The sequence below is a fragment of the Arthrobacter sp. UYCo732 genome (genome assembly GCF_040547265.1).
Classification (GTDB): Bacteria; Actinomycetota; Actinomycetes; order Actinomycetales; family Micrococcaceae; genus Arthrobacter.
The window spans coordinates 1-56779 of the sequence record NZ_JBEPPJ010000001.1 but is presented as its reverse complement, the minus strand read 5'-3'; the positions used below and the strand labels follow the sequence as shown (position 1 = coordinate 56779).

At 64.7% G+C, this 56779-nt stretch carries 54 protein-coding genes, 2 pseudogenes and 1 riboswitch (1 of these 57 cut by a window edge); of the genes and pseudogenes, 27 read left to right on the top strand and 29 right to left on the bottom strand.

Annotated elements, in window-relative coordinates:
- Together ABIB45_RS00280 and hemE are read right to left on the bottom strand one after the other, a co-directional pair.
- On the bottom strand, positions 1–1154 hold the 5' portion of the coding sequence (locus tag ABIB45_RS00280) for a protoporphyrinogen/coproporphyrinogen oxidase (protein WP_354213881.1). It extends 304 nt beyond the left edge of the window; the window shows 1154 of its 1458 coding nt (coding positions 1–1154); the start codon lies at positions 1152–1154; its stop codon lies off the left edge, out of view.
- Positions 1155–1158: 4 nt separating this feature from the next.
- Positions 1159–2265, bottom strand: a complete 1107-nt coding sequence (hemE, locus tag ABIB45_RS00275; RefSeq protein WP_354213880.1) for a uroporphyrinogen decarboxylase — start codon at positions 2263–2265, stop codon at positions 1159–1161.
- Positions 2266–2425: 160 nt separating this feature from the next.
- Here hemE and ABIB45_RS00270 point away from each other — a divergent pair, with 160 nt between their 5' ends.
- Entirely contained in the window at positions 2426–3757 is a 1332-nt protein-coding gene (locus ABIB45_RS00270; protein ID WP_354213879.1) for a glutamyl-tRNA reductase, read from the top strand.
- A 27-nt stretch (positions 3758–3784) separates the two neighbouring features.
- On the opposite strand, the gene moeB is transcribed toward ABIB45_RS00270, so the two are convergent.
- Positions 3785–4984, bottom strand: coding sequence for a molybdopterin-synthase adenylyltransferase MoeB (gene moeB / locus ABIB45_RS00265; protein WP_354213878.1), 1200 nt, complete (start codon positions 4982–4984; stop codon positions 3785–3787).
- 84 nt (positions 4985–5068) lie between these two features.
- Here moeB and ABIB45_RS00260 point away from each other — a divergent pair, with 84 nt between their 5' ends.
- Genes ABIB45_RS00260 through ABIB45_RS00250 form a run of 3 tightly spaced genes read left to right on the top strand, consistent with a single transcriptional unit; the run spans position 5069 to position 6369 of the window.
- The gene (locus ABIB45_RS00260) at positions 5069–5734 is read left to right on the top strand and encodes a TetR/AcrR family transcriptional regulator (RefSeq protein WP_354213877.1); all 666 of its coding nucleotides are present in this window, start codon (positions 5069–5071) and stop codon (positions 5732–5734) included.
- A gap of 50 nt (positions 5735–5784) precedes the next feature.
- Positions 5785–6009: a DUF3107 domain-containing protein gene (locus ABIB45_RS00255; protein WP_354213876.1), complete on the top strand. Its 225-nt coding sequence runs from the start codon at positions 5785–5787 to the stop codon at positions 6007–6009.
- Between the two features lie 57 nt (positions 6010–6066).
- Positions 6067–6369: a hypothetical protein gene (locus ABIB45_RS00250; RefSeq protein WP_354213875.1), complete on the top strand. Its 303-nt coding sequence runs from the start codon at positions 6067–6069 to the stop codon at positions 6367–6369.
- 9 nt (positions 6370–6378) lie between these two features.
- Here the strand turns inward: ABIB45_RS00250 and ABIB45_RS00245 are convergent, their stop codons facing one another.
- The 4 genes from ABIB45_RS00245 to ABIB45_RS00230 form a co-directional block, all read right to left on the bottom strand.
- Positions 6379–6717: a 4a-hydroxytetrahydrobiopterin dehydratase gene (locus ABIB45_RS00245; protein ID WP_354213874.1), complete on the bottom strand. Its 339-nt coding sequence runs from the start codon at positions 6715–6717 to the stop codon at positions 6379–6381.
- A gap of 58 nt (positions 6718–6775) precedes the next feature.
- Positions 6776–7591 carry a thiazole synthase gene (locus ABIB45_RS00240; protein WP_354213873.1) on the bottom strand — a complete coding sequence of 272 codons (816 nt, stop codon included), beginning with the start codon at positions 7589–7591 and terminating at the stop codon, positions 6776–6778.
- 4 nt (positions 7592–7595) lie between these two features.
- Complete coding sequence (gene thiS / locus ABIB45_RS00235) at positions 7596–7832, bottom strand: sulfur carrier protein ThiS (protein WP_354213872.1); 237 nt, start codon at positions 7830–7832, stop codon at positions 7596–7598.
- Positions 7829–9232: an FAD-dependent oxidoreductase gene (locus ABIB45_RS00230; RefSeq protein ID WP_354213871.1), complete on the bottom strand. Its 1404-nt coding sequence runs from the start codon at positions 9230–9232 to the stop codon at positions 7829–7831. Before ABIB45_RS00230 ends, thiS begins: the two co-directional genes overlap by 4 nt.
- A riboswitch (TPP riboswitch) is annotated at positions 9225–9344 on the bottom strand. Its footprint overlaps the gene before it by 8 nt.
- Before the next feature lie 27 nt (positions 9345–9371).
- On the opposite strand from ABIB45_RS00230, the gene thiE reads away from it, so the two are divergent.
- The 4 genes from thiE to ABIB45_RS00210 all read left to right on the top strand — a co-directional run bounded on the left by thiE (position 9372) and on the right by ABIB45_RS00210 (position 14577).
- A complete protein-coding gene (gene thiE / locus ABIB45_RS00225) occupies positions 9372–10121 on the top strand; it encodes a thiamine phosphate synthase (protein ID WP_354213870.1) in 750 nt (249 codons plus the stop codon).
- Between the two features lie 63 nt (positions 10122–10184).
- Entirely contained in the window at positions 10185–11693 is a 1509-nt protein-coding gene (locus tag ABIB45_RS00220; RefSeq protein WP_354213868.1) for an RNB domain-containing ribonuclease, read from the top strand.
- Positions 11694–11983: 290 nt separating this feature from the next.
- Complete coding sequence (locus ABIB45_RS00215; RefSeq protein WP_354213867.1) at positions 11984–13696, top strand: DEAD/DEAH box helicase; 1713 nt, start codon at positions 11984–11986, stop codon at positions 13694–13696.
- A gap of 8 nt (positions 13697–13704) precedes the next feature.
- Positions 13705–14577 (top strand): DNA-methyltransferase, encoded by an 873-nt coding sequence (locus tag ABIB45_RS00210; protein WP_354213866.1) that lies wholly within the window; start codon positions 13705–13707, stop codon positions 14575–14577.
- A 69-nt stretch (positions 14578–14646) separates the two neighbouring features.
- Here ABIB45_RS00210 and ABIB45_RS00205 read toward each other — a convergent pair whose 3' ends face one another.
- Positions 14647–15495, bottom strand: a complete 849-nt coding sequence (locus ABIB45_RS00205) for a PHP domain-containing protein (RefSeq protein ID WP_354213865.1) — start codon at positions 15493–15495, stop codon at positions 14647–14649.
- Between the two features lie 71 nt (positions 15496–15566).
- On the opposite strand from ABIB45_RS00205, the gene ABIB45_RS00200 reads away from it, so the two are divergent.
- The 4 genes from ABIB45_RS00200 (at position 15567) to ABIB45_RS00185 (ending at position 20668) form a co-directional block, all read left to right on the top strand.
- Positions 15567–17165 carry an aminopeptidase P family protein gene (locus tag ABIB45_RS00200; protein ID WP_354213864.1) on the top strand — a complete coding sequence of 533 codons (1599 nt, stop codon included), beginning with the start codon at positions 15567–15569 and terminating at the stop codon, positions 17163–17165.
- 198 nt (positions 17166–17363) lie between these two features.
- Positions 17364–18734, top strand: a complete 1371-nt coding sequence (locus ABIB45_RS00195) for an ABC transporter substrate-binding protein (RefSeq protein WP_502909075.1) — start codon at positions 17364–17366, stop codon at positions 18732–18734.
- A gap of 33 nt (positions 18735–18767) precedes the next feature.
- Positions 18768–19754 carry a carbohydrate ABC transporter permease gene (locus tag ABIB45_RS00190; RefSeq protein WP_354213862.1) on the top strand — a complete coding sequence of 329 codons (987 nt, stop codon included), beginning with the start codon at positions 18768–18770 and terminating at the stop codon, positions 19752–19754.
- A gap of 80 nt (positions 19755–19834) precedes the next feature.
- On the top strand, positions 19835–20668 hold the full coding sequence (locus ABIB45_RS00185) for a carbohydrate ABC transporter permease (RefSeq protein ID WP_354214399.1): 834 nt from the start codon (positions 19835–19837) through the stop codon (positions 20666–20668).
- 249 nt (positions 20669–20917) lie between these two features.
- Here the strand turns inward: ABIB45_RS00185 and ABIB45_RS00180 are convergent, their stop codons facing one another.
- Positions 20918–21901, bottom strand: coding sequence for a YflT domain-containing protein (locus tag ABIB45_RS00180; protein ID WP_354213861.1), 984 nt, complete (start codon positions 21899–21901; stop codon positions 20918–20920).
- Between the two features lie 76 nt (positions 21902–21977).
- On the opposite strand from ABIB45_RS00180, the gene ABIB45_RS00175 reads away from it, so the two are divergent.
- From ABIB45_RS00175 to ABIB45_RS00165, 3 genes are read left to right on the top strand one after another with little or no spacing between them, the layout of a single operon-like run.
- Complete coding sequence (locus ABIB45_RS00175) at positions 21978–23261, top strand: magnesium transporter MgtE N-terminal domain-containing protein (protein WP_354213860.1); 1284 nt, start codon at positions 21978–21980, stop codon at positions 23259–23261.
- Positions 23254–24018, top strand: coding sequence for a DUF1003 domain-containing protein (locus ABIB45_RS00170; RefSeq protein ID WP_354213859.1), 765 nt, complete (start codon positions 23254–23256; stop codon positions 24016–24018). Before ABIB45_RS00175 ends, ABIB45_RS00170 begins: the two co-directional genes overlap by 8 nt.
- 11 nt (positions 24019–24029) lie before the next feature.
- Positions 24030–25157: an Mrp/NBP35 family ATP-binding protein gene (locus ABIB45_RS00165; RefSeq protein ID WP_354213858.1), complete on the top strand. Its 1128-nt coding sequence runs from the start codon at positions 24030–24032 to the stop codon at positions 25155–25157.
- A gap of 12 nt (positions 25158–25169) precedes the next feature.
- Here ABIB45_RS00165 and ABIB45_RS00160 read toward each other — a convergent pair whose 3' ends face one another.
- From ABIB45_RS00160 to sigE, 3 genes are all read right to left on the bottom strand, one after another.
- A complete protein-coding gene (locus ABIB45_RS00160; protein ID WP_354213857.1) occupies positions 25170–25586 on the bottom strand; it encodes a twin-arginine translocase TatA/TatE family subunit in 417 nt (138 codons plus the stop codon).
- 69 nt (positions 25587–25655) lie between these two features.
- Positions 25656–26489, bottom strand: coding sequence for an anti-sigma factor (locus ABIB45_RS00155; RefSeq protein ID WP_354213856.1), 834 nt, complete (start codon positions 26487–26489; stop codon positions 25656–25658).
- An 8-nt stretch (positions 26490–26497) separates the two neighbouring features.
- Complete coding sequence (sigE, locus tag ABIB45_RS00150; RefSeq protein ID WP_354213855.1) at positions 26498–27115, bottom strand: RNA polymerase sigma factor SigE; 618 nt, start codon at positions 27113–27115, stop codon at positions 26498–26500.
- 228 nt (positions 27116–27343) lie between these two features.
- Between sigE and ABIB45_RS00145 the strand changes: the two genes are divergently transcribed.
- Positions 27344–27976, top strand: coding sequence for an O-methyltransferase (locus ABIB45_RS00145; RefSeq protein WP_354213854.1), 633 nt, complete (start codon positions 27344–27346; stop codon positions 27974–27976).
- An 89-nt stretch (positions 27977–28065) separates the two neighbouring features.
- Here ABIB45_RS00145 and ABIB45_RS00140 read toward each other — a convergent pair whose 3' ends face one another.
- The 4 genes from ABIB45_RS00140 to ABIB45_RS00125 form a co-directional block, all read right to left on the bottom strand.
- Positions 28066–28233, bottom strand: coding sequence for a DUF3117 domain-containing protein (locus tag ABIB45_RS00140; protein WP_009357720.1), 168 nt, complete (start codon positions 28231–28233; stop codon positions 28066–28068).
- Between the two features lie 231 nt (positions 28234–28464).
- Positions 28465–29712 carry a putative hexosyltransferase gene (locus ABIB45_RS00135; protein ID WP_354213853.1) on the bottom strand — a complete coding sequence of 416 codons (1248 nt, stop codon included), beginning with the start codon at positions 29710–29712 and terminating at the stop codon, positions 28465–28467.
- Entirely contained in the window at positions 29709–30122 is a 414-nt protein-coding gene (locus tag ABIB45_RS00130; RefSeq protein WP_354213852.1) for a DivIVA domain-containing protein, read from the bottom strand. Before ABIB45_RS00130 ends, ABIB45_RS00135 begins: the two co-directional genes overlap by 4 nt.
- Positions 30123–30145: 23 nt before the next feature.
- Positions 30146–30931, bottom strand: coding sequence for an LOG family protein (locus tag ABIB45_RS00125; RefSeq protein WP_354213851.1), 786 nt, complete (start codon positions 30929–30931; stop codon positions 30146–30148).
- A gap of 116 nt (positions 30932–31047) precedes the next feature.
- Here ABIB45_RS00125 and ABIB45_RS00120 point away from each other — a divergent pair, with 116 nt between their 5' ends.
- The 4 genes from ABIB45_RS00120 to ABIB45_RS00105 all read left to right on the top strand — a co-directional run bounded on the left by ABIB45_RS00120 (position 31048) and on the right by ABIB45_RS00105 (position 34359).
- Positions 31048–31803: an amino acid ABC transporter ATP-binding protein gene (locus tag ABIB45_RS00120; protein WP_354213850.1), complete on the top strand. Its 756-nt coding sequence runs from the start codon at positions 31048–31050 to the stop codon at positions 31801–31803.
- A 72-nt stretch (positions 31804–31875) separates the two neighbouring features.
- The gene (locus ABIB45_RS00115) at positions 31876–32763 is read left to right on the top strand and encodes a glutamate ABC transporter substrate-binding protein (protein ID WP_354213849.1); all 888 of its coding nucleotides are present in this window, start codon (positions 31876–31878) and stop codon (positions 32761–32763) included.
- Positions 32764–32875: 112 nt separating this feature from the next.
- Complete coding sequence (locus ABIB45_RS00110; protein ID WP_354213848.1) at positions 32876–33526, top strand: amino acid ABC transporter permease; 651 nt, start codon at positions 32876–32878, stop codon at positions 33524–33526.
- On the top strand, positions 33523–34359 hold the full coding sequence (locus tag ABIB45_RS00105; RefSeq protein WP_354213847.1) for an amino acid ABC transporter permease: 837 nt from the start codon (positions 33523–33525) through the stop codon (positions 34357–34359). Before ABIB45_RS00110 ends, ABIB45_RS00105 begins: the two co-directional genes overlap by 4 nt.
- Positions 34360–34782: 423 nt before the next feature.
- Here the strand turns inward: ABIB45_RS00105 and dapE are convergent, their stop codons facing one another.
- Positions 34783–35916, bottom strand: a complete 1134-nt coding sequence (gene dapE / locus ABIB45_RS00100) for a succinyl-diaminopimelate desuccinylase (protein ID WP_502909074.1) — start codon at positions 35914–35916, stop codon at positions 34783–34785.
- 50 nt (positions 35917–35966) lie between these two features.
- Between dapE and dapD the strand changes: the two genes are divergently transcribed.
- Together dapD and ABIB45_RS00090 are read left to right on the top strand one after the other, a co-directional pair.
- Entirely contained in the window at positions 35967–37007 is a 1041-nt protein-coding gene (dapD, locus tag ABIB45_RS00095; RefSeq protein ID WP_354213846.1) for a 2,3,4,5-tetrahydropyridine-2,6-dicarboxylate N-succinyltransferase, read from the top strand.
- A gap of 4 nt (positions 37008–37011) precedes the next feature.
- On the top strand, positions 37012–37872 hold the full coding sequence (locus ABIB45_RS00090) for a hypothetical protein (RefSeq protein WP_502914508.1): 861 nt from the start codon (positions 37012–37014) through the stop codon (positions 37870–37872).
- A 33-nt stretch (positions 37873–37905) separates the two neighbouring features.
- Here ABIB45_RS00090 and ABIB45_RS00085 read toward each other — a convergent pair whose 3' ends face one another.
- Entirely contained in the window at positions 37906–38517 is a 612-nt protein-coding gene (locus ABIB45_RS00085) for a hypothetical protein (RefSeq protein ID WP_354213845.1), read from the bottom strand.
- A 94-nt stretch (positions 38518–38611) separates the two neighbouring features.
- Complete coding sequence (locus ABIB45_RS00080) at positions 38612–39223, bottom strand: TetR/AcrR family transcriptional regulator (protein ID WP_354213844.1); 612 nt, start codon at positions 39221–39223, stop codon at positions 38612–38614.
- 66 nt (positions 39224–39289) lie between these two features.
- Here ABIB45_RS00080 and galE point away from each other — a divergent pair, with 66 nt between their 5' ends.
- The gene (galE, locus tag ABIB45_RS00075; protein WP_354213842.1) at positions 39290–40303 is read left to right on the top strand and encodes a UDP-glucose 4-epimerase GalE; all 1014 of its coding nucleotides are present in this window, start codon (positions 39290–39292) and stop codon (positions 40301–40303) included.
- A gap of 88 nt (positions 40304–40391) precedes the next feature.
- Here galE and ABIB45_RS00070 read toward each other — a convergent pair whose 3' ends face one another.
- The 3 genes from ABIB45_RS00070 to fdxA form a co-directional block, all read right to left on the bottom strand.
- Positions 40392–41675, bottom strand: coding sequence for a citrate synthase (locus ABIB45_RS00070; protein ID WP_354213840.1), 1284 nt, complete (start codon positions 41673–41675; stop codon positions 40392–40394).
- 228 nt (positions 41676–41903) lie between these two features.
- Positions 41904–43052 carry a succinyldiaminopimelate transaminase gene (dapC, locus tag ABIB45_RS00065; protein ID WP_354213839.1) on the bottom strand — a complete coding sequence of 383 codons (1149 nt, stop codon included), beginning with the start codon at positions 43050–43052 and terminating at the stop codon, positions 41904–41906.
- Positions 43053–43065: 13 nt separating this feature from the next.
- Positions 43066–43392, bottom strand: a complete 327-nt coding sequence (gene fdxA / locus ABIB45_RS00060) for a ferredoxin (RefSeq protein WP_354213838.1) — start codon at positions 43390–43392, stop codon at positions 43066–43068.
- Positions 43393–43527: 135 nt separating this feature from the next.
- Here fdxA and ABIB45_RS00055 point away from each other — a divergent pair, with 135 nt between their 5' ends.
- On the top strand, positions 43528–43767 hold the full coding sequence (locus ABIB45_RS00055; protein ID WP_354213837.1) for a putative acetyltransferase: 240 nt from the start codon (positions 43528–43530) through the stop codon (positions 43765–43767).
- 172 nt (positions 43768–43939) lie between these two features.
- On the opposite strand, the gene typA is transcribed toward ABIB45_RS00055, so the two are convergent.
- Complete coding sequence (gene typA / locus ABIB45_RS00050) at positions 43940–45868, bottom strand: translational GTPase TypA (RefSeq protein ID WP_354158259.1); 1929 nt, start codon at positions 45866–45868, stop codon at positions 43940–43942.
- A gap of 373 nt (positions 45869–46241) precedes the next feature.
- On the opposite strand from typA, the gene ABIB45_RS00045 reads away from it, so the two are divergent.
- Positions 46242–47021 carry an SGNH/GDSL hydrolase family protein gene (locus tag ABIB45_RS00045; RefSeq protein ID WP_354213836.1) on the top strand — a complete coding sequence of 260 codons (780 nt, stop codon included), beginning with the start codon at positions 46242–46244 and terminating at the stop codon, positions 47019–47021.
- Positions 47022–47145: 124 nt separating this feature from the next.
- Here ABIB45_RS00045 and ABIB45_RS00040 read toward each other — a convergent pair whose 3' ends face one another.
- The 5 genes from ABIB45_RS00040 to ABIB45_RS00020 all read right to left on the bottom strand — a co-directional run bounded on the left by ABIB45_RS00040 (position 47146) and on the right by ABIB45_RS00020 (position 54581).
- A complete protein-coding gene (locus ABIB45_RS00040) occupies positions 47146–48852 on the bottom strand; it encodes a dipeptide ABC transporter ATP-binding protein (protein ID WP_354213835.1) in 1707 nt (568 codons plus the stop codon).
- Positions 48853–48863: 11 nt separating this feature from the next.
- Positions 48864–49811: an ABC transporter permease gene (locus ABIB45_RS00035; RefSeq protein ID WP_354213834.1), complete on the bottom strand. Its 948-nt coding sequence runs from the start codon at positions 49809–49811 to the stop codon at positions 48864–48866.
- The gene (locus ABIB45_RS00030) at positions 49801–50730 is read right to left on the bottom strand and encodes an ABC transporter permease (protein WP_354213832.1); all 930 of its coding nucleotides are present in this window, start codon (positions 50728–50730) and stop codon (positions 49801–49803) included. The genes ABIB45_RS00035 and ABIB45_RS00030 overlap by 11 nt, the downstream gene beginning before the upstream one ends.
- Before the next feature lie 125 nt (positions 50731–50855).
- Positions 50856–52541 carry a peptide ABC transporter substrate-binding protein gene (locus tag ABIB45_RS00025; RefSeq protein ID WP_354213830.1) on the bottom strand — a complete coding sequence of 562 codons (1686 nt, stop codon included), beginning with the start codon at positions 52539–52541 and terminating at the stop codon, positions 50856–50858.
- A 276-nt stretch (positions 52542–52817) separates the two neighbouring features.
- Positions 52818–54581 carry an ABC transporter family substrate-binding protein gene (locus ABIB45_RS00020; RefSeq protein WP_354213829.1) on the bottom strand — a complete coding sequence of 588 codons (1764 nt, stop codon included), beginning with the start codon at positions 54579–54581 and terminating at the stop codon, positions 52818–52820.
- Positions 54582–54828: 247 nt separating this feature from the next.
- Here ABIB45_RS00020 and ABIB45_RS00015 point away from each other — a divergent pair.
- Positions 54829–55301, top strand: a pseudogene (locus ABIB45_RS00015) (LLM class flavin-dependent oxidoreductase); the annotation flags it as partial.
- Here the strand turns inward: ABIB45_RS00015 and ABIB45_RS00010 are convergent.
- A pseudogene (locus ABIB45_RS00010) lies at positions 55291–55544 on the bottom strand (IS982 family transposase); the annotation flags it as partial. The pseudogenes ABIB45_RS00015 and ABIB45_RS00010 overlap by 11 nt on opposite strands.
- A gap of 324 nt (positions 55545–55868) precedes the next feature.
- On the opposite strand from ABIB45_RS00010, the gene ABIB45_RS00005 reads away from it, so the two are divergent.
- A partial coding sequence (locus tag ABIB45_RS00005; RefSeq protein ID WP_354213828.1) for an IS110 family RNA-guided transposase occupies positions 55869–56779 on the top strand: 911 nt, incomplete at its 3' end.

The window sequence follows — 56779 nt, the reverse complement described above, 5'->3', positions numbered from 1 at the left end:
GGGGCGTCCGAGCCGTCAGCGGCAGTACCCTCCAGCCGGCCGTACGACAGACGCAACACATGGGTTCCGGGCCCGGCCGCGGCTGCCAGCCAGTCCCATTTCGCGGTCGCATGCGTGAGTGCTTTTGCCTGGATGCCCGGTGTCTGGGGTGCCACCAGGATCCCGGTACCCCGCGGCCTGCGGTCCAGTTCAGGCAGGTCCACCACCAGCGTGACAAGCCGGACGTCGGGCCCGTGCTCTGGACTCCTGCCGGCGAGGGCGGGCACTGCCTCCTGCAGCAGCCCGACGGCGGCCGGGCCGGGGAGCGCCACCACCAGCAGGCCGCCGTCGTACGTTTCTTCACCCGCGGTGACCCGCCAGCCATCGGGGGTCCGCTCCACTGCACCCGCCGGGGAACCGGCGAGCAGTGTGACGCCGCGTTCATGGAGATCGCTGACGAGGGCCGTGACCAGGGTGTGCATCCCGCCTTCGAGTCCGGCGACGGCGGAACCCGCCTTCGCGAGGGAAGGCCCGCCCGGACCGCGGCGTTGGGCAGCAACTGCGGCAGCCAGCGACCCGTGCGTCCGGATCCCCGCGCGCAGGCCCGGGGCCACCATATCGACATCGAGGAGCCCGGGATCGGCGGAGTGCACGCCGCCCACCACCGGAGCGACCAGCCGCTCCAGCACCCGACGGCCCATCCGCGCCCGGACCAGCGCCGAGACACTGGTGACTTCCGCTGACGCGCCCACCCTGGCGGGCAGGTACTTGTCCAATGACGCCCGCAGCGAACCAAAAAATCCAAGGGAACGCCGGACCTCCGGGTCCCATGGGTTGGCGGGAATGCCCAGGACGCCGGTCTTGGGAAGCTCCCGGGGGCCGTCCGGAAGCTGCACCCAGGCACCGCCGGGGCGGGGCAAAACGATCTTGCCGGCCAGCCCAAGTTCAGCGGCCAGCTCGGCCACCGCGGTGGAGCGTGTTGCGAAGGACTCCGCCCCGCTGTCCAGGGTGAGGCCTGCCACCACATGGCTGCCAACGCAGCCGCCCCAGAGCGCGGTAGCTTCCAAGACGGTTACGGCCTGGCCGGCCGTGGCCAGTTCCCGCGCTGCCAGCAGGCCGGAGATGCCGCCACCCAGGACGATGGCAGCCGGGGCCGGCTTTAAGGAGCTTTCCACGCTCCTACTCCGGTGAAATGGAATGGATGAGTTCGACAACCCGGGTGAGGACGGAGGCGTCGGTTTCGGGCGGCACCCCGTGGCCAAGGTTCAGCACATGCCCGGGCGCCGAGGAGCCAGCTTTGATGACTTCGCGCACGTGTGCCTCGAGGACTTCCCAGGGCGCGGACAGCAGCGCCGGATCGATGTTCCCCTGTAGCGGCACCGTCCCGCCCAGGCGACGGTTGGCCTCGTCCAGCGGCAGGCGGTAATCAACACCCACCACGTCCACGCCGACGTCGCGCATGGCAGCCAGGAGTTCAGACGTGCCGGTGCCGAAGTGCACCAGCGGCGCACCCAGGTGGCGGACGTGGTCCAGCGCCCTGGCTGAGGCCGGCGCCACGTGCCTGGTGTAGTCGGCGAGGCCCAGCGACCCTGCCCAGGAATCAAAAAGCTGACCGGCGGAGGCGCCGGCTTCAAGCTGGGCACGGAGGAACAGCCCGGAGGCATCGGCGGCCCAGTTGGCCAGCGCGGCCCAGGTCTCCGGATCCGCGTGCATCATGGTGCGCGGGCCCAGGTGGTCCCGCGAGGGCTTGCCCTCCACCATGTAGGCGGCGAGCGTAAACGGTGCGCCGGCGAAGCCGATCAGCGGGGTCTTACCAAGTTCCGCCACAGTCAGGCGGACGGCTTCGCGGATGGGCTCCAGCGCCTCCCACGTCAGCTGCGGCAGGGCCGCTACGTCCTCGGCGGTGCGGACGGCCTTGTCCAGTACGGGTCCCACCCCGGGCACTATGTCCACGCCGATTCCGGCGAGCTTCAGCGGAATCACGATGTCGGAGAAGAAGATGGCCGCGTCAACGTCGTGGCGACGGACGGGCTGCAAGGTGATCTCGGATGCCAGTTCCGGCCGCAGGCACGAGTCCAGCATGGCCACTCCTTCGCGCACCTTCAGGTACTCGGGAAGGGATCGCCCGGCCTGCCGCATGAACCACACCGGGCGCCGCGAGGGCTTGCCGCCACGGTAGGCGGTGATCAGCGGGGAATCTGCGGTGCGGCCATCCATCAGCGGATGGCTGGCGGCAAGGGCGCCGTCGTCAGACAGGACATGAGGCACGGCGGAGCTGGAAGTCATGCCTTCGATTGTGCCCAAAATCGGCCCCAAAAGATAACGACAGCCTGCCACCTGCGGGAGCTTTCGAGGGAGCGTGCCGCGAATCACGGCCTTTTAGCCCCCGACACCGTGCGCCCCGGGTTGTTTTACCGCGCCACGAAAAAGCTATGATGGATCCGTTGTGGTTCTTTTTTCATTGGTGGCTACACACGCCGACATCGATCTTGAGACCGTTGCTCAACTGAGCAACGGTGCTTCAGAGATCGCCACGTCCGCACTCTCCGGATCGCCGGCAGTGACGGGCGCGGTGGTGCTTGCCACCTGCAACCGATACGAAATCTACGGTGAAGCGCCCCACGCCGATGACGTCGAGGCCGCCCGGGCGGCCCTCGTATCCGAGATCAGCGGTCTGAGCGGCCTCAACGAACAGCTTGTCTCCCGCGCCTTCAGCACCCGGACCGGTACCGAAGTCAGCCAGCACCTTTTTGCCGTCAGCGCCGGACTCGATTCCGCCGTCGTGGGCGAGCGCGAGATTGCCGGCCAGGTGCGCCGCGCCCTCATCACCGCCCAACACGAGGGCACTGCCAGCTCGGGCCTGGTCCGGCTGTTCCAGGCCGCGTCCAAAACGGCCAAGGACGTCGGCGCACAGACCGCCCTCGGATCCCGCGGCCTGTCCATCGTCTCCGTGGCCCTGGACCTGGCAACCGATCTGTCCGAGAACCCCGACTGGTCGGCGAAAAAGGTTGTCCTGTTTGGCACCGGCGCCTACGCCGGCGCCACCATGGCGTTGCTGCGCGATCGCGGCTGCACGGACACCTCCGTGTTTTCCTCGTCGGGCCGCGCCGAAGCATTTGTCGCCACCAGGGGCGGAACGGCCCTGGACGCGGATACTCTCCCGACAGCTGTCGCAGCCGCCGACGTGATGATCGGCTGCAGCGGCTCGGACACCCGCATTGAAGCCGGTGAACTTGCCCAGGTCCGTGCCGCAACTCCCCAGCCGCTGATCGCCATCGACCTTGCCCTCACCCATGACTTTGACCCGGAAGTCGGACAGCTCGACGGCGTTGAGCTGCTGACGCTCGAATCCGTACGGTTAGCGGCCCCGCAGGAACAGGTTGAGTCGCTGACCCACGCCAGCGGCATTGTGTCCGGCGCCGCCAAAGCGTTCGAACAGGAGCGGGAAGCCCGCTCCGCGGATTCGGCCATCGTGGCGCTCCGCCGGCACACCATGAACGTCCTTGATGCGGAGATGGAGCGGGTCCGTGCCCGCCACGGCTGCACCGCGGCCGCCGAGGAAGTGGAGTTCGCGCTTCGCCGGATGGTCAAGCAGTTGCTCCACGTGCCCACGGTCCGTGCCCGCGAATTGGCGGCGAACGGCCAGCAGGACGACTACGTTTCGGCCCTCGAAACCCTCTACGGCATTACCGTGGAGCAGCCCGCTGCCGCGGCCCAGGCTGAGTGCCCCGCGGATCACCAGGGCTCCACGAATCAAAAGGGCCGCGAAACAGCCTGACGCCTAGCGCGTCGCTGGCGGCTTCCGTCAGTAAACCGGCTTCTGCGGCTCGACATCCCGCACCCAGGCGAGAATCCCGCCGTCGAGATGGCTGACGCGCTGGTAGCCTGCCTTCCGCGCGGCTTCCAGGACATTCGCTGACCGGGTCCCGGCTTTGCAGTGGAACACAATGTCCTTGTCCTGAGGCAGTTCCGCCCACGCCTCCCCCGCCAGGATCCTGCCCTGGGGAATGAGCACCGAGCCGTCAATATTCACGATGTCGTGTTCGCCGGTTTCCCTGACGTCCACCAGTTCAAAGTCCTTCAGTCCGGCCTTGCGTGACGCCAGCATGGTGGCCAGTTGGGTTGCCGTGACCGTGTGCTCGGTGTCCGCGGCGACGTCGGGCGCGATGCCGCAGAAGGCGTCGTAGTCGGTCAGTTCCGTAATCCGCTCGGCGCCTGGGTCCTTGGCCACGCGGATCTCGCGCCAGCTGCCGCCCAGCGCGTCAAAGAGTGCAACCCGGCCCAGGAGTGAACGCCCGACGCCGGTGATCAGCTTGACAGCCTCAGTCACCATCAGCGAACCCACAGCTGCGCAGAGCATGCCAAAGACGCCGCCTTCGCCGCAGGAGGGTACGGAGCCCGCGGGCGGGGCCTCCGGGTAGAGGTCGCGGTAGGTGGGGCCGTGCTTTTCCCAGAAGACGCTGACCTGGCCGTCGAAGCGGAAGATCGAACCCCAGACATACGGTTTGCCCAGGATTGCCGCGGCGTCGTTGACCAGGTAACGGGTGGCGAAGTTGTCCGCCCCGTCCAGGATCAGGTCGTAGTCCGCGAACAGCTCCAGGGCGTTGGAGGCATCCAGCCTGACGTTGTGCAGCCGGACGTCCACCAGGGGGTTCAGCGCGGCAATGGCGTCCCGGGCGGATTCGATCTTGGGCCGTCCCACGTCCGCCACACCGTGGACCACCTGGCGCTGCAGGTTGCTAAGGTCAACGTCGTCGTCGTCGATGATTCCCAGGGTCCCCACGCCGGCGGCAGCCAGGTACAGCAGGGCTGGCGAGCCCAGTCCCCCGGCACCGATGACAAGGACCTTGGCATTCTTCAAGCGCCGCTGACCCACCGCACCGATCTCCGGAATGATGAGATGCCGGGAGTATCGCTCCACCTCGGCCGGAGTCAGCTCGCCGGCGGGCTCAACCAGCGGACTAAGCGAGACAGAGGAATCATTTGCGGTCAAAGTCGAAGCCATACTTCAATGTATGCCCCGAGATACCGCCCGGTCATATTACCGCGCAGTATTGTGTAAATAACGGCAAGGGAAAGTAGGGTAACTGTGGTCCATGAAACGCGGGCTGACCGGGCGTCAGGCGGGGAACCTCCCGCACCTCCACGCACAGCAGGCCAGCGGTCCGCCAGGCTCCCCCGGGACGAACGCCGGGCCCAGCTCCTCGCGGCGGCCCAGGAGGTTTTTGTCGCCAACGGCTACCATGGGGCCGCGATGGACGAGATTGCCGAAACGGCCCACGTAAGCAAGCCCGTGCTGTACCAGCATTTCCCATCCAAACGGGAGCTCTACCTTGCGCTGCTGGACAGCCATCTGACCTCACTGACAGACCGGATGCTCGGCGCCCTGAACTCCACCTCGGACAATGACGAACGCGTCCACGCCGTGATGCGGGCGTACTACCGCTTTATCGCCAGCGACGACCAGGCCCACCGCCTGGTCTTCGAATCGGACCTTATTAATGACCCGGATGTCAGTTCCCGGCTGGAGACTTTCAACAAAACCTTCGCGGACGCCGTCGCCCGCGTCATTGCCGAAGACACCAAACTGCCGCCCCTGGAGGCGCAACTGTTGGGCCGCGGGCTGGCTGGAATGGCGCAGGTCAGCGCCCGGTATTGGCTGGAAACGGACGGGGATCTGGACCTCGACGTGGCCAGCGACCTCATTTACCGTTTAGCTTGGCGCGGAATTTCCCGCTTCCCTAAAGAGTCCTAGACTACAAATAAGAGAACCGAAGAAACTTCGATTGGCTGGGAGGCCCCCTTTTGGAAATTAAGATCGGCATTCAGAACATTGGCCGCGAAATCGTGCTGGAATCGGCTCAGGATGCTGACGCCGTAGCTACGATCGTTGAAGAAGCCATCACCAAGGGCACCGATCTCCGCCTGACGGATGACAAGGGACGCATCATCATTGTCCCCGGCAACGCCCTGGGCTACGTGGAAATCGGTGCCGAAGAGGCCCGCAAGGTCGGTTTCGGCCAGTTCTAGCACGCACGCCGGGCCACCGCCGATGGCGGTGGCCCGCTGCATTCCGAGGGAGATCCCATGCTTTCGCTGACCATCGTTGTCCTGGCCACGGCCGCCGCCGGCTTCGTTGTCTGGGCCAATGACAAACGCCACGCCAGGTACGGCACGGGGCTGCCCGCCGGCGTCGCCGTCGCGGTGGGTGCGGTCAGTTGGATCCTCCTCATCACGGCGGGCTTTGGCTACTTGCCCGGTCTGACCTGGATTCCGTGGGTCCTGCCAATGGTCCTGGGCACTGCGGCGGCCATCGGCGCTGTCATCTACCTGGGCCGGACGCGCGAACGTCACGACATACAGCGGCTCACACAGGCCCTGAAGTTGTAGCCACCCGTTTCAGGTGTTCCACTGGGCCTCGGGCTGCGCAGTCGCGCCGGCCTGGCCGGCCGCTTCGCTGGCTGCCGCCGCTGCAGCGGCGTCCCGCTCAGTGACTTCGCCCCCGGCGTCGTGCGAGGTGTAGCGGATGAACACCCGGTTGTAGCGCCATTCCAGGTCGGGGTGGTGGTTCTGCGCTTCCGCGAGGCGTCCGACGGCGGCAATCAGCTCAAGTGCTGCGGCCGCCGTCGGCGTTTTATACATCGTGACGAGCCCGCCCAGCCGGTACCGCCAGTCAGGCAGCCCGGCCAGGACAGCGTCAAGCCGTTCGCGGGTGAGGACGTCTTTTTTGCCGGTCACAGCGGACTCCTAGGTTGGTTCTGTGAGCCCGACCCGGCAGACGGCAGCGGGCGCCGGGCTAAAGGAATTCGGCCCGGTTTTCCATCGCCGATGATGCCAGGGCGTGCTCGCGGCGCGGAATCCTGCCGGCCGCTTTCGCCAGCCTACCGGCGATGACGGCGTGTTTGAAGGCCTCCCCCATCAACGTCGGGTTCTGGGCCCGGGTCACGGCGGTGGCCAGCAGCACGGCATCACAACCCAGCTCCATGGCAAGCGCCGCGTCGGACGCCGTGCCAATGCCCGCGTCCAGCACCACGGGCACCGACGCGCGCGAGACGATCAGTTCGATGTTGTGGGGGTTGAGGATCCCGAGGCCAGTGCCGATCGGGGCGCCCAGCGGCATGACGGCGGCGGCCCCAAGGTTCTCCAGCCGCAGGGCGAGCACGGGATCATCGTTCGTGTAGGCGAACACCTTGAACCCCCGGTTCACGAGTTGTTCGGTGGCGTCCACGAGCTCGACGGCGTCCGGCAGCAGGGTCTGTTCATCGGCGATGACTTCCAGTTTGACCCAGTCCGTTTCCAGCGCTTCGCGCGCCAGTTCCGCCGTCATCACCGCGTCCCGGGCGGTGAAGCAGCCAGCCGTGTTGGGCAGGACCCGGATCCCGTGGTCCACCAGGAGCTGGAAGAGTGAGCCTGACTCTTTCGGTGAATAACGCCGCATGGCCACCGTGGTCAGTTCGGTGCCGGACGCCACGAGGGCGGCGCCCAATCCGTCGAGACTCGGAGCTCCACCGGTGCCCATGATCAGGCGGGAACCAAACTCCACGCCGTCGATCACCAGCCGGTCCGTGTCTGCTGGGTGGTTTCCTGTGCTGATGCTGCTGGTTACTGGCATGGTGTCAGCCTCCCTGGACTGCGGTGACCAGTTCAACGGTGTCACCTTCGGCGAGTGCCGTGGCATACCACTGGCTGCGGGGTACTACGTCTGAGTTGTGGGCAACGGCCACGCCGAGTTTCTGTCCATCAGTGGCCTGGCCGTTCGCTGCGAGGGGACGGCCCGTGATCTCCGTGACGAGTGTGGTGATGGAGGCGTCGTCGGCCACGGCATGCTGCGCGCCGTTGAGAGTGATATTCATGCTGTTTCCTTAGTCGATTGAAAGGTTGTTCGAGGCTGGCTGGAGAACCTGGCCGGGCTGAGGGCGTGCCACCGGTGATCCTCCCTGCCGTCCAGCAGGTCCCGGCAGATGGCCGCCGCCGCTGGAGCCAGCAGCACGCCGTGGCGGAAGAATCCGGTGGCAATGATCAGCCCGGCGATGTGTCCGACACCGGGCCGGGAGTCGGGTACACGGCCGAGCAGGGGTGCGTTGTCCGGCGTCGCGGGGCGCGCCCGCGCGGTACATTCCAGGAGCTCCAGCTCGGCGACGGCGGGCAGCAGGGCCTGTGCGTCGCGGAGCAACTGGTAGACGCCGCCTGCGGAGACGGCAGTGCTCGGCGTGATGGTGTGTGAAAAGGCAGTGCTCGGCGTGATGGGGCCCGGCAAGGCAGGGTCCGACACGGCGGCGTCCGGGATGGCGGACAGTGCATCCTCCCGCTGGGTTGCGCCGATCACCACGGTGTCGTCCTGCCGCGGGACGATGTAGACCGGCACCCCGTGGACCAGGCCGCGGACGGTGGAGGTGACCAGCGGACGCAGGTGCCGCGGTACGGCGAGGCGCAGGATGTCGCCGTACACAGGGCGGAGAGGCAAGCGCAGCCCGTCCGGCAATCCTTCCAGCGCAGCCGCCTGCAGGCCGTTGGCCACAATGGTCTCTCCCGCAGTGACTGTGCCGCCGTTGGCCAGCTTCACCCCGCTGACGCGTCCGGCATCCCAGAGTAGGGCTTCGGCCCGGTGCCCGACGGCGAACCCGCCGCGGGCGCCGTCCACAGCGGTTCCGGCGCCGGGTTCGTGGCTGGCCAGGACCTGCTGCAGGGACGCCACCAGCTTCCGCGGATCCACCTGGTGGTCCGCCGGGATTTCCAAGGCGCAGGAAATCGCCGGGCTGAGGAGCGGCTCCCTCATCCGTGCTTCCCGGACGGTCAGCGGTTCCACCACCAGGCCGCTGGCCTGCTGCACGGTCCGCAGGTCCATCAGCGCGCGGCGGTCCGCGGCATCGGCACCGACGGCGAGGGTCGGCGTCGTCAGGTAGCCGGTATCCCCCGCCCCGGCCCCGGCGAGGTGGGCTGCGAAGGCGGGCCAGAGGCCGGAGGATTCGAGCATCAGCTCCAGAAGGTCTTCCTCCTGGTAGTGCAGTTCGCTGACGGGCGCGAGCATGCCGGCTGCCGCCCAACTGGCCCCGGAGCCGGGTGCATCATCGATCAGGACCACGGAGCGGCCGGAGCGCCGCACTTCCCAGGCGATCCCGTGGCCAATGACGCCGCCGCCAATGACAGCTACGTCGGCGTGGCAGAAATCGGGACTGCCTGCTGGCTCGGAAGGCGGGCTGGCTGGTGCACTGGCTGGCGGGCTGGCGGGTGCGCCGCTGGATGGGGAGAGCATGTGTTTCCTTCCCTACGCCGGTACTAGCCGGATCAGGTCAAGCGGTCGGCTCTGGTGCCCTCTCAGCCCGGCCGCTTTGTGACGGCTGCAACGGGCTCCCGCAGTACTCACCCAGTTTAGGGGAACTAGGGTAGTTTCCATGAACGCACACTCCGCTCCCGCTACCCCTCCCAGCCACTCCGCCCAGATACCGCCGGAGGCGTCCAGCAACGGCCTGCCCACCAGCGCCAGGTTGTACCTGTGCACCGATGCCCGCCGGGACCGCGGGGACTTCGCGGAATTTGTGGACGCGGCGTTTGCCGGCGGGGTGGACATCATCCAGCTCCGCGACAAGGGGATCGAGGCCGCCGAGGAGCTGGAACTGTTGGCGGTGCTCCAGGCAGCCGCCGCCCGGCACGGCCGTCTCTGGGCCGTCAATGACCGCGCCGACATCGCCATGCTGACGGGCGCGCCCGTCTTCCATATCGGGCAGAAGGACCTGCCCGTGGCATCGGCCCGCACTCTGCTCGGTGCCGGAGCCACCGTGGGGCTCTCCACCCACACTACCGAACAGATCGAGGGCGCCATCCGGATGTCCGCAACGGTGACTGCCGACGGCGGCCTGGACTACTTCTGCGTCGGACCGGTGTGGGCTACCCCCACCAAACCCGGCCGGGCCGCCGTCGGCCTCGACCTGGTGCGCTATGCAGCGGAGGCAGTCCGCGCCGCCGGCGGCGCCCAGGCCACACTGCCCTGGTTTGCGATCGGCGGCATCGATTTGAGCAACGTTGAGCAGGTGGTGGAAGCCGGGGCAAGCAGGATAGTTGTGGTGCGAGCCATCACGGAAGCCGCCGACCCCGCCGCAGCGGCCGGCGCCCTCGTGGTCGCCCTGGACGCCGCCGCATCCTAAGAAACCTGCGCGCAGCGGGGCGGGGCGTGCACGATCCATGGAAATCGGGCTAACCTGACTTTCGTGTCACATCATCGGCTGGCCCCCAATGTCCGCGAGCAGACCAACGCCCTCGCGGCAGCGCTGAGTGCCCTGCGGACCGAACTGGAACTGCCGGGCCCCTACCCTGCAGAGGCGGTCCGCGACGCCGAGGCAGCAGTGGCAGCCCACCAGCTCCCCGCCGCGGACCTGACGGACGTTGAGTTCCTGACGATCGATCCGGCGTCGTCCACGGACCTGGACCAGGCGCTTTCCATCGAACGTGCCGGCGCCGGCTACCGGGTGCTTTATGCCATCGCTGATGTGCCCTCTTTTGTCCGCCCCGGCGGCAGCCTGGATGCCGAAACCCGCCGCCGCGGCCAGACGTTCTACGCCCCGGACGGCCGCATCCCCTTGCACCCTGAAGTCATCAGCGAACAAGCCGGCAGCCTCCTGGCCGATCAGCTGTGCGCTGCATTTGTTTGGGACTTCGGGCTGGACGACGCCGCCCAGGTTTCGACCGTCACCGTCCAGCGGGCCACGATCCGCAGCCGGGCCAAGCTGGACTACAAGGGCGTCCAGGCCGACATCGATGCCGGCACAGCCAACCCCGTGCTGCAGCTCCTGAGGGAAGTGGGGCTCAAGCGCGTTGAACTGGAGCGGCAGCGCGGCGGTGCCAGCCTGAACATGCCGGAGCAGGAGATCGTGCAGACCCCCGACGGCGGCTACCGGATTGCAGCGGCGCCGCAGCTCCCGGTGGAAGACTGGAATGCACAGATTTCCCTCATGGCGGGCATGGCGGCGGCCAAGCTGATGCTGACGGGGAAAGTAGGCATCCTGCGGACCATGCCCGCCCCGGACGAGCGCTCCCTCAGGCATTTCAGGCTCCAAACCGTGGCCCTGGGCAAGGCATGGGATGGGAAAACCAGCTATGGCGAGTACCTTCGCAGCCTCGATCCCACCGAGCCGCGGCAGTTGGCCATCCTGCACTCCGCCGGAATGCTGTTCCGCGGCGCAAGTTACACCGCCTTTGATGGCACTGTTCCTGAGGACGCCATCCAGTCCGCCATCGGCGCCGCCTATGCCCACACCACGGCGCCCCTCCGGCGGCTTATCGACCGCTTTGTCCTGGTGATCTGCGAGGCCCTGAGCAACGGCCGGCCGGTGCCTGGCTGGGCGCGGGAAGCCCTGCCCACCCTGCCGGAAATCATGGCTGGCTCGGACCAACTGGCTGCCCGGATGGAGCGCATGGCGCTGGACACCGTGGAGGCCGCACTTCTGGTCAACCACATCGGCCAGGAGTTCGATGCGATTGTCATTTCCGGGTCCAAGCCGCAGAAGGATAACGGGAACGGAAAGAACGGCAACGGAAACGGAAACGGGCGGGGCGGAGCCGGCAAAAACGGCAACGGCCCCTCGGGGATCATCCAGATCTCCGAGCCAGCCGTGACCGCCCGCTGCGCAGGCGACCTCGAGTCCGGAACCAAGGTCCGGGTCCGCCTGATCTCCTCCGACATCGCCGCCCGCGAGGTCCACTTCGAGTTGCTGTCCTGAACTGACTGGGCACTCCCCTGAGGGGCAAGGCCGGAATTCCATGTCCGTACGGCTAGACTGAAGTAGTAGAAATGGATGCCCGGTCGTTGATTTCCTTGATTTTGGATTCAACAAGCCCGCCCCTACGCGATCTTGAGATAGACCCGCTGGTCACCAGTGCCAGCATTTAGATAGCCCGCGATCGGCTTCCACTGGATTTGCTTGCGCGCCCGAGCGTGCTCCGGTACGGCCTCGTTGGCCAGCCGTTGAGCAGGCAGCGCCAATGCCCAAATGAATAAGGAAACTCACCTGTGAGTGAATTGCATACCCACCAGATCCTGACTGACGATTCCGGCATCGAAACGATCGAACCCGAAGAGACCATCATCTCGGACGAGAAGCCGCACGAAATCGAGGAGAAATCCTTCGCCGACTACAACGTCCGCGCCGATATCGTCGAGTCCCTGGCAGACGCCGGGATCACCCACCCGTTCCCCATCCAGGCCATGACCCTGCCCGTAGCCCTCGCAGGCCACGACATCATCGGCCAGGCCAAGACAGGCACCGGCAAGACCCTCGGCTTCGGCATCCCCGCGCTGCAGCGCGTGGTGGGACCGGATGACGCCGGCTTCGACAAGCTCGCCGTTCCCGGTGCACCGCAGGCCCTTGTCATCGTGCCGACCCGCGAACTGGCCGTCCAGGTTGCCAACGACCTTCAGACCGCGTCGCGGAAGCGCAACGCCCGCATCACCACCATCTACGGCGGCCGTGCGTACGAGCCCCAGGTGGAGGCTTTGCAGAAGGGGGTCGAGATTGTGGTGGGAACCCCCGGCCGCCTCATCGACCTGTACAAACAGAAGCACCTGAGCCTCAAGAACGTTAAGACCGTCATCCTGGACGAGGCCGACGAAATGCTGGATCTGGGCTTCCTCCCGGACGTGGAAACGCTTATTGCCGGTACGCCGGGAGTCCGCCAGACCCTGCTTTTCTCCGCAACCATGCCGGGCCCGGTCATCGCGATGGCCCGCCGCTACATGACGCAGCCCACCCACATCCGGGCAGCTGATCCCGAAGACGAGGGCCTCACCAAGCGCGACATCCGCCAACTCATCTACCGTGCCCACAGCATGGACAAGATCGAAGTTGTTTCCCGCATCCTGCAGGCCCGCGGCCGTGGCCGCACCATCATCTTCACCAAGACCAAGCGCACGGCAGCCAAGGTGGCCGAAGAACTGCTGGACCGCGGTTTCGCCGCTGCCGCCATCCACGGTGACCTGGGCCAGGGCGCCCGCGAGCAGGCGCTCCGTGCGTTCCGTAACAACAAAGTGGACGTGCTCGTGGCCACCGACGTCGCTGCCCGCGGGATCGACGTGGATGACGTCACGCACGTCATCAACTACCAGTGTGTTGAAGACGAAAAAATCTACCTGCACCGCGTGGGCCGCACGGGCCGTGCCGGCAACAAGGGGACAGCCGTGACCTTTGTTGACTGGGACGACATGCCGCGCTGGGGCCTGATCAACAAGGCCCTGGGCCTGAGCGTTCCGGAACCCGTGGAGACTTACTCTTCGTCCCCGCACCTGTATGAAGAGCTGGACATCCCGGCAGGCACCAAGGGCCGGTTGCCCCGCAACAAGCGCACGCTCGCCGGTGTAGATGCCGAAGTCCTGGAGGACCTGGGCGAAACCGGCAAGAAGAACACGCGCTCAAGCGGACGCGACAGCGGACGCGACAGCGGACGCGACGGCGGACGCGACGGCGGACGCGACAGCAACCGTTCAGGAGGCCGTGACAACAGCAGCCGCCGCAGCGCTTCCGAGGGTGGACGCTCAGGCGACCGCCGTCGTCGTACGTCCGATGCCGACACCGCGGGCACCGGACCTGCCGCCGAACCGGCCGTGGCCGCCCCGGCCGAAGTGGACCAGTCACGGACGCGCCGCAGCCGGACCCGCACCCGCCGCCGCAACGGCGAAGTAGTGGCAGGAGCCGACACCGGCTCCCAGCCCGGCAACGTAGAGGCCTAACAGCCTCGATGACTGACACCGTCTGGGCGCCGGACGGCAGCAACCTGGTGGTTCACGCGGATAACGCGGAGTTCCTCCCCTCGCTGCCGGACGGCGCCTTCACACTCATTTACGTGGACCCGCCGTTCAACACCGGCAGGGTCCAGAAGCGCCAGGAAACCCGGATGGTGCTGAACACCGACGGTGAAGGCGACCGCGTGGGCTTCAAGGGCCGCTCCTACGACACGATCAAGGGCGCCCTGCACCGCTACGATGACGCGTTCAGCGATTACTGGTCCTTCCTGGAACCACGGCTGGTGGAGGCCTGGCGGCTGCTCGCTGACGACGGCACGCTCTACCTGCACCTGGACTACCGGGAAGTGCATTACGCCAAGGTCATGCTGGATGCCATCTTCGGCCGTGCGTGCTTCCTGAACGAGATCATCTGGGCCTACGACTACGGCGCCCGCGCCAAATACCGCTGGCCCACCAAACACGACAACATCCTCGTGTACGTCAAGAACCCGTCGAAGTACCACTTCGACAGCGCCGAGGTTGACCGGGAGCCCTATATGGCACCGGGCCTGGTGACGCCTGCCAAGCGGGAGCTCGGGAAACTGCCCACGGACGTCTGGTGGCACACCATCGTCTCCCCCACCGGCAAGGAAAAGACCGGCTACCCCACACAGAAGCCCGAGGGGCTCATCCGCCGTGTGGTGGCCGCGTCCAGCCGTCCCGGTGACTGGTGCCTGGACTTCTTCGCCGGGTCCGGAACGCTCGGGGCCGTGGCCGCCAAGCTCGACCGCAAGTTCGTGTGCGTGGACCAGAACCAGCCCGCCATCGATGTCATGGCCAAGCGGTTGGGTGACAAGGCGTCCTTCACGTCCTTCCCACCCAACTGACTCGCATCAAACGTCGCCAAAACGCGCTTTCACGACGTTAACTGCGAGTCAGTTGGGTCAGGGCGCAGCTCAGGGGCGAACGACAGCGGTACCTGTTCCCAGCTCTTCGATTCGGGCCAGCACCTCCGCCGTAGTGAGATTCTCGCCGAGCAGGTTGGGTTTGCCGGTGCCGTGGTAATCCGAAGACCCCGTAATCAGCAGCCCGTGCCTGGCCGCAAGGCCGCGCAGGAACTTGCGGCCTTCCTCGGGATTGTCGCGGTGCTCGATCTCCACGCCCGCCAGACCGGCGTCGATCATCTCCTGGTAAACCTGCTCCCCCACGATGCGGCCGCGGGCGGACGCCACAGGATGGGCAAACACGGGGACGCCGCCGGCCGCGCAGACAAGTTCGACGGCGGTTGCCGGGTCGGGTGCGTAGTGCTGGACAAAGTAGCGCGAATGCGAGGTAAGGATGGAGGCGAAAGCCTCCGAGCGGTCCGAAACCACGCCCGCAGCAACCAGGGCATCAGCGATGTGCGGCCGGCCCAGTGTCGCTCCGGGGGCCACATGGTGGATGACGTCATCCCAGGTCAGCGGGTAGTCCTCGGCGAGCAGCGTCACCATCCGTTCTGCCCGGGTGAGGCGCGCGTCCTTGGCCTTGGTGATTTCCGCCAGCAGTCCCGGATGCGCAGGATCGTGCAGGTAGCTCAGCAGGTGCACACTGATGCCCTGCTCCGTCCGGCAGGAGACTTCCATTCCCGGAACCAGGGCAACCCCGTGATCCAACGCCGCGCGGGACGCCTCGGCCCAGCCGTCCGTGGAGTCATGATCGGTCAGGGCAACCACGTCCAGGCCCGCCTTGGCCGCAGAGGCCATAACGTCAGCAGGGGTTTCCGTGCCGTCGGAAACGTCGGAGTGGGCATGCAGGTCAATCCTCACCTGCCCAGCCTAGTTGACAGGGTCGGCCCGGGCATTGGCCCAAGCCTCGCTGCTGGTGAGACGATGGTGCCGTGAACGATGCCGAAAACACCCTGACCTCTGCTTCCCAGCCCCTCGACGAGCGCGTCAACAACCGCTCGCAGCGGCCCAGTTCCGATGCCTTCAAGGCATTTATGGCCAGCAACTGGGCGCCCACCGGCCAGCAGCTGCCGACCCGCGACGCCGTGGCCAACTACGCAGCGGCCAGGCGCAAAGCCATCTCCGACCAGTTCAAAGGTGAACGCCTGGTCATCCCTGCCGGCCCGCTGAAAGTCCGCTCCAACGACTGCGACTACCGCTTCCGCCCGCACTCCGGCTTTGCGCACCTCACCGGCCTTGGCCTTGACCATGAGCCGGACGCTGTCCTCATTCTGGAGCCGGCCGGCGAAGGAAAGGGCGACGGCGGCGGGCACCACCGTGCCACGCTCTACTTCCGCCCGCTGGCCGGCCGGGATACGGAACAGTTCTACGCCGACTCCCGGTCCGGTGAGTTCTGGATCGGCACCCGCCCCACGCTCGCTGAGTTCGAAGCCCGGCTGGGGCTGCCCACCGCCCATATCGATGGACTTGAAACGGCGATCACCCGGAATGTGGGTGCCCCGGAGATCGGTGGCATCTCCGTCCGCCTTGTCCGCAAAGTGGACGAGAACATCGACGCCCTTGTGGACACGGCCCGCTACAACACTGCCAAGGATCCGGACAACCTGGACCTCGCCGTCCTGGATGCATTGGACGAAAAGCTTTCCGAAGCCCTGTCCGAACTCCGCCTCCTGAAGGACGAATGGGAAGTGGAGCAGATGATGACGGCGGTGGCAGCCACCGCCGAGGGCTTTGTGGAAGTGGTTAAGTCCCTGCCCCGCGCCCTGACGCACGCCCGCGGTGAACGCGTTGTGGAAGGCGCCTTTTTCGCTCGGGCCCGCGAAGTCGGCAATGAACTCGGCTACGACACCATCGCCGCCGCCGGCAATAACGCCACCGTGCTGCACTGGACGCGGAACACCGGCCGGATCAACGCCGGCGAACTGCTGCTGCTGGATGCCGGCGTTGAGGCCGACTCACTGTACACCGCGGACGTCACCAGGACCCTGCCGGCCAACGGCACGTTCACAGACATCCAGCGCAAGGTCTACGAAGCGGTCCTGGACGCGGCCGACGCCGGCTTTGCTGCTGCCCAGCCGGGCACCAGGTTCCGGGACATCCACACTGCCGCCACCACGGTCCTGGCCGAACGCCTTGCCGAGTGGGGGCTGCTCCCCGTCAGCGTTGAGGAAGCCATCAGCCCCGAAGGCCAGCAGCACCGGCGCTGGATGCCGCACGGTACCAGCCACCACCTCGGCCTTGACGTACACGACTGCGCCCAGGCCAAGCGGGAACTCTACCTCGACGGCATCCTCACGGCCGGAATGGTCTTCACCATCGAACCTGGCCTGTACTTCAAGGACGAAGACCTGGCCATCCCGGCCGAGTACCGCGGAATCGGCGTGCGGATCGAGGACGACATCCTGATGACTGCCGACGGCCCGGTCAACCTCAGCGCAGCGCTCCCCCGCAGGGCCGACGACGTCGAATCCTGGATGGCAGGCATCTACACCGAGGCGAAGCACGCTCTGGCCAACAGGGGCACCGTCTGACGAAAGGCGGGTGCTTTGCCCGCTGAGGCACAGTACCCGCCTCTCCACTCCAAACGGACAAGCTCTGATAACAGTTTTTGGCAATCGCTTGCCACGATTTGATGCTCGTGAATAGGCTATGCCCGGAGAGAGAAAATCGTAGCCTGTCATTCAGTCTCGGATCTCTGCCGCAATGTAACTCTTCAAAGGAGAAGTCTCATGGGTATGTCCAAACCACGTCGCCTCGGTGCTGTTGCCGCAGCGACTATTTCCGTCCTGATGCTTGCCGCGTGCGGCGGATCCGGCGGGTCAGGCGGTTCTACCTCTGGCGCCACGGGCGGCAAGGTGGACGGTACCGGCAAAACGCTCAACGTCCTGATGAACGTAACGGCGCAGTATCCCCAGGAGCAGCAGGCCTGGTTCAAGGAAATGAGCACCAAGTTCAAGGCGGAAACCGGAGCCGACATCCAGTGGGAGACGTTCGCTACCGCCAACGACGAGATGACCCGCATCCAGACCTCTGTGGTCTCGGGCCAGGGCCCCGACGTTTATGGTCTGGGCACCACTTTTACTCCCACGGCGTTCTCCACCGGGGCATTCGTGAAGCTGGGTGACAACGAATGGAACCAGCTCGGCGGCAAGGAGAAGTTCGTTCCCGCCGCGCTGGGCATTTCCGGCCCCGATGGGAACAACCAGATCGGCATCCCCTTCGTGAGCCGGCCGTTCGTGATGGCCTACAACACCGAACTGCTGGCCGCCGCCGGCATTGAGAAGCCCGCCACTACCTGGGATGAATTTACCGAGCAGGCCAAGAAGCTCACCAAGGGCGACCAGTACGGTGTTGCAGTGGCCTACAAGGACAATTTCGACCCCTGGAAGTACATCTGGGGAATGTCCATCCAGGCAGGCAACCCCATCATTGATGGCAGCAAGGTTCGCCTCGATGACCCCAGCACCAAGAAGGCCTACGAAACCTACTTTGGCTGGGTGACTAAAGACAAGGTAGTGGACCCCGCTTCCGTCGGCTGGGCCAACCCGCAGGCCCTGGCCGCTTTCGCTGCAGGCAAGGCAGCCTACTTCCCCATGACCTCGCCGCTCTCCATCCCTGCGCTGGATGCCTCTGCTGTCAAGGGCAAGTACAAGTACGCCCTGATGCCCACCGTCCCGCCGGGCCAGAAGTCCAATCCTTCCGGTGGCAAGCCGGCTGCCAGCATCCTGTCCGGTGACAACCTCGTGGTGGCTGACTACTCGAAGCAGAAGGATCTCGCCTTCGCCTTCATCAAGATGATCACCGAAAAGGATGTTCAGCTCAACTACTTCAAGGTCTTCGGCCAGCTTCCCGCCAGCCAGGCAGCGGCAAAGGAGCTTGCCAGCAACGAGATGCTTGCACCGGCCCTTGACTCAGGTGCCAAATCCGTGGCCACCCCGTTCAGCGGCGCCTGGGGCGATGTCCAGCTCTCCCTGACAAACGTGGTAGTCCAGTCCATTCCCGACCTTTCGGCCGGCGCAGTCAGCGATGCCAACCTCACCCAGCGGCTCAAGGACGAACAGGCCAAGTCCCAGACGGCCCTGGACCGGGCGAAGAAGTAAGACCGACCGAACAACTGCGGAAGGTTACGGAAAATGGCAAGCAGCGTCACCGAGCCCCGGCCGTCGGACAGCAGTCCGACCGCCGGGGCGGCCGCCGGACCCGGCGAACCCATCCCCAGCGGGAAGCGCCGTAAAGGGCTGAGCGAAAAGAACAGACCGTTGTGGCTGCTGATACCCGGCGGCCTCCTGATGACGCTTGTCATCCTTATCCCGTTGGCCATCGGTATCTGGATGTCCCTGATCGACCTTGATCAGTACACCCTGCGCCGGTGGGTCAGTGCCGAATTCATCGGCATCCAGAACTACATCGAAGCAGCCACGAGCAGTGACTTGCTCCGCTCCATCTGGCTTTCCGTTTCCTTCGCGGTGATTTCCACGGTGGTCACTATCCCGCTGGGGGTGGCCGCCGCCGTCGTCACGCAGAACGCCTACCGTGGCCGCGCGCTGGTGCGATCAGTCTTCCTGATCCCTTATGTGCTGCCGTCCTTCGTGGTGGCCAGCGTGTGGCGGACCATGCTGCAGCCGGACGGCATCGTGAATGTGACGCTGACGAATATCGGCCTGGATGGCGGGCTGTGGCTCAACGGCCCGAACTCATACTGGACCCTGGTGTGGGTGGAGATCTGGGCGGCTTGGCCGTTCATCTATCTGTTGGCGCTGTCCGGCCTCCAGGCAGTTGACCACGAGGTCCATGAGGCGTCCGCGCTGGACGGGGCACTCTGGTGGAACAAGCTGCGCTACGTGATCTTCCCGTACCTCCAGGGTCCCGTCTCGCTCGCTTTCCTGCTTGCCACGTTGAACCACATCAACAACTTCACCCTCCCCTACGTCCTGTTCGGGGCGCCGGCCCCATCGGACGTGAATGTGCTTCCGATACTGGTCTATGTCACCAGCTTCCAGAGCTTCCGGTTTGGCCTCAGCGCCGCCATGGCAGTCGTTTCGTTGATACTGATCGCCATTCCGCTGTTCATCTATCTGCGCGCTGTGCGGCTTGACGTGCACGAGGGAGGAAAGAAATGACCATCGACGCAGCAAACCCAATCGAGCGGCAGGCGAAACAGCCCACCCGGCGTGATGCCGCCCTGGAGGTCACCCGCCTCATGCCGCGGCCGTTGCTGGCCATCATCACCGTCCTGCTCTGCGCCCTAGTCCTGATCCCCATCCTGTACATTTTCCTGGCTTCCCTGAACACAGACGTGGGCGTCGCCAGCGGCGAGTTCTGGCCGAGCAGCTTTTCGTTGGACAGCTACAACAAGATCTGGGATTCCGTGGGCCTGGCGAAAGCCATCGGGAACAGCCTGATCGTTTCCGGGGCCACGGCAGTGGTCTCCGCCCTGATGGCCATCGGCACCGCCTACGTCCTGGTCCGGTTTGAGTTCATGGGACGCCTGACGGTGCTGCGCGGCCTGCTGGGCCTCCAGTCCATCCCGGGAACCCTCATGCTGCTCCCGGTGTTTGTGCTGTTCTCCTCTGCCGGAACCTACTTGGGTGTGACCGTTATCGGAACCCTGTGGGGCCTGTTTATCGCGTACCTGACGTTCGCGCTGCCGTTCTCAACCTGGGTGATGGTCACGTATCTTCGTGGACTGCCGCGGGAACTGGAGGAGGCTGCGCGCATCGATGGTGCCTCCAACCTCGGAATCCTCTTCAGGATCATCATTCCGCTCAGCTGGCCCGGAATCATCGTCTCGGCCATCTTCGCCTTCCTGCTGGGCTGGAATGACGTCCTGTTCGCGTCGGTGTTCACCCGGCCGGACACCCACACCGCGGCAGTTGCACTGCAGGTTTTCGCATCCGCTGTTGAAGGCGGGGCCATCCCCGTGTATTCGCAGATGATGGCGGCATCACTGGTCTGTGCCGTCCCAGTGGTGGTGCTGTATTTCATGTTCCAGAAGTACCTCGTGGGCGGCCTGACGGCCGGCAGCGTCAAATAGCCGGGGAAACCTTCCGGGCAAAAGAACTCCGTCCGAACCCGGCCATCGCCAGGTTCGCCCGGAGTTCTTTTTTGTGCCTCTTATGGCTTCGCGCAGGCCCGGTGTCGTGCGTACCGACCACTCGCCTGTTCGTGGGCACCGGCCACGCGCCCTGCTGGGCGGCCCGCTCCTGTTCCGCCCCGCCAGAGCGTCCTGCGTCCCTTGGAACGTGAGCGCTTGGACGCGCCAGCGCATACGTCGCGCAGCCTCCTACGAGGCGGACTCCCCGCTGTCCCTGGCGGATTCATGCTGAGCCTGCGGCTGGCCCGAAGCAGGATGGCCTGCAGCAGGCTGGCCCGTAGCAGGCTGATCCCCGACGCGGACACCATACTGGGGGCGGCCGTCCGGAAGGTCGGGGTAGCGGACCGCTGCGACGGGGGCCGCGGCGGGCTGGGGCGCGGCCTCTGCTTGCCCGTCCTGCCCTGCGACTGCAGCATTGCCCTGGCCGGCGTCCTGGCCCGGAGCACCGGGGGCCGGAGCACCGGGGGCCGGAGTGCCAGTGCCCTGAGTGCCGGCGCCCTGCTGGCCGTAGGGGTCGTTCCAGCCTGAGGGGCGGACGGGTGCCTGGCCCTGCTGTTGTCCCGGCTGGCCGTACTGTTGTCCCGGCTGGCCGTACTGTTGTCCCGGCTGGCCGTACTGCGGGTTCTGGTAGCCCGATGGTGTGTACGGGGCGGCGGCCGCATCCGAGCGGGTCATGGGCAGCTGCTGGAGCAGGCGGCGTGCCTCGTGGGCGGCCTCCGCTGACACTACAACGTCGTAGTTGGTGGCCACCACTTGGCTGGTCGAGGTGAAGTCCCGCTTTCCGCGCTGCATGGCATAGGTGACGATGCCGAACAGCATAAAGAAGGCAGCACCCATCAGTACTGACGCCAGGATGGAGAAGTAGCCCGGCGATGGCGCGAAGAAGGACAGCATCACGCCGACGAACAAGCCGAACCACATACCGCTGAGCGCACCGGAAAGCGCCACGCGCGGGTAGCTGAGGCGGCCGGTCACCCTTTCCACCATCTTGAGTTCGTTGCCCACGATGGAAACCATCTGGACCGGGAACTGCTGGTCGGCGAGGTAGTCCACCGCCTTCTGGGCATCCAAGTAAGAGGTGTACGAGCCGACGGTGTCACCGGCAGGAACCGTGCGGGAGTCGTCCGGCCCGTTGGGGCCAACGGCCTTGGGAGCACCAAAAATGTTTGACATACTCCCATTCTTGCCCATCGGCATGTGTGCCGCCTGAAATTCAGCTAAAAGAGAGCAGACTCGGTAGCCTGTAGACGTGAGCACAAATCTTTCGCGCGTCTTTGTGGCCCGCCTTCTGGGTCTTGACGTCTTCGACCCCTTGGGCGACCGTCTGGGCCGGTTGCGCGATGTTGTGGTGCTCTCCCGCGGAAGCCGCGGCGCCCCGCACGTGGTGGGTATCGTCGTCGAAGTTCCCGGCAAGAAGCGCGTCTTTGTGCCCATGACCCGCATCACCTCGATAGACCAGACGCAGATCATCTGTACAGGGCTGGTCAACCTTCGGCGCTTTGAACAGCGCGGCGCCGAGACCCTGGTGGTTGCGGAAATGTTCGACCGCCGGGTCACGCTCCGCGACGGCAGCGGCGACGCCACCATCGAGGACATCGCTATGGACCAACACCGCTCCCGCGACTGGTTCGTGAGCAAGCTGTTCGTCCGCCGGGGACACTCGCTCTCCCCGCTGAGCCGGTTACGGCGGAACGAGACCATGATCATCGACTGGGCCGACGCCCTCCAGGGCGCCCGCACCGAGCCGCAGGCGGCCACGCAGTTCGTGGCCAACCACGAGGACCTGAAGCCCGCTGACTTTGCCGAAGCCCTGCAGGAGATGAGCGACAAACGCCGTTTCGAGGTGGCCAGCGAACTCCAGGATGAAAGGCTCGCCGACGTCCTGCAGGAGCTCCCCGAGGATGACCAGGTGGAAATCCTTTCCGCCCTTGATGTCCAGCGCGCCGCCGACGTCCTGGAAGAGATGGATCCCGACGACGCCGCCGACCTCCTCGGCGAGCTGCCTTCCGCCCAGGCGGAGCAACTGCTGCAGCTGATGGAACCCGAAGGCGCCGAGGACGTCCGGCGGCTCCTCGAATACGACGAGGACACAGCTGGTGGCCTGATGACGCCGGTTCCGGTCATCCTTCCCCCCGAGGCGACCGTTGCCGAGGCGCTGGCCCACGTCCGGCGCGAAGAGCTGTCCCCGGCTCTGGCGTCTTCCATCTTCATTGCCAGGCCACCGCTGGAGACGCCGACCGGCCGTTTCCTCGGCGTGGTGCACATCCAGCAGCTCCTGCGCTTCCCGCCGTTCGAGCCGTTGGGCAACCTGGTGGACAAAAACCTTGAGCCGTTGTCCGACCAGGCCCACATCAGCGAGGTAGCCCGGACCCTGGCAACCTATAACTTGAACTCCCTCCCCGTGGTCAACGACGACGGCCGCTTGGTGGGGGCGGTGACTGTTGATGACGTTTTGGATCACATGTTGCCGGACGACTGGCGCGCCTATGACGGCGAGGCCCCGATAAGAAGACTGGGAGGCCGCATTGGCTGACACCGGCGCCCCCAAGAATCCAGGGGCCCAGCGTGGCCAAGCGAAGGCGCCATCCAAGGGCGGCCTGGACACGCCCTTGAGCGGCCGCCAGCGCATCCTGCCGAAGTTCTCACCCAATCCGGATGCTTTTGGCCATGCCACTGAAGGCTTCGCCCGGTTCATGGGCACGCCCCAGTTCCTCGTCTACATGACAGTCTTTGTGGTGGTCTGGCTGGTCTGGAACACGTGGGCACCGGAGGCATGGCAGTTCGACTCCCGCCTGCTGGGCTATACCCTCCTGACCCTGATGCTCTCGCTGCAGGCCTCCTACGCGGCCCCGCTTTTGCTGCTTGCCCAGAACCGGCAGGACGACCGGGACAGGGTCTCACTCCAGCAGGACCGGCAGCGGGCAGAGCGCAACCTCTCCGACACCGAGTACCTCACCCGGGAGCTGGCTTCGCTGCGCATCGCCCTGCGCGAAGTGGCCACCCGCGATTACGTCCGGGCGGAACTGCGCTCGCTCCTGGAGGACATGCTCGAAGCCCAGGAGGAACTGCGGACCCATGATCCCGCGGGATCCGGCACCCACGAGTCGCCGCGTGACAAGGTCAAGGAGAAGCTGAAGGAAAAGCGTGACAAACAGCGGAACCCCCGCACGCAGCAGATTCCGAAGGTCAAACCAAGCCACGCAGCCAATCAACCAGCAGCCAGCGGCGCCGCCCCTCCCGTCCAGGACACCACCGCCGGCCCAAAGCACATCCCTACCCCCGAAAGCTGAGCCCTGCCCGAATGCGCACCACCCTGGAGCAGGCAGTCCACGCTGCGCTGGCTACCGTGATCGATCCTGAGCTGCGCCGTCCCATCACGGAACTGGGCATGGTGGATTCCGTGGACGTCACCCCTGAGGGCCGAGTCCGGCTGGCGGTCCTGCTCACCATCGCCGGCTGTCCCCTGCGGGACACCATTACGGCCGATTCCGAAAAGGCGCTGACCGCAGTTCCCGGCGTGACCGCCGTCGAGGTCGACCTGAAGGTGATGAACCAGGCCCAGCGGGATGCCCTGAAGGAGCAACTCCGCGGCGCCGGCGGCCGGCGTGGCATTCCGTTCAACGAGCCGGGGTCGCTGACCAAGGTCTTCGCTGTGGCCAGCGGAAAAGGGGGCGTGGGGAAGTCGTCCCTCACCGTGAACCTGGCGTGCGCCCTCGCCGCGCAGGGGCTGCGGGTGGGGATAGTGGACGCCGACGTCTATGGCTTCTCTGTTCCGGCGCTGATGGGCATCACGCAGGCTCCCACCCGTGTGGACGACATGATCCTGCCGCCGGTGGCCTACGGCGTCAAGGTGATCTCCATCGGCATGTTCGTCACCGGCAACCAGCCTGTCGCCTGGCGAGGCCCGATGCTCCACCGTGCCCTGGAGCAGTTCCTGACCGACGTCTACTTCGGTGACCTCGATGCCCTCTTCCTCGACCTGCCGCCCGGCACCGGCGACATCGCGATTTCCGTGGCCCAGCTACTGCCCAGGGCGGAGATCCTGGTGGTCACCACGCCACAGGCTGCAGCGGCCGACGTCGCCGAGCGCGCCGGCGCCATCGCCACCCAGACGGGGCAGTCCGTGGCCGGCGTCATCGAAAACATGTCCTACCTGGAAATGCCCGACGGCGGGCGGATGGAACTGTTCGGAAGCGGCGGCGGGGCGGTCCTCGCCGAAAGGCTTACCGCGACAGTGGGGGCGGACGTTCCGCTACTGGGACAAATTCCGCTGGACATCCTGCTGCGGGAGGGCGGCGACGCCGGAGCGCCCATTGTGCTCAGCGGGCCGGAGACTCCGGCGGCCCTTGCCTTGACCGCGATAGCCGGCAAACTTGCAGCCAAACCACGTGGCCTGACAGGACTGAAGCTGGGGCTGCAGCCGCGCTGACAGCTATGCGGGCTAGGTGGCCTCGGAGTCGAACGGGGCGGCTGTGCCCGGCGGCAGCGTCTGCACCACGCGTTCCGGCCGGAAGGCTGCTGCAGGCGCACTGCCGGCAGCAGCCACTGCGGCGCCGGAGACGGCAGCTACAGCGGCAGGGGCGCCGGCACTGACAGCTTTGGTGTCATCGTCCAGGAGCGCTTCCTTGATGATGCGCCGCGGGTCGTACTGCCGGGGATCGTATTTCTTCCAGTCGACATCGTCGATGTCGATCCCCACTTCTTCCTTGATCTGTTCCCGCGCGCCGGAGGCCATGCGGCGCACTTCCCTTACCAGGTTTGCGAGCTTCTGGGTGTATTCGGGCAGCCGTTGGGGACCGATCACCAGGATGCCGATGATCAGGAGCAGGAAGAACTCGGGGCCGTTGATTCCAAACACTTTAGGAAGATTACCCTCTACGAAGCCGCTCTGACGATTCCTGCGCGCCGGGCCGGAAACCTGCCAAGATCACCGGGTCAGCACCTCGCCCATTTTGCGAATTCCCCGCTCCAGCCGGGCTGCCGGCGATTCGTCATGTGCCGCGGCCTGGCCGGCGTCTGGCCCGGCGCTGCTGCCGGCGTCGATTCCTTCGACGGCAACACCGCTGAGCCGTTGGAGCACCGGAAGGGCGTTGTCAGCGGGGAGATCGGACTCCAGCGTGAACCTGCCTGCCGCCGTCTCGTACGTAGCGGTCCAGGGAGCCAGTTTGCTGACCACCAGGCTCCCGTCCTTCGCAGCGCCGTCCACGGGATGCTGTTCTACCACCGTGGCGTAGTGCTGCCCATCTGAAAGGTGCAGCTCCACCGCAGGCATGCCGTTGAGCGTGACGGCATTGGCGCTCCGGATATGGAAGCCGAGGGTCTCGAAATCAGGGCAGACCCATCCCTCGGAGCGAAGGGCGGCCAATTGCGGGTCCGTGAGATTCCTGCCGTCAGCGGGCAGCTGAGCAGCGTGCTGCACCAGGCTCCCGTTCATGGTTGCTGCCAGGGGCATGCCGTCCCCCGCCAGCGCGAAAGCGCTGACGGCAAGTATTCCGGCAGCCGCGGCCGTGCCTCCTGCCGCGAGCGCGAGGACCCGCACGGCCGGGTGTTGGTCCGGGGCGGGGGTGGGCGTGGCCGCGAGCAGTTCGGTCCTGGCCAGCAGCCGCGCTGTGAGGTCACCGCTGGCAGGCGGCACGCTGGCTTCCCGGAGGCGCTGGATGTACTCGCGTTCGCGCTTGACCGTCGCTGCGCACTCGCCGCAGCCCTGCAGGTGGTCTGCGCCGCGGTGATGCCGGGGGACGAAGGGGTTCTGGAGCGTCATGGCGCCGATCAGAGGATGCTGGCGATGCGCGGCAGTGAAAGCTTGGGCTTTCGGCCCTGCTGTGGTCGGGGATCTCGGTGGGCCAGCTTTTCGCGCAGCATGGTCCGGCCCCGGTGGATCCGCGAACGCACCGTTCCCAGTTTCACGCCGAGGGCGGCGGCCACTTCGTCGTAGGACAGGCCTTCCAAGTCGCAGAGGACGACGGCGGCGCGGAAGTCCGGCGGCAATTCCTCGAGGGCGGCCTGGACGTCAAGGTCGAGGTTGTTCAATTCGAAGCTCTGCTCCGGCCCGGGTTCACGCCCCGGAATCCTGGACTCTGCGTCCTCAGCCAGCGCGTCGAAGCGGATGCGGCTCTTCCGGCGTGCCTGGTCCAGGAACAGGTTGGTGGTGATGCGGTGCAGCCAGCCATCGAGTGTGCCAGGTTTGAAGTTCTCCAGGGAACGGAAGACACGCACGAACACTTCCTGGGTGAGGTCCTCGGCGTCGAATTTGTTTCCAGTCAGGCGGTAGGCCAGCCGGTAGACCTTGGCGGAGTGGTTGGCCACCACTTCTTCCCAGGTGGGCCGGACCCACACAGCGGTAGAAAAATCTGTTGCAGGGACAGGTGCCACATCTGATGCTGACATCGTCCACTCCCCTCGTGGATTGCTTCGACCGGATACTGTTGACATCTCTTATTCGGCGCCGACCACCTCGCGGATGAGCGGATCTCCATCATTTCAAAGTTGGCTGGGAATTTCCTGACCTGCGGCGCTCTTCAGCCGAAGGCGCAACGGATTCCTTCCCGCAGCTGGGACCCCGGACACAGTAGGCTGTACTAAACACTCCCCTGCCGCCCAGAAAGCGAATCCTCCATGAGCGCCGACAAGTCCACGAGCTGGTCCTATGCAGAAGATCTGCCCGCCGAGGACGAGGTTATGCTGCGTGCCCGGGAGCGATCCTTCGAGTTGGGCGTTACCCCCATCGGGGCGGGTGTCGGCGCGGTCCTGACCGTGTTGGCTGCAGGGTCCAAGGCCCAGACCGCTGTCGAAATCGGAACGGGGGCCGGCGTCTCGGGTGTGTGCATCCTGCGGGGCCTTGGCCCTCATGCGGTGCTGACCACCATCGATGTGGACGTCGAGCACCTGAAGGCCGCCCGTGAGGCGTTTTCGGAAGCCGGCAGTCCGGCCAACCGCACACGGACCATCTCCGGCCGTGCCGGCGATGTCCTGCCCCGCCTGACCGACGCTGCCTATGACCTGGTGTTTATCGACGCCGACAAGCCCGGCCTGCCCGGCTACGTGGAACAGGCAGTCCGGCTCCTGAAAGGCGGCGGACTGCTGATCATCAACGATGCCCTGGACAAGGACCGCGTTGCCAACCCTGCCGCCCGCGACGCCAACACTGTTGTCCTGCGCCAGGTGGGCAAGGCAATCCGCGACGACGACCGGCTCGCTTCGGCGATGCTTCCCACCGGCGACGGCCTGCTGGTAGCGGTCAAGAAATAGAACAGGGCTCCCGATAGAACAGGGTCCGCGGCCAGCCGGCTGCGGACCCTGTTCTATCGGGAGCCCCGCAAAACTCTTTGGTCCCGAAGTTATTCGGTAACGCCCACGAGGCATTCCTTAAGGTTGGCCGCCTCCGCAGCGTTAAGTTCCACCACAAGCCGTCCGCCGCCTTCGAGCGGTACGCGCATGATCAGGCTACGGCCCTCCTTAGTGACTTCCATAGGGCCGTCGCCGGTGCGTGGTTTCATAGCCGCCATGAGGAATTCCCCCTCCATTTAGTCCCAGGACAGTCAGCCCGGGCGGGCTGTGTCCGCATGATCAAGTCAAGCCACTATGGCGGCCCGTACTTATACCGCCATGCTGAACATACTGAATTCTGTTGTCCCTGCTTACTACCTATTATCCTGTAATTACCCGCACGTAGCTAATCGATGGACATTTACGCCCACGTCGGATTCGTCCATTCGCCGGTTCGGAGCCGCATGTGATCACGGCGGATAATCGCCCCCGCCGGGAAGCTGCGCCCACGCCCACAGCCAGACGATCCACACGATCTGGAGCAAGACAAACGTGGCGACGACAGTGCCTCGGTAGGCCCTCGAACGGGAGAGCAGCGCGGCGCCGAGGGCCAGCGGAAACAGCGGAAGCAGCATGCGGAAGGTGCTGGTCTGGGGGTGCAGGAACAGCAGCAGGTACCCCATATAGCAGGCGCACCACAGGCGAAGCTCCGCACCAAGCCGCACCACCGGCGGGCAGAACAGCAGGAGCGCAAAGAGGCCGGCGAAGACAAAGGGCGCCAGTATTCCCAGCACGGGACCGAAAAGGTCCACGCCGGTATCGAACCACGGCTTGAAAAGCACAAGGTCGTGGCCCCGCCACACGGTTTCGGTTTTGGTATAGGCCGCGATGTCGCCTGTTGCGGCCCAGGCCGCGGCCGGCCAGAGGAGAGCAGAGGCACCACATACGACGGTGAGGCCGGCAAGGGACACGAGCTCACGCAGACCAACCAAGCCTGCCTCTCCTCCACGCACACGTTCCACCAACCGGGCGAGGAAGAGGAGGCCCAGCATGGCCGCAAACGGAACACCCACCGGGCGGGACAGGCACAGGAGCAGCACCACGGGCATGGCCCACAAGTAGTCCCGCCGGACCACCAGCAACAGCGCCACAGCCAATAGGAAAATCGTCAGTGGTTCGGCGTAAGGGACCTGGAAAATGGCGGACACGGGAAAAGTAGCGAAGAATGCTGTTCCCCACAGAGCTGCACTGTGTGAAGCCTTGTGGCGGAATAGGCAGTAAACGGCCAGGGCGGCGCCCAGCCCAGAAACCATAGCCACCACAGTCAGCGCCGCCGCAGGGCTGGCCCCGGTCAGGCCGGCGAACGCCCGGCCAAGAATCGGGAAGAGCGGGTAGAACGCCCACTCATTTTCCTGCACGTTGCCCGCGCCGTCCGTCGGCAGGGGTGCGGGATACCCGTCCGTGATAATCCGGCCGTACCACCGCGCGTCCCAGATGTTGATGAAATTCCAGTAGTCGGGCGTCGGCGGAAACCAGGGGTTGGGGCCTTGGTGCAGGGCCGCGGCCATAAAAATACACGCGCTGACCAGCCGCGCAGCGGCATACAGGACAGTCACCTGCAGCCACCACGGCCAGCCTCGAATCGCACCCGCGGCGCGGGCGCCGAGGACGGTGATTGACGCCGTCGGGCCAGTCCGGTCCCCCGTTTCAGTGCTCAAGCGCCGGCCTCCGGCCGCGCCGGCCGCTCGGCGTTCAGGAGCCGCGTCCGGAGCTGCCCCAATTCCGTGTCCTTGGCGGCGAGCTGATCGCGCAGTTCGTCAAGGACCTGGTCCACCTGGTCCATCCGGTAACCACGGAGGCCGAGGGAAAAACGGACGCGATCGACGTCGTCCGGTGCAGCATTGGCGGGAAGCAGCACCGGCGGCAGGTTGGCAGGCGGCTGGGTGAATCCCGCGTACAGCAGCCCGGCGCCCGGCGCTTCATCGTCATCGTCAGCGGGAGCGGCGTCGGACTTCGTGCCCCGACGAAACCTGCCGAGGATGCGACGGCGGCCACCGGCTCCGGCCCAGAGGGTGGCGCCGATCAGCACTACGGCGAGGAATACGAGGAAAAAGCTCACAGCATCCATCGTGCCAGATGTGGACGCGCCAGCTATTCGGGCCGCTGCTCTCCGTTGGTGGAGGGGACCGGGGCCGTGCCGCGCAGCACACGCTCCACCGCTTCGGCGGGATCATCAACCACCAGTATCAGGTCAAGGTCCTTTTCGGAAACCATGCCTTCGGCCACCAGTGTCCCCCGGATCCATTCGATCATCGGACCCCAGAAGTCGACCCCGAGGAGCACGATCGGGAACGACGTCACCTTCCGGGTCTGGACCAGGACCATTGCCTCGAAAAGTTCATCCAGTGTCCCCAGCCCGCCGGGAAGGACGATGAAACCCTGGGCATACTTGACGAACATGGTCTTCCGGGCGAAGAAGTAGCGGAAGTTGATACCCAGGTCCACCCACTGGTTCAGGCCCTGTTCAAAGGGCAATTCAATACCCAGGCCCACGGAGACTCCATTGCCTTCCACCGTTCCGCGGTTGGCGGCCTCCATGGAACCTGGACCGCCACCGGTAATGACTGCTACGCCGGCTGCGGCCAGGTGGCGGCCCACGGCCATGCCCATTTCGTAGTACGGGCTGCCGGGTTTGGTCCGCGCCGAACCGAACACGCTGACGGCCGGCCCCAGATCGGCGAGGGCGCCGAACCCCTCCACAAACTCGCTCTGGATCCGGAGGACGCGCCAAGGATCCGAATGGACGAACTGCCCTGCGCCCTTAGTGTCGAGCAGATGCTGATCGGACATCTCGACTGCTGCCTGCTTGCGGCGTAGTTCGAGAGGCCCCTTTCGGCGCGGCTGGGAAGTTTTGGCCGGATCTGCGTTAATGCTCATCCCCCTAGGCTAGTGCCCCATCCGCCGTGCCCGCGGCAGGTATCTCTTGAATCACGATCAGCAGCAACATGCCATGATTCCCGGCACATCCGGTCTTTGTTCGCTAGATTCTTCTTATGACTACTCAAGTGCCCGGCGATGCGCTCGTCTCCCTGAACGGTGTGAATAAGCATTACGGTCAGCTGCACGTTTTGAAGGACATCAACCTCCACGTCCGCAAGGGCGAAGTAGTTGTGGTCATCGGGCCGTCAGGCTCGGGCAAGTCCACCCTGTGCCGTGCCATCAACCGCCTGGAAACCATCGAGGGCGGCACCATCAGCATTGATGGCAAGGTGCTGCCGGAGGAAGGCAAGGAGCTCGCTCAGCTGCGCGCCGACGTCGGCATGGTCTTCCAGTCCTTCAACCTCTTCGCGCACAAGACCATCCTCGAGAACGTGACGCTGGGGCCCATCAAGGTCAAAGGCGTAGCCAAGGCGCAGGCGGACAAGGAAGCCATGGCTTTGCTCGAGCGGGTCGGAGTGGGACACCAGGCCCCCAAGCTGCCGGCCCAGCTCTCCGGCGGACAGCAGCAGCGTGTGGCCATCGCCCGCGCCCTGGCCATGAAGCCGAAGGTCATGCTCTTTGATGAGCCCACCTCCGCCCTCGACCCCGAAATGATCAACGAAGTCCTTGACGTCATGATCCAGCTGGCCAAGGAAGGCATGACCATGGTGGTGGTCACGCATGAAATGGGCTTTGCGCGGAAGGCCGCTGACCGCGTTGTGTTTATGGCCGACGGCCAGATCGTAGAAGACTCCACGCCGGAGGAATTCTTCACCAATCCCAAGAGCGACCGTGCCAAGGACTTCCTGTCCAAGCTGCTCACCCACTGAGTTCCCACCAACGCACCAACACTCCAGCTCGCATCCTGGCCGTAACCACGGCCAACCAATGAAAGGAATGTCATGAAGGCATTTATGACCCGCCGGAAGTCGTTCTTCGTGGCGGCCACCGCCGCCTTGGCTTTGTCCCTGAGCGCCTGTGGCGGCGGCACCCCCGGCACAGGCAACAACCCCACCGTTGCCGAAAAGCCCACGTTCGCCGCGGGCACCACCATGGCCAAGATTGCCTCGGCAGGAACCATCAAGATCGGCACCAAGTATGACCAGCCGCTCTTCGGCCAGGTCGGACTGGACGGAAAGCCCGTCGGCTTCGACGTCGAGATGGGCAAACTCATTGCCGCCAAGCTGGGTATTTCCGCGGACAAGATCGAGTGGTCCGAAACGGTCTCCGCCAACCGCGAACCTTTTATCGAGCAGGGCAAGGTTGACCTCGTCATCGCCACGTACACCATCAACGACAAGCGCAAGCAGGTTGTTAGCTTTGCAGGCCCGTACTACCAAGCAGGCCAGGCGCTGATGGTCAACAAGGACAACAACTCGATCAAGAAGCCCGAAGACGTCAAGGGCAAGAAGGTCTGCTCCGTGACCGGCTCCACCCCAGCCGCCACCATCGTGGACAAGTATGGCGCTGAACTCGTTCCGGCAGCCACCTACTCCGCCTGCCTGGAGCCGCTGCGGAACAAGCAGGTCGAAGCGATCACCACCGACAACGTCATCCTCGCCGGCTTCGTTGACAAGGAGCCGGACGCCTTCAAGCTGGCCTCCGATGAAACCTTCACCAAGGAGCCCTACGGCATCGGCGTGAAGAAGGATGACACCGAATTCCGCAACTGGATCAACGACCAGCTTGAGGCCTTCGGCAAGGACGGGTCCTACAAGAAGGCCTGGGAAGCAACCGCAGGATCGGTCATCAAGACCGCACCTGAACTTCCGGCCATCGTCCGTTACTAGGCAGCACCGCTACCGGTAGCGAGGGCAGTTTCCGGGGTGTCCGCTGAAGAGCGGATCCCCGGAAACTGCCAGCCTTCTTTTCGACCCCCTACGCCCAGAGCCGAAGGATCCTATGGACGTCATTCTCGAAAACCTCCCCCTGTACTGGGAAGGTCTTCTCCGCACGCTATTCCTCTCTGTCGTTTCCGGGATCATCGCGCTCATTGTCGGGACGCTTCTGGCCGCGGCCCGCGTCTCCCCCATAGCTGCCCTTCGAGGCTTCAGCACCGTGTACGTGGAAATCCTCCGGAATACACCACTGACTATCGCCTTCTTTTTTGCGGCGATCGTCCTGCCCCGGCTCGGCGTCAAATTTGAGCAGTTCGAAGTCGCAGCCATCATCGCCCTCAGCGCCTACACCGCCGCCTTCATCGCTGAAGCTGTCCGCTCCGGCGTCAACAGCGTGCCGATCGGCCAGGCGGAGGCCGCGCGCAGCATCGGCATGAAGTTTGGCCAGGTGCTCTCTCTCATCATCCTGCCGCAGGCCCTCCGCACGGTGATCCCGCCGCTGATCAACATCCTGATTGCCCTCGTCAAGAACTCCTCGGTCGCCGGCGCGTTCTTCGTGCTTGAACTGTTCGGATACGGCCGCCAGATGGCCAACGCGAACGGCGACCAGGTCATGGCCGTGCTTCTGGGCGTGGCGTTCTTCTATCTGCTCCTCACCGTTCCGCTGGGCGTCCTGGCCAGCACGGTGGAGCGAAAGGTGGCGATTGCCCGATGACTTCAGTCCTGTACGACGTTCCCGGCCCCAAGGCCCGCCGGGTCTCCCTCATCGGTTCAGTGATCGGAACCTTGGTGATCGTCGGCCTGCTGGCATGGATCGCCATGACGCTTTCCCAGCAGGGAATTTTTGAAGGCCGCCGCTGGGCAATCTTCACCCGCGGCGACGTCTGGACCCTGCTCGGCAACGGTATCGGGGCTACGCTCAGCGCCGCTGCCATCGCCGCAGTTATTGCTTTCCCTCTCGGACTCATGCTCAGCCTGTTGCGGATCTCCCTGGTCGCCTGGATCCGGGTCCCCGCCCGCGTGCTCCTGGAGTTCCTCCGTGGTATGCCAGTTGTCCTGATGATGTTGTTCGTCCTGCTGGTGTTCGGGACGAGTTCCTTCGTCGCCGTGGTGGCGGGGCTGGTCCTGTACAACGCCGCCATCTTCGCCGAGATCATCCGCGCCGGCATCCAGTCGCTGCCCAAGGGGCAACGGGAAGCCGGCCTGACCATCGGCCTGACCAGCTTCCAGTCCCGGATGCTGATCGAACTGCCGCAGGCCGTCCGCCGCATGATGCCATCGCTGGTGGCACAGCTGGTAGTCCTCCTGAAGGACACCTCGCTGGGCTACATCGTGGCCTACGGCGAACTCCTCCGCGCGGTGCAGGTCATGGCTGACTTCCTGGGCAACGCGTTCCTGTTTCCCATCTTCTTCGCCGCCGCCGCCATCTATATCGCGATCAACATCTGTGTGTCACGGATCGCCGTCTGGATTGAACGCCGCGGATCCAACAAGGCAGCCGGCGGGGTGGCCAAGGCTCCCACTGCGGTGATTGCGCCGGTCAAATAGAGCAACCACAACCCGCAAATGGCACCGGCGCACGCCGCCTAATAGCGTCTGCCACATAGCCAACGGCCATGATCGGGCCGCCTGCAACCTGCAGTGTCGGCTGATCATGGCCTTTCCCATGCACGCCGCTTCAGCCGGGCGGATCATGACCTTTGAGGATCCGGAAGTCCGGTCTGCGGCGAGTTCCAAGCCGGCCACAACGTCCACAATCGACACTTCGTGGGTCATAAGCGGCGAAACGTCCACCCTACTCAACGTCGACGTCGGCCGGGAAGTTGCCGCCGTCGGCACGGCTTCACCGTGGCGTCGGCACCCATTCCGGCGGGCGATGTCCAGCGCGGCGACGGCGGAGCTGCATGGCAATTTTGACAACCGATTGGCATTCACGAGCCAAGCAGTAGCGTTCCCGGACGGGTCATCGGATCAGCCCAGCCAGCTCCGCAGCGCACGCAGGCACTCGCGGATGGCGTCGGCGTCGACGTGCTCGTTGTCCTTGTGGGCCAGCAGCGGGTCGCCGGGGCCGAAGTTCACCGCGGGGATGCCCAGTTCACTGAAACGTGCGACGTCGGTCCAGCCGTATTTCGGTTTGGGCTCGGCACCGACGGCGGCCACGAAGGACGCTGCAGCAGGGTGGTTGAGTCCCGGCCGGGCGCCCGCAGCGGCATCGGTGCGGACGACGTCGAAGCCGGCCAGGAGTTCGCGGACGTGGGCCTCCGCCTGGTCCGGGGACTTGTCCGGCGCGAAGCGGTAGTTGATTTCCACCACGCAACGGTCGGGGATGACGTTGCCGGCCGTTCCCCCGTTGATCTTCACCGCGTTGAGGCTTTCGCGGTAGTCCAGGCCATCAACGTTGATGGTCCGGGGCTCGTAGGCGGCGAGCCGGGCCAGGATGGGTGCCGCGGCGTGGATCGCGTTGCTCCCCATCCAGGCGCGGGCAGAATGCGCCGCCTCCCCCACCGTGGTGGCTTCGAATCGGCTGGTGCCGTTGCAGCCGCCCTCCACGGTGCCATGGGTTGGTTCCAGGAGAATGGCGAAGTCGCCGTCCAGGAGGTCGCCGTGGTTGCGGACCAGCCTGCCCAGGCCGCTCTTGACCGCTTCCACCTCCTCATGGTCGTAGAACACGAAGGTAACGTCGCGCTTTGGGGACGCGCCGCCGTCGAACATGGTGGCCGCCAGCGCGAGTTGGACTGCAACGCCGCCCTTCATGTCCGTGGCACCGCGCCCATACAGGACGCCCTTCCCCGGAATTCCCGATTCCCAGGTGGACGGAACCGTGCCCCGTGCGTCTTCGGTAGTTGGCAAAGGCACGGTATCCAGGTGCCCGGCCAGGATGACGCGTTCCGTCCGTCCCAGCTCTGTGCGGGCGATGATTGAGTCGCCGTCGCGGACCACCCGAAGCTCCGGAATGCCCCGCAGCGCCACTTCGACGGCGTTGGCGAGCTCCGTCTCATTCCCGGACACACTGTTGATGTCCATCAGGGCGGCGGTCAGCACGGCGACGTCCTGACGGAGGTCCAACGGCATGGTGGTCGGTTCAGGGGTGGTTTCGGCAGTCACGTTGCCAGTCTAGTTCGAACCCTGTGCCAGCCTCTCGCTAGACTGGAGGCATGACTGAGACCGCTACTTCCGCCGTGCCCGAAGACCAGAACGCAATCTCCGAAGGCCGCTCCGCCTACGGCTTCGGGTTAGCCACCATCGCTACCGCCACGGGCGGAGACACAGCCGATGCCACCATGCTGGACGTCTGGTTCCCGGCACCGGCACTGGGCATCGCAACCGAGAGCCTGCGTTCAGTGGAGAACGCGGACGCAACCCTGCGCCAGCTCGCCGAAGATAGCGCTGACCCGGACCGCGGCACCGAGCAGAAGGTGGTCTTCGTCCAGATCAACCTCGATGCAGCGCCGGCCGACACCGCCGACGCCTACCTTCGACTGCACCTGCTCTCCCACCGGTTGGTCCGGCCCAACACCATCAACCTGGACGGCGTCTTCGGCAAGCTCCCCAACGTCGTCTGGACCAACTTCGGCCCCGCTGCTGTGGAAGGCTTCGAGCTGACGCGTGCGAAGCTTCGCCGCCGCGGCGCCGTCACCGTCTACGGCATCGACAAGTTCCCCCGCATGGTGGACTACGTTGTACCCTCCGGTGTCCGGATCGCCGACGCCGACCGCGTACGCCTCGGTGCCCACCTCGCCGAAGGCACCACCGTGATGCACGAAGGTTTTGTGAACTTCAACGCCGGCACCCTGGGCACCTCCATGGTGGAAGGCCGCATCTCGGCGGGCGTCGTCACCGGCGACGGCAGCGACGTCGGCGGCGGCGCCTCCATCATGGGCACCCTCTCCGGCGGCGGCAAGGAGCGGATCGCCGTCGGTGAGCGCGTCCTGCTCGGCGCCAACTCCGGCGTCGGAATAAGCATTGGCGATGACTCCGTGGTGGAGGCTGGCCTCTACGTCACCGCCGGCACGCGCGTGCGGGTGCCCGGGCCCAGGGACGAAGTGGGCGAGGACACCACCAGGATCGTCAAGGCCGCAGAGTTGTCCGGCGTCCCCAACCTCCTCTTCCGCCGTAACTCCACCACGGGCGCCGTGGAAGCGTTGCCGCGCAAGGGCCAGACGGTGGAACTTAACGACGCCCTCCACGCCAACTGACGCGTTGGCAGCACGTGGACGTGATTTCTGGCGCGCCACCGTGCTCCTGCTTACCCTGGCGCTTTTAGCTGGCGGCGTTTATACCGTGGTGGCTTTCGTGCAACGCTCCGAAACCCTGGTTTCGGAGCGTTGCACGGCCGACGTCGGGACCCAGCACGCGGCGCTTGCAACGGACCAGGCGGTTTATGCTTCGCTGATCACCGCGGTGGCCGTTCGGCGCAGCCTTCCGCCGCGGGCAGCCAGCATCGCCTTAGCGACTGCCATGCAGGAATCCAAGCTGCGCAACATTGGCCACGGCGACTCGGCCGGCCCTGACTCCCGCGGGCTGTTCCAGCAGCGTCCGTCGCAGGGGTGGGGCACCAAGGCTCAGGTCATGGACCCGTACTATGCCACCAACGCCTTCTACGACGCCTTGGTCAAGATCCCCGGCTATGAGTCCCTGGAAATCACCGACGCCGCCCAACGGGTCCAGCGTTCGGCGTTCCCCCACGCCTACACCCAGCATGAAGTGATGGGCCGGTCCTTCGCGTCAGCACTGTCCGGACAGACCCCGGAAGCGGTGCAGTGCATCCTCCGTGCTCCCCAGGAGTCCGGTGCGCCTGACATCGTCGAGACCGAGCTCGTCCAGGCGTATGGCGCCCTGGCGATTGTTACCGAGGGCGAAGTGCTGGTTGTTCGAGCCAGCGGCAGCCACGCCTGGTCCGTGGCGCAGTGGGCCGTGGCCAACGCCAAGCAGCTCGCCGTGACCCAAGTGGATGTTGCCGGCAGGAGCTGGCTCCGCCAGGACCAGGCCGGCTGGCAGGTTTCTGACGCAGCGGACGGCCAGGTCAGGATCACGGTGGCACCTGCGGGCACGGGCAACTGACCGGCCACGCCGGAATCCGCATCGCCGACCTCCTCAGACGAGGATTTCCACGACCGGCTGGACGTAGCTGCGGAAGAGTTCCGGCTGGGACATGAGGTTGTGGCTCATGATGATCTTGTCCGGCTCCAGGTACCACGCCCGCTGTTCGTTGAGCGGCAGTTCAATGATGGTCAGGCTGAAGTCCCGAGCCTCGCGGCCAACCTCCATCAGCCGGTCATCCACTAGGTCGCCCAACAGCTGGTCCGATCCACTGGCCACCCGTTCGGCCTCCAGCCGGGCATATTCGCTGCGGCGTTCCCGCGCCCACGTCAGGGCGGAGCCGAAATGCGCCTGCAGGACACGCTGGAGGGCCGGGGAGTTGCCAAAGGCCTCAAAGTCGGGCGGGGACAGTTCCGGGGCAGTCTGGGGATGCGCTTTAAGCAGCTGCTCCCACCAGGCTTCCCATTCGGTCTTGAGTGCGCTGACTCCACCGACGTCCGCGGTGAGATGTGAGTGGTCGGCATGGCGGATCTTGGGCGCCGCGTGTGACAGTGCCGGATTGCCTGCGCCGTCAAGGCCTGCCGCGTCGCGGACAAACAGCGCGATCATCAGGGGTCCGGACGTGTCCGTGGTGATCTGCCAACCGGAACCACCTGTGTGATGCATTCCATTTCCTCCTGTGGCCTGCCCGTACCGGCTCGGTTGGCCGGCTGCCCTCCCCTGGCTCCCAGTCTATTCCCGTTGACCCCGGACGGTAATGTCAGGCGGCAACGCTCCTCAGGTGCCGCTCCAGGACGTCATGGCACATCTGTGCAGTCATCCAGGCCGGCTGGAGGAGGGCGTGCATGCAGAGCCCGTCGATAGTAGCCAGCAGCCGCTCTGCCTCGACCGTCAGCGACTGGCGGCCGCCGCCGTCGTCGGTCACCAATGCGTTGATCACCCGCCCGACGACGGCGGCCACCTCCCGGTGGCTGCGGTCGGCTTCCGCCGCGAGGAAGGGCCGGATCCGGGCGGCGTTTTTGAACGCCATCCAGACGCAGGCATCCACGGCCCGATCTTCGTCCAGCGGCAGGAATTCACCCAGGAGGGTTAAAACGGACTCATGCTGCGCGTCAGACGCCGGAACGCTCCCCTCCATCGCTGGCAGGGCTGCGGTAAGCCTGGCCAGGATCCGGTCCACGACGGCCGCGAAGGAAAACCTGAGCAGCTCCTCACTGCCGGCAAAGTAGTGCCGGACGGAGCCCACAGCCAGGCCGGCTTCGTCGGCCACCTCGCGCAGGGAGGCCCGTTCCAGCCCGTCCACGGCGATAATCCTGAAGACGGCTTCCACGATCTCTGCTCGCCGGGCTTCGGCATCAACGATTTTGGGCACACTTATTATTTAGCACACCCGTGCTGGAAGCCTTTCCAACGGTGGAATTGGGATAGCGTGGGAGGCATGAAAATTCTGGTCACAGGTGGCACCGGGTACATCGGCTCGCACACTGTTTTGTCATTGCAGGAAGCCGGGCACGACGTGGTGGTGCTCGACAACCTGGTGAACTCGAGCGAGGAATCGCTGCGGCGCGTAGCGGGGCTCAGCGGCAGGAGCGCGGAATTCCACCATGTTGACCTCGTGGACGAGGCGGCGGTGGACAGCGTCTTCGTAGGCAACTCGATCGACGCCGTCATCCACTTCGCCGGCCTGAAAGCCGTGGGTGAGTCCGTGCGCGAGCCGCTCAAGTACTACTACAACAACCTCGTGGGCACACTGAACCTGGTCCGCGTCATGGACCGCCATGACGTCCGCTCCATTGTCTTCAGCTCCTCCGCCACCGTGTACGGCGAGCACAATCCCATTCCCTACGTGGAGAAAATGGAGATCGGCGCCAACAACCCCTATGGCCGGACCAAGGAACAGATCGAGGATGTCCTCGCGGATTTGGGCGCCGCGGACGGCCGCTGGCACATCGCCCTGCTGCGCTACTTCAACCCGGTGGGCGCGCACCCGTCCGGCCGTATTGGCGAAGATCCCCAAGGAATCCCCAACAACCTCGTACCCTTCATCGCCCAGGTGGCCGTTGGGCGCCGCGAGAAACTGATGGTCTTCGGCGGCGACTACGACACCCCGGACGGCACCTGCCTGCGTGACTACATCCACGTGGTGGACCTCGCCGAAGGCCATGTGGCGGCCCTGAACCACGTTGCCGACCGCGCAGGCGTGTTCCGCTGGAACCTCGGCTCCGGCAAGGGCTCCTCCGTACTGGAGGTCCTGCGGTCGTTCGAGAAGGCCGTGGGTCAGCCCATCCCCTATGAGATCACCGAGCGCCGGGCGGGTGACCTCCCCGCGTTCTGGGCAGATGCCACCTCGGCCCTGGCTGACCTGAGCTGGTCCACCACCAAGACTGTGGACGAGATGTGCGAAGATCACTGGCGCTGGCAAAAGAACAACCCCCTCGGCTACTCCGCTTAGATAGCAACTCTTAAAACAACGCGGGGTCACTTCCGGCCCAATCCATGGTGTGGAGAAGGCGGGAAGTGACCCCGCGTTGCTTTGGTGGCTAGCGTGCCGGGTAGTCGCGCTCCGGCTCGCCGATGTACAGCTGGCGCGGGCGGCCGATCTTGGTGTTCGGGTCGCTGATCATTTCACGCCACTGGGCGATCCAGCCCGGCAGGCGGCCGATCGCGAACAGCACGGTGAACATCTTCTCCGGGAAGCCCATGGCCTTGTAGATCAGGCCGGTGTAGAAGTCCACGTTCGGGTAGAGCTTGCGCTGGATAAAGTAGTCATCGTTCAGCGCCTTCTCTTCCAGGCGCAGGGCGATTTCCAGCAGTTCGTCGTTGCCGCCGAGCTTGGTGAGAATCTCGTGGGCCGTAGCCTTGACGATCTTGGCACGCGGATCGTAGTTCTTGTAGACACGGTGTCCGAAGCCCATGAGGCGGACGCCGTCTTCCTTGTTTTTGACCTTCTCCATGTAGTCCTCGGGCTTGGTGCCGTCGGCCTGGATCTGGCGGAGCATCTTCAGCACTGCCTCGTTGGCGCCGCCGTGGGCGGGGCCGAAGAGGGCGTTGATGCCGGCTGACACCGAGGCAAAGAGGTTGGCGTTGGAGGAGCCCACCAGGCGCACCGTGGAGGTGGAACAGTTCTGCTCGTGGTCGGCGTGCAGGATCAGCAGCAGGTCCAGCGCCTTGGCGATGACCGGGTCCACCTCATACTGCTCGGCGGGCAGACCGAAGCTCAGGCGCAGGAAATTCTCCACGAGGTTGTGGGAATTGTCCGGGTACAGCATGGGCTGGCCGATGCTCTTCTTCAGGGCGTAGGCGGCGATGACCGGCATCTTGGCCAGCAGCCGGTACGTGGACACCTCGACCTGTTCCGCGTTGAACGGGTCCAGCGAGTCCTGGTAGAACGTGGACAACGCCGAGACAGCCGAGGACAGCACGGGCATCGGGTGGGCGTCACGCGGGAAGCCGCTGAAGAAGCCCTTGAGCTCCTCGTGCAGCAGGGTGTGGTGGCGGATGCGCTGGTCGAAGGCTTCCAGCTCCGTGGCGCTGGGAAGGTTGCCATAGATCAGCAGGTAGGAAACCTCAAGGAAGCTGGAGTGCTGTGCCAGCTGCTCGATGGGATATCCGCGATAACGCAGGATGCCCGCATCGCCATCGATGTAGGTGATAGCGGAGGCGGTTGCTGCGGTGTTCATGAAGCCGGGGTCAAAGGTGACTGCGCCCGTCTGCTTGAGCAGCTTGGAAACGTCGTAGCCTTCGTTTCCTTCAACAACCTGGATGCGCGGGAGCTTGAGCTCGCCTCCTGCATGGTGCAGGGTTGCGCTGTTGGTCTCGGTCATGGAGTCCCCTTCATGAGGCGCTTGGCCTCTGTCGAAAGCTTGATCCAACATCCGGTGAGCCGCGCACTGTCCCTGCTCTGTCAGGATTCCAACACCCGGGCTGCCCTCTTGTAGAAAGCCACCATTGATAGTCACTTAAAAAGTACCGCCGAATGGACTGGTGCCGCTAATCGGCGGCATTCAAATGCCCCCCAAAACGCCGCGTTTGTGGTACTAGTCACACGATTGTTACGGCATCGTGCTCAACCGGGTCACGGCCTCGTCGATCCGCTCGTCGGTACCGGTCAGCGCGACTCGCACATAGCCGTTGCCTGTTTCGCCGTAAAAGACGCCCGGCCCCACCACGATGCCCAGGTCGGCCAGCCGCGCCACAGTTTCCCACGTGCTCTCGCCGGCAGTGGACCAGAGGTACAGTCCGGCGTCGGAATCCTTGATCTCCAGCCCAAAGCGCTGCAGTGCCGGAATCAAGCGTTCGCGCCGCCCACGATAGACGTCTTTCTGGGCCATGACGTGGCCGTCGTCGCCAAGCGCCACCCGCATGGCTTCCTGCACGGGGTACGGCACAATCATGCCGGCGTGCTTGCGGCTGTTGACGAGATTGGCCATGATGGCCGGATCTCCCGCCACGAATGCTGCCCGGTAGCCTGCCACGTTGGACTGCTTGCTCAATGAATAGACCGCAAGGAGCCCCTCGTGTGAGCCGCCGGCAACGCGCGGATCCAGGATGCTGGGGATCTGCTCGCCGCCCCGCTGGGCATCCCACGCGCCCCAGCCGAGCTCCGCATAGCACTCGTCCGAGGCCACCACAGCGCCGAGTTCGCGTGCGTGCGCCACCAGGGCCTTCAGCGACTCAACGTCCCGGACACTTCCGGTGGGATTCCCCGGGGAGTTGACCCAGATGAGGCGCACCCTGGCGCGGGTAACGTCGTCGAGTTCGTCCAGGTTGTCTGTTGCCACGGAGGTGACACCAGCGAGAGTGGCCCCGATGTCGTAGGTGGGGTAAGCCACCTTGGGGCGGACGACGACGTCGCCCGGCTTCAGCCCGAGCAGGAGGGGCAGCCACGCGACCAGTTCCTTGGACCCCACCGTCGGCATCACGTTCTTCGGATCCAGGCCCGGCACTCCGCGGCGGCGGTCAAACCACGTGGCGATGGCCTCACGCAGGCCGGCAGTGCCGTGAACCGTGGGGTACCCCGGAGCGTCAGCAGCAGCTTTGAGGGCTTCCTGGATCAGCGCCGGCGTGGGGTCCACGGGGGTGCCGATGGAGAGGTTCACGGCCCCGCCGGGATGCTCGGACGCCTTGGCCAGATACGGGGCCATTGCCTCCCACGGGTAATCGGGCAGGCTCAGGCCAAAAGTGTTCACCGCTGAGGACACCGGAGAGCCCGGCTCAGAGGTCTTGGTTCTGCGGCGGCAGGGCGGCAATCATAGGGTGGTCCTTGCCCGTGTTGCCAATTTTGGCGGCACCGCCGGGTGACCCCAGATCATCGAAGAATTCGACGTTGGCCTTGTAGTAGTCAGCCCATTCCTCAGGGGTGTCATCCTCGTAGTAGATGGCCTCAACCGGGCATACCGGTTCGCAGGCACCACAGTCGACGCACTCATCAGGGTGGATGTACAGGGAACGCTCACCCTCATAGATGCAGTCGACCGGGCACTCCTCAATACATGCCTTGTCCTTGACATCTACACACGGCTGCGCGATTACGTACGTCACGTCCCTTGCCTCTCCACGTTGTTTCCGGCGAACGCCGGCCCTTGAATCCGGCTCAATAGCCGGACTGTTGACTTCTGAGCCTATTATCTCCCAGCCCGTTCCCGCGAACCTAGCGGGCCGCCTTAGTATGAACTGGTGAGTCCCGCCCAGCCTACGCCCCGTGATTTCCTGGCCACCGCCGCGCCCGGAACCAGGGTTGTGGTCCGTTACCGAATCGACGGGGGGCTGACAGACGCGTTGGGCCACCTGGTGGCCACCGACGACGGCGAGTGCACAGTCCGGACGCGGAAGGCCGACGTCGTAATCCCTTTGGACCTCGTGGTCGCCGCTAAGGAAGTGCCGCCAGCCCCCGGGCGGCGCCCGGTGCGCCGCTGACCTTCTGAGGATCACCTTCAGCAGGCAAAAAAACTGCCGGTACGACGGCGGGAATCCCGCCTGCCGTACCGGCAGTTCATGACAGCTGACTCAGCCGCCCCACCCCCGAGTTTTTGTCCAGATAACGAGGCCCAGGCAGACCAAAAGTGCCGTTATCTGGACAAAAACTCTATTAGGACTTGGCGCGGGCGCGGGTGGCCTTGGCGCGTTCGCTGGCGTCCAGGATGAGCTTCCGGATACGGATGGACTCCGGGGTCACCTCAACGCACTCGTCTTCGCGGGCGAATTCCAAGGATTCTTCCAGAGTCAGGTTGCGGGGCGGGGTCATGTTCTCGAAAGTGTCCGAGGACGCTGCGCGCATGTTGGTGAGCTGCTTTTCCCTGGTGATGTTCACGTCCATGTCATCGGCGCGTGAGTTCTCGCCAACGATCATGCCTTCGTAGACCTCGGAGGTGGGCTGCACGAAGAATGACATGCGTTCCTGGAGCTTGATCATCGCGAACGGGGTGACCACTCCAGAGCGGTCAGCCACGATCGAACCGTTGGTGCGGTACTCGATGGGGCCGGCCCACGGCTCGTAGCCCTCGGCGATGGAGGAAGCAATGCCGGCACCACGGGTGTCGGTGAGGAACTTGGTGCGGAAGCCGATCAGGCCACGGGCCGGAACGATGAACTCCATGCGGCACCAGCCGGTGCCGTGGTTGGCCATGTTGGTCATGCGGCCCTTGCGGGCGGCCATCAGCTGGGTGACGGCGCCGAGGTACTCTTCCGGAACGTCGATGGTCATGTGTTCCATCGGCTCGTGGATCTTGCCGTCGACGGTCTTGGTGACAACCTGCGGCTTGCCGACAGTCAGTTCGAAGCCTTCACGGCGCATCTGCTCAACCAGGATGGCAAGGGCCAGCTCGCCACGGCCCTGGACTTCCCAGGCGTCGGGACGCTCGGTGGGGAGAACCTTGATGGAGACGTTACCGATCAGTTCCTTGTCCAGGCGGTCTTTTACCTGGCGGGCCGTGACCTTGGCGCCCTTGACCCGGCCGGCCAGCGGCGAGGTGTTGATACCGATGGTCATGGAGATCGCGGGATCATCCACGGTGATCAGCGGCAGCGGCTGCGGGTTGTCGACGTCGGTCAGGGTCTCACCAATGGTGATTTCCTCGATACCGGCAACGGCGACGATTTCGCCCGGGCCTGCAGACTCGGTGGGAACACGGTCCAGTGCCTTGGTGGCCAGCAGTTCGGTGATCTTGACGTTCTTGAGCTCGCCGTTGGCGCGGGCCCAGGCAACGGTCTGGCCCTTGCGCAGGGTGCCGTTGTAGATACGAAGCAGGGCAAGGCGGCCCAGGAACGGAGAGGCATCCAGGTTGGTCACGTGTGCCTGGAGGACGCCGTTCGGGTTGTACGTCGGGGCCGGGATGTGCTCGATGATGGTCTTGAACAGCGGCTCAAGGTCTTCGTTGTCCGGAGCGGAGCCGTCGGCGGGCTGGTCCAGGGAGGCGCGGCCCACCCTCGCTGCTGCATAGACGACCGGCACCTCAAGGATCTTGTCAAGGTCCAGGTCCGGAACTTCGTCGGCGAGGTCCGAGGCGAGGCCCAGGAGGAGGTCCATCGACTCATGGACAACTTCCTCGATGCGGGCGTCGGGGCGGTCCGTCTTGTTGACGAGGAGGATAACCGGCAGGTGCGCGGCCAGGGCCTTGCGCAGCACGAAGCGGGTCTGGGGCAGCGGGCCCTCGGATGCGTCAACGAGGAGTACAACGCCGTCCACCATGGACAGTCCGCGCTCTACTTCGCCGCCGAAGTCGGCGTGGCCGGGGGTGTCGATGACGTTGATGGTGATGGTTTCACCCTTGGAGGACGGTCCGTTGTAGGCCACGGTGGTGTTCTTGGCCAGGATGGTGATGCCCTTTTCGCGCTCCAGGTCGCCGGAGTCCATCACGCGGTCTTCGAGGTGGTTGTGTTCGGCAAAAGAGTTGGTCTGCTTGAGCATGGCGTCGACCAGTGTGGTCTTGCCGTGGTCAACGTGGGCCACGATCGCGACGTTGCGGAGGTCACTGCGTGAGGCAGTGGCTACCGCGGTGTTGGTGGTGGTTTCAGACATGCGTAAGTGCTCGATTCAGTGGGTCAGCTGTAGAATTTCGCCGCATTTCCAACCGGAGTCCACGACGGATTGGCCCATTAACACAGGGCGCCTTCCATTATTCTAAACGCTGCGGCTTAATGCGCCTAAAAATCGCGAACGGTCCGCGGTTGGCCGAAGCGCCGGCCTAGGCCCCGACACGGCCGGACTGTGAGCAAAGTCACTGGATTTTCGTCACATTCTGCCCCATCATGGCTGTGATACGTCAAGCAAGCCCGGAGAACCACTGATGCGAAAAGCCTCGGCTCTGTCCCGCCTAGTCGCATCGGGAATCGCCGCTGGCGTCCTCCTCGGCGGCTGCGGGCAGGCACCTGCACCACATGCTTTGTCCGCCGTGCAGTCTTCTGCGCCTGCGGCCGGGGCGCCTGCGGCCGCGGCCGGACCCGGGGCAGCAGGTGGTGTTGCCGGGCGATACAACGCCCCCGGAGTGGACCCGGCAGGTTACGTTATCCGCAATCCCGCAAGCGGCCGTGACGAAGTAGTGCTGCCGGACATGCGGCATACGGCGCTCCTCATCGGCGATTCCCAGTCCGAACCGGCCGACGGATGGCCGCGCCTTGGCCTGGCCGCTGTTGGCTACAAGGTGCACTTCTGCGGACTCGGCGGAACCGGGTTCGTGGCTGCCAACGAAAAGACCGGCAATTACATCGATGCCCTGGAACAGGGAGACTGGAAGCTCCCTTATGGGGCGCCGGCTCTGATTGTCATCCAGGGGGGCGGCAACGATGCCGCCCGCGGCGCGACGGACGCGCAGATCGAGGCCAACGCCGAACGCCTGATCAATGCCCTGCAGGAGCGCTATCCGGGCGCCACGATGGCGCTGATCGGCACGCTGGCGCGTGGCGCCGACCACGGCGGCGGTCGCAGGACCCAGGTTGACGCGCTGCTGGGAACGCTGGCTGTCAGGCACGGCATCCCGTTTGTGGGCGTCGGCGACTGGCTGACCAAGTACAACCTCGCCAAGAACCTGGCTGATGCCGTGCACATGGACGCAGCTGGACGGAAGACCCTGGGCGGGCTGCTCGAGAGCAGGCTCCGGCAGCTTCGGCTCGAACTGCAGCCAACGGGAGGCACTGTCCCCTCGGCGGCCACACCGCAGGTCCCGGCAAGCTGACCGAGTCTCAACTGAGGATCGAGCCACCCGGAATGGACGCCTTTAGCAGGGATGGAGCCGGTGCCCCGCAGGGCACCGGCTCCATCCTTGTCCGGACTCAGGCGCGCGGACTGAGGTGCTTCGGTCAGGCAACTTCCGGCGGAAGCATCAACTTAGCCCCGGGGATCGCGTTCAGCAGTGCCTTGGTGTAATCCTGCTGCGGCGATTCGAAAACATCATCCGTGGACCCGGTTTCCACCAGCTTTCCCTTTTCCATGACACAGACGTGGTCCGCAATCTGGCGGACCACCGCCAGGTCATGGGTAATAAAGAGGTACGTCAGGCCAAGGTTGGCCTGCAGGTCTGCCAGAAGGTTCAGCACCTGGGCCTGGACCAGCACGTCCAGGGCGGACACGGCCTCATCACAAATGATCACTTCCGGATCCAGGGCCAGGGCCCGGGCAATCGCAATACGCTGGCGCTGTCCGCCTGAGAGTTCATTGGGATAGCGCTGCATGGTGGACTGCGGCAACGCCACTTGGTCCAGGAGTTCGCGCACCTTCTTTTCGCGGCTGGCTGCGTCACCAATCTTGTGGACCCGCAAGGGCTCCTCGATGGTCCGGAAGATGTTGTACATCGGGTCCAGCGAACCATACGGATCCTGGAAGATAGGCTGCACGCGGCGCCTGAACTTGAACAGTTCCTTGGGCTTGAGCAGCGACGTGTCGACGCCGTCGAAAAGAATCCTGCCGTCAGTAGGCTTTTCGAGTTGCAGGACCATTCTGGCCACAGTGGACTTGCCCGAGCCGGACTCCCCCACGATCGCCGTCGTGGTTCCTTTCTTGACGTCAAAGCTGACGCCGTCGACGGCTGCAAAGTCCGTCGATTTCCCCAGGCCGCTACGCAGTTTGTAGACCCTCCGCAGGTCATGGATCTGCAGGATGTTATCCGCGGCAGCCGCCTTGGTGGCGGCCACCAGCAGGTCGGACGCTTCCACGCCCTGTTCCTTGGCAACCTGAATACGCCGGCTTGCCAGCGACGGTGCTGACTCAACGAGCCGACGGGTGTAGGGGTGCTGCGGGTTCCGGAGCAACTCCAGGGAAGGACCGGATTCCACCACCCGGCCCCGGTACATCACCACCACCTTGTCTGCCCGCTCAGCGGCCAGACCCAGATCGTGGGTGATGAGCAGGACGGCCGTGCCGAGCTCCGTGGTCATGGTGTCCAGGTGATCGAGGATCTGCCGCTGAACCGTGACGTCCAGGGCGGACGTCGGCTCATCCGCGATGAGCAGTCGCGGCTGGCAGGACAGCCCGATGGCGATCAGCGCACGTTGGCGCATACCGCCGGAAAACTCGTGCGGGTACTGGTTGGCGCGCCGGTGGGCGTCCGGGAGGCCCGCCTCGGACAGCACCTTGGCGATGTCGTCCGGGCCGCTGGGCTGCCCGTTGGCCCTTAAGGTCTCCTTGACCTGGTAGCCGATCTTCCAGACCGGGTTCAGGTTGGACATGGGATCCTGCGGGACCATGCCAACCGTGTTGCCGCGCAGTTCGATCATCCGCTTTTCGGAGGCATGGGCAATGTCCTCCCCGTCAAGGAGAATCTGCCCGCCCGACACCGCGCCGTTGGTGGGCAGGAGCCCGATGGCGGCAAGCGCGGTGGTGGATTTGCCGGAGCCTGATTCGCCCACAATGGCCACGGTCTCACCGGGCATGATGGTCAGGTGCGCACTGCGGACTGCCTGGACGTCACCGCCGCCGGTCTTGAACGTAATGGCCAGGTCGCGGATTTCCAGCAAAGGCTCTAAGCCCGCGGGGCCCGCCTCGTCGATGTTGATTTCGGGAGTAGTCATCTCTTTGTCTCTCATCGCTGACGGCTCTTCGGATCAAGCGCGTCCCGGACAGCATCACCGAGCATGATGAAGCTCAGCACGGTGATGGACAGCGCCGCTGCCGGGTAGAGCATGATCTGTGGATGGGTGCGGATGGATGCCTGGGCACCCGCAATGTCATTGCCCCAGGACATGATGCCCTGCGGGAGCCCAATCCCCAGGAAGGACAGGGTGGCTTCCGCCACGATAAACACACCCAGTTCCAAGGTGGCCAGGACAATGATCGGTGCCAGCGCGTTCGGCAGGACGTGTCTGACAAGCGCGCCGAACCTCGAAACGCCCAACGAGCGGGCCGCGGTCACGAAGTCTGCGTTGCGGACCTCGATCACGGCTCCGCGGGTGATGCGCGCCATTTGAGGCCAAGCCAGCAGGGCGATGACAAACACGACCGTCCAGACGCTCCTGTTTTCCCTGAACAGCGGAAGCTGGGTGATGACCAGCGCACCAAGGATCAGGGGCAACGCGAAGAAGATGTCGCCCAGTCGGGCGAGCACTGCGTCAACCCAGCCGCCGTAGTAGCCGGCGATGGCGCCGATCGTGACACCGGTGACAAGCACGCACAGCACGGAAAGCACACCCACCGAGAGGGAGGCCTGTGTGCCGTGGATAACGCGGGAATAGATGTCACAGCCCTGGAACGTGAAGCCGAACGGGTGGCCCGCGGTGGGACCGCCTTCCGAGTTGGCCAGCTCGCAGCCGTCGTTCGGTGCCACCGACGACAAGAGGCCGGGAAAGAGCGCCACGACCAGTAGCGCGAGAATCAGGAGCGAGGAAATGATGAACAGCGGCCGACGGCGGAGCTTACGCCATGCATCCGACCACAGGCTCAGTGGTGCCTGGTCGGTCTTGACGGCGTCCGTTGCAAGCAGCGGTGTCTCGTCGATGGGCGCCACGAAGTGGCTGTTATTACTACTGGTCATAACGGATCCTCGGGTCTAGCCAGGCATACAGGAGATCAACGAGCAGGTTGGCCACCACAAAGACCAGCACAAGGACGCTGACGATGGAGACGATGGTGGGCCCTTCGCTGCGCAGGACCGCTTGATAGAGCTTGTTGCCTACGCCGGGAACGTTGAAGATACCTTCCGTCACGATGGCACCGCCCATCAGGCCGCCGAGGTTGGCGCCGAGGTAAGTCACCACCGGTATCAAGGAGTTGCGCAGGATATGTGCCATCACAACCCGCGGCCGGGACAGGCCTTTTGCAGTGGCGGTCCGTACATAGTCGGCGTTCATGTTTTCGCTCACCGAGGCCCGGGTCAGGCGAAGCACATAGGCGAAGGACACGAGTCCCAGGACTATGGCGGGAAGCAGCAGGCTGCCCCAGTCCGCGGTGGCACCGACCGTGGGTTTGGCCCAACCGAGCTGGACACCGAAAACCAGCTGGCAGACGAAGCCAAGGACGAAAGTGGGGACAGCGATGACCACGAGGGAGGCCACCAGGACGGTGGAGTCAAACCAGCCGCCGCGGCGGAGCCCGGCGAAGACGCCAAAGGCGACGCCGAAGATGGCCTGGATGGCCAGCGCTTCAACCGCCAGCATTGCCGTGACCGGGAAGACCCGGGCCAGGCTTGCTGCGATGGGCTGACCGGTGAAGTCATTGCCCAGGTTGAACGTGAAGAGGTTCTGCAGGAAGAGTCCGTACTGGACCCAGAACGGCTGGTCGAGGTGGTACTGGCTGCGGAGGGTGTCGATGACAGCCTGCGGGGGCTGGCGGTCCCCGAAGAGCGCAGCAATGGGGTCGCCGGGAAGGGCGAATACCATGTAATAAACCAAAAGCGTGGTGCCGATGAAGACGGGGATCACTTGGAGGAGTCGTCGCAGAATAAAGCGGACCACCGGATCACCAGCCTTCGGGAAGCGAAGAGGGGGATTTCATGTGTGCCTTCCTGCCTACAGGACAATGGGGGCCCGGCTGGTGCCGGACCCCCAGTTAGCCTGACGGCAAGTTTAGATCCTGGAGACTACTTGGCGGTGATGTTGTAGTAGAGAATGCCGCCATTCCAGCCGGTCTCAGCATTGATGACGGTATTGCTCCATACGATAGGCCGGGTGTAATCCCAGAGCGGCAGTCCGGGAAGGTCCTGGAACAGGATTTCCTGTGCCTTGTTGAACTTGGCGTTTGCCTCATCGGTGGACTTGGCGCCCAGACCTTCCTTGAGCAGCTTGTCGAACTCCGGGTTCGAGTACTTCTCGTAGTTGGAGGATGCGCCCGTGGCCCAGACAGGTCCAAGGAAGTTGTACAGCGACGGGTAGTCACCCTGCCAGCCACCGCGCGTCAGGCCCGGAAGGGACTGGGACTTGCGCAGGTTGAGTACTTCAGCGAACTTGGCGAAGGGTTGGATTTCAGCCTGGATGCCGAGGTTGTTCTTGAAGCCGTTGGCCACGGCATCAATCCACTCTTTGTGTCCACCGTCCGTATTGGACGCAATCTGGAGCGGCTTGGAGCCGTCGTAGGGCTTGATCTTTTCGGCCTGGGCCCAGAGGTCCTTGGCCTTGGCCGCGTCGAACTTTAGCACTTCGCTGCCCGGGATGTTCTTGTTGTAGCCGTCGATCCCCGGCGGGGCGAACCCTGTAGCCGGCGTTTTGGTTCCGTTGAAGACCACCTTGGTGATTTCCTCACGGTTGATGGCGTAGGACAGTGCCTGGCGGCGCAACTTTCCAGCTTCCCCTTGGAAGTTCGCGTTGTAGCCCGGGATGTTCAGAGTAGCGTCGCTGGCAACCGGCTTGGTGGCGTTACGGTCCGGGAAATCCGTGACGTAGGTCTTCGTCGCGTTGGAGGGCAGAACGTCGGTGATATCAAGGTTGTCAGCCTGCAGGTCCGTGTAGGCGGGGCTGGGATCAGTGTAGATCTTAAACGTCACGCCACCGTTCTTAGCTGCGCGGGGACCGCTATAGTCGGCGTTCTTGACGAGCGAGATTGACTGGTCATGGACCCAGGCGCCCGTCTTTTCGAACTTATACGGGCCGTTACCCACAGGGTTTTCGCCGTACGTCTTGGGGTCCTTTAGGGCAGCGGAGGGCAGCGGGTAGAAGGCCGAGTAGCCAAGGCGAAGCGACCAGTCCGCCTCCGGTTGGGCCAGCTTCACTGTCAGGGTGGAATCGTCGGTGGCCGTCAAACCGGACATGGTCTCGGCCTTCGGGGCCGGAGTGGTGGTGGTCTTGCCATCCGCGGACTTCTCCGTGGTTACCGCGGAGACGTCTTCATAGCCGGCAATGGATTCGAAGAAGAAACTGTTGTTCTGCAGGTTCTTGGAGTTCGCTGCGAAGTTCCAGGAGTCAACGAACGTCTTGGCGGTGATGGCCTCGCCATTGGTGAACTTCTGGCCCTGCTTGATCTTGATGGTCCAGTTCTGGGCGTCAGGCGAGTCGATGGACTCTGCGAGGGCGTTGACCGGCTTGCCGTCGGCATCATAGCTACGGAGGCCTTCGAACAGCAGCTCTACAACGTGCCCACCGCTGGTCTCGTTGGTGTTCGCCGGCAGCAACGGGTTCTGGGGTTCGCCGTTGTAAGCGGTGATGACCTTGTTGGGGTCAGCGGCAGATTGGCTGGCGCCGTCATTGCTGCCGCCTCCAGCGCCGCAGCCGGTCAGGGCTAGGGCGGCGATCGCCACCATGCCGAGTGCTTTGGAAGTGCGCGTGAAACGCATTCCGCCTCCTATGAGTTGTGGGAGATGATCAGGGGAAATCGTTTGCTCCCCGGCAGGCCTGCCACAGATCTACCCTGTGACGTAGCCCATGTACGAGTAGCCTAACCGCACAAAGTCCAAATACTGGTACACCGTTGCCAAACCGTAATCAGTTAACCGCCGATAACTAGCCTGCCCCGGAAAGTTGCGCAAGTCACATGCTACTCGTTGGTAGGACTGAGGGCGAACTCGGCCCCGGGCGCCGGTGCGCAGGGCGTTCGGCAAGCCCGTCCCGGCCTATTTCAGTCGCCACTCCCACACGTTCCACCACACACCCAGGACGCCCGAACTGGGTTTAACGCCGGTCACGCGGTTGCTGAACGCGATCGTTCCAAGTGTCTGGTAGAGCGGCAAACCGTAGGCGTTTTCCCATACCCGCTTGTCGACGTCGGCCATCAGTTCGTCCTGTTTCGCCAGGTCCGTGGTGCTGGCGAGGTCGTCCATGGCTTTGTCAGCATCGGCGTCGGAAAACCCGTTGAAGTTGCTGCCACCCCCGGTTTTGAAGATCTGCGGGATGCGGCTGACGCCGACTCCGGGGCCGATCCAGCCGAGGATGGCAGCGTCGTACGAACCGGTGCTCAGCGCGGACACCCAGTCCGCATTGCCAAGGCCTGCGTCGTTAACGGTGAAGCCCGCCAGGCGGGCCGAGTCCCGGATCAGGGAAAAGGCCCGAACACGGTTGGGATTGTCCTTGTTGTACAGGATCCGGATTGTGGGGACAGCACCGCGCAACTGGGACGTTGCACCCTGGATATCCACCTCCGAATATTTGGTGGACCCGTTGTTCTTCACCGTCTCGGCGTACTTGGGATGGGACGGCAGGAAAACGTGCGAGTCCAACGGTTTCGCATCCGCCATCAAACCGCCCACCACGTCCTCGACGAGCTCCTGCCGCGGAACTGTCTTAAGGAATGCCTCACGGACCTTCTTGTCTGCGAACGGGCCGGAGAACTTGAGGTCTAGGTGGTCGTAACCTGACTGGCTGTACCGCTCAACGGTGTTCCCCTTGGCGGCCAGCCCTTCGAAGAGGCCATCGGTCCCGGCTGACGGCTGCGCCGCAATGACGTCCGCCTGTCCCGTGCTGAGCGCCGAGACGGCGGCAGGGACGGCCCCGGTGAACCGGACGTTGATCTCATCCAGGTAAGGCTCTGGCCCCCAGACGTAGTCCTTGTTCCGGACGAGCCTCATTGAGGTGTCCGGTACGATGTCCCGGACGATGTAGGGGCCGCTGGACAGGTACATGGCCGGGTCCTGAGGCAGCGTCTTGCTGTTGAATCCGGCGTTCCAGAAGTCACTGACCCGCTTCAGCGGTGAGTTGACCGCGGGTTCGTCGGCCTTGCCGCGCGGCGAGCTTTTGATCAGCTTAATAAGGTCGTCTTCGTCGTTCAGGCCGCTTTTAGCGGCAACAACATGGGCCGGGAGTCCGACGTCGAACGCCACCTCCCAGTCCGCGTACGGGGAGGTGTACTCGAGGGTGATGGACCGGCCGTCGCTTCCGGTCTCCGGGAGTGCGGTGGCCGCGAGTCCGGTCCTGTCAGAGGCGGCAGAGAAGTACGTCGTGCCGGTGCCTGCCGAAGAGTTGGCATCGTCGAAATAACCGGAACCGGCTGCCCACGCGAGGAGGAGATCCCCGGCGTCGATAGCTTCGCCGTCGGACCATTTCACACCCTCGTTGACGGTATACCTCACCTTCAGGGGCCGGTCGGAGACCTTTTCAAAGCGGCCGAACTTCTCGTTGTGGACCACCTGTTCGGTGTTGTCCACGTAGTAGAACCCGGAATGGGTGATGTGGCCGATCTTTGTGTTGATGTCCGTGTTGCCGGCAGCACTAAACGGGTTGAAGGAGGTAAAAGCGTTCACCTCGGCAACCGTTGCGCTTCCGCCGCGGTTCGACTCCCCCACCACCACTGGTGCGGCTCCCCCCGAGCCGGAGCATCCTGAGATGACCAGAGCCGCCACCACGGCCCCGGTGATGAGCTCAATCAGGCGCCTTAGCGGCATGGAGTCTCCTTTGCAGTCCGGAATCAGACGTTGCAAAGAAAGTACCTCATATCCCCGCGCGACGTTGAATCTCCTGGTTTTCCTTGAATTCTAGCGGTTCCAAGGTGGGCCAGTGTTGTCCGGCTGCGCCCGCTGGTAGGTCTCCCGCACACGTTTATGTCGCCACGCAATCCTTCGCAGGAGCAGGGTCCGGCCCCCGCATATCATGAGGGTCAGCCGTACACCGATCACTGAAGGACGCCCATGCCTGGGCGAGCGGCTTGGATTCGACAGCGCCTGGCTGCGCCACCGCCATCTGCAGTTCGGAATCTCCTCCCACATTGCGATCATGGCCGCGGCCAGCCAGCGCACCTCCCGGATCGAGCTTTGGAACCGCCGTGACCCCGATGGGCGGCAAGCAAGAAATCAGCCATCTGGGCGGGGGCAAACGGATGCAATCTGCTCTCCAGCAGTGTGATCTTCCCCGAATCGAATCAGGAAAAGGAGTTCGCGCAAATCCAGCAAGCACAGATCCGCGCCTATCGTGAAGCTGCCACGGCGTCGTCCCAATCACACCGGCCAGCCCGGGCCTCACAAGGACTGGTGGTGATGCCGACCGATTCGGCTTCAGCGAGACAGCGGGAAAAGTACCAGCGATACGTCCATGAACGCACGGCTTGGACCCGGGCCCCGCAGGGGCCAAGGGGGATGCTGTTCGCCCCCGATCTCATCGGGTGTAGTCGGCCTGGCCCGGCAGATACGGAAACATCGGGCGCAGGCACTTCCGTGCGTGGCGCAGCCACCGTGCCTCGCTGGTAAAGCCCAGCAGCGCCTGCATCACGGCCAGCGTCATCAGTTCGGCATCACTGATCCTGGGCGCAATACCGATCCGGGGACGCGGCGGGATACGTCCCGGATACGCCTTCAACAGGTCATCGACCTTCACATAGAATGCAGTGGCAAGGTGTCCAGATCGGTGTCCACGTGAGCCTCCAAGTTCGACGTTGATACCGCCGATTCTGGACACCCTTGCCTACAAACACATCAAGCCACGCCGGGCAGAGCATCCCTTGGAATTACTCATCTAGCCTTCATACCCCCTGGCGGGGGCGCCGTGCCGGCGTGAAAATTGGATTGGGTTGCCCGCAACGTCGACCGTTCCTTGGCGCCTGAGCCCGTGGATTAGTCTGGCGTGGGGCTTCGTGAAGGGCCGCGCACTGTTGCCTTGAGCACGCCGATCAGATTCTCGGTTTCCCTTATGAGCCCCGGGCAACCCTTCATTGCAGCGTCACGCAGGAGGGAATTCCGATGGGTGTGGAAGGGATGCAGATCGACGTCGCCGACGACGATCAGCTCGTGCAACGGGTCGCGGCGATCGATGTCGCCAAGGCCAGTCGGATGGTGTGCACGCGGGTGCCGCATGAGACCACCCCGGGTAAACGGGTGAGCAGGGTATGGCAGGTGGCGGCCACCACCAACGCGATCCTTGGTCTGGCTGAGGAACTGGCATCCGAGGGCATCGAGCGCGTCGTGCTGGAGTCCACCAGCGACTACTGGCGCCCGTTTTACTACCTGCTCGAAGCACACGGTCTGCAGGTGTGGCTCGTCAATGCCCGCGACGTCAAGAACGTCCCCGGCAGGCCTAAAACCGACAAACTCGACGCGATCTGGCTGGCCAAGCTGAACGAGCGGGGCATGTTGCGTCCCTCGTTCGTCCCGCCGGTCCAGATCCGCCGGCTGCGCGACTACACCCGCCTTCGTCTGGACCTGACCACGGAACGTTCCCGTCACGTCCAACGCCTGGAGAAGCTGCTCGAGGACGCGCTGATCAAGATCTCGATCGTGGCCACCGACATCATGGGTGTTTCCGGAAGGGCGATGATCGAGGCGCTGATCGCCGGGCAACGTGACCCCCTCGTCCTGGCGGACCTGGCCAGGGGCCGGCTGCGGGTCAAACACGCCGCGCTGGTTCAGGCCCTCACCGGCCGGTTCGACGACCACCACGGCGAGCTGGCCCGGGTCCTGCTGGACCAGGTCGACACCCTGACCGGCCAGATCGAACATCTGAGCACCCGAATCGAAGAGATCGCGGCAATCCGCGCAGCCCAAGGCGTCGACCCCGACGGCACCACCGGCCCCAACGCCGGCACCGGACCCGACGCGGCCCAGCTGACCGCCATCTCACGCCTTGATGAGATACCTGGCATCGGACCCCGTGC

Bases quoted from the DNA above. Each gene is read 5' to 3' on its own strand.
- ABIB45_RS00020 (WP_354213829.1), bottom strand. From the start codon at position 54,581: ATGCCGCTAAGGCGCCTGATTGAGCTCATCACCGGGGCCGTGGTGGCG.
- ABIB45_RS00085 (WP_354213845.1), bottom strand. From the start codon at position 38,517: ATGCATCACACAGGTGGTTCCGGTTGGCAGATCACCACGGACACGTCC.
- ABIB45_RS00025 (WP_354213830.1), bottom strand. From the start codon at position 52,541: ATGCGTTTCACGCGCACTTCCAAAGCACTCGGCATGGTGGCGATCGCC.
- ABIB45_RS00155 (WP_354213856.1), bottom strand. From the start codon at position 26,489: ATGACGCTCCAGAACCCCTTCGTCCCCCGGCATCACCGCGGCGCAGAC.
- ABIB45_RS00145 (WP_354213854.1), top strand. From the start codon at position 27,344: ATGAGCGCCGACAAGTCCACGAGCTGGTCCTATGCAGAAGATCTGCCC.
- typA (WP_354158259.1), bottom strand. From the start codon at position 45,868: ATGTCTGAAACCACCACCAACACCGCGGTAGCCACTGCCTCACGCAGT.
- moeB (WP_354213878.1), bottom strand. From the start codon at position 4,984: ATGGCTTCGACTTTGACCGCAAATGATTCCTCTGTCTCGCTTAGTCCG.
- ABIB45_RS00110 (WP_354213848.1), top strand. From the start codon at position 32,876: ATGGACGTCATTCTCGAAAACCTCCCCCTGTACTGGGAAGGTCTTCTC.
- ABIB45_RS00230 (WP_354213871.1), bottom strand. From the start codon at position 9,232: ATGCTCTCCCCATCCAGCGGCGCACCCGCCAGCCCGCCAGCCAGTGCA.
- ABIB45_RS00105 (WP_354213847.1), top strand. From the start codon at position 33,523: ATGACTTCAGTCCTGTACGACGTTCCCGGCCCCAAGGCCCGCCGGGTC.
- ABIB45_RS00120 (WP_354213850.1), top strand. From the start codon at position 31,048: ATGACTACTCAAGTGCCCGGCGATGCGCTCGTCTCCCTGAACGGTGTG.
- ABIB45_RS00125 (WP_354213851.1), bottom strand. From the start codon at position 30,931: ATGAGCATTAACGCAGATCCGGCCAAAACTTCCCAGCCGCGCCGAAAG.
- hemE (WP_354213880.1), bottom strand. From the start codon at position 2,265: ATGACTTCCAGCTCCGCCGTGCCTCATGTCCTGTCTGACGACGGCGCC.
- ABIB45_RS00040 (WP_354213835.1), bottom strand. From the start codon at position 48,852: ATGACTACTCCCGAAATCAACATCGACGAGGCGGGCCCCGCGGGCTTA.
- ABIB45_RS00165 (WP_354213858.1), top strand. From the start codon at position 24,030: ATGCGCACCACCCTGGAGCAGGCAGTCCACGCTGCGCTGGCTACCGTG.
- ABIB45_RS00210 (WP_354213866.1), top strand. From the start codon at position 13,705: ATGACTGACACCGTCTGGGCGCCGGACGGCAGCAACCTGGTGGTTCAC.
- thiE (WP_354213870.1), top strand. From the start codon at position 9,372: ATGAACGCACACTCCGCTCCCGCTACCCCTCCCAGCCACTCCGCCCAG.
- thiS (WP_354213872.1), bottom strand. From the start codon at position 7,832: ATGAATATCACTCTCAACGGCGCGCAGCATGCCGTGGCCGACGACGCC.
- ABIB45_RS00190 (WP_354213862.1), top strand. From the start codon at position 18,768: ATGGCAAGCAGCGTCACCGAGCCCCGGCCGTCGGACAGCAGTCCGACC.
- ABIB45_RS00035 (WP_354213834.1), bottom strand. From the start codon at position 49,811: ATGACCAGTAGTAATAACAGCCACTTCGTGGCGCCCATCGACGAGACA.
- dapD (WP_354213846.1), top strand. From the start codon at position 35,967: ATGACTGAGACCGCTACTTCCGCCGTGCCCGAAGACCAGAACGCAATC.
- ABIB45_RS00240 (WP_354213873.1), bottom strand. From the start codon at position 7,591: ATGCCAGTAACCAGCAGCATCAGCACAGGAAACCACCCAGCAGACACG.
- ABIB45_RS00195 (WP_502909075.1), top strand. From the start codon at position 17,364: ATGGGTATGTCCAAACCACGTCGCCTCGGTGCTGTTGCCGCAGCGACT.
- ABIB45_RS00185 (WP_354214399.1), top strand. From the start codon at position 19,835: ATGCCGCGGCCGTTGCTGGCCATCATCACCGTCCTGCTCTGCGCCCTA.
- ABIB45_RS00115 (WP_354213849.1), top strand. From the start codon at position 31,876: ATGAAGGCATTTATGACCCGCCGGAAGTCGTTCTTCGTGGCGGCCACC.
- sigE (WP_354213855.1), bottom strand. From the start codon at position 27,115: ATGTCAGCATCAGATGTGGCACCTGTCCCTGCAACAGATTTTTCTACC.
- ABIB45_RS00130 (WP_354213852.1), bottom strand. From the start codon at position 30,122: ATGGATGCTGTGAGCTTTTTCCTCGTATTCCTCGCCGTAGTGCTGATC.
- ABIB45_RS00070 (WP_354213840.1), bottom strand. From the start codon at position 41,675: ATGACCGAGACCAACAGCGCAACCCTGCACCATGCAGGAGGCGAGCTC.
- galE (WP_354213842.1), top strand. From the start codon at position 39,290: ATGAAAATTCTGGTCACAGGTGGCACCGGGTACATCGGCTCGCACACT.
- ABIB45_RS00140 (WP_009357720.1), bottom strand. From the start codon at position 28,233: ATGGCGGCTATGAAACCACGCACCGGCGACGGCCCTATGGAAGTCACT.
- ABIB45_RS00250 (WP_354213875.1), top strand. From the start codon at position 6,067: ATGCTTTCGCTGACCATCGTTGTCCTGGCCACGGCCGCCGCCGGCTTC.
- ABIB45_RS00180 (WP_354213861.1), bottom strand. From the start codon at position 21,901: ATGTCAAACATTTTTGGTGCTCCCAAGGCCGTTGGCCCCAACGGGCCG.